52 protein-coding genes and 2 tRNA genes (2 of these 54 cut by a window edge) are annotated in these 56065 nt (G+C 73.8%); 23 read left to right on the top strand and 31 right to left on the bottom strand.

Annotation, left to right across the window (positions count from 1 at the left end):
* Positions 1-964, bottom strand: the 5' portion of a protein-coding gene (locus EDF38_RS10595; RefSeq protein ID WP_123355398.1) for an alanine--glyoxylate aminotransferase family protein. It extends 326 nt beyond the left edge of the window; 964 of the gene's 1290 nt are visible here — the first part of the coding sequence; it begins with the start codon at positions 962-964; its stop codon lies off the left edge, out of view.
* A gap of 409 nt (positions 965-1373) precedes the next feature.
* Here EDF38_RS10595 and EDF38_RS10590 point away from each other — a divergent pair, with 409 nt between their 5' ends.
* Positions 1374-1982 (top strand): NTP transferase domain-containing protein, encoded by a 609-nt coding sequence (locus EDF38_RS10590; RefSeq protein WP_123355397.1) that lies wholly within the window; start codon positions 1374-1376, stop codon positions 1980-1982.
* 55 nt (positions 1983-2037) lie between these two features.
* On the opposite strand, the gene EDF38_RS16395 is transcribed toward EDF38_RS10590, so the two are convergent.
* The gene (locus EDF38_RS16395) at positions 2038-4998 is read right to left on the bottom strand and encodes an AtzH-like domain-containing protein (protein WP_370275623.1); all 2961 of its coding nucleotides are present in this window, start codon (positions 4996-4998) and stop codon (positions 2038-2040) included.
* Between the two features lie 112 nt (positions 4999-5110).
* Here EDF38_RS16395 and pucL point away from each other — a divergent pair, with 112 nt between their 5' ends.
* Complete coding sequence (pucL, locus tag EDF38_RS10575; RefSeq protein WP_123355396.1) at positions 5111-6034, top strand: factor-independent urate hydroxylase; 924 nt, start codon at positions 5111-5113, stop codon at positions 6032-6034.
* 52 nt (positions 6035-6086) lie between these two features.
* On the top strand, positions 6087-6617 hold the full coding sequence (locus EDF38_RS10570; protein ID WP_123355395.1) for a nucleoside deaminase: 531 nt from the start codon (positions 6087-6089) through the stop codon (positions 6615-6617).
* Positions 6618-6703: 86 nt separating this feature from the next.
* Here EDF38_RS10570 and uraH read toward each other — a convergent pair whose 3' ends face one another.
* Positions 6704-7030: a hydroxyisourate hydrolase gene (uraH, locus tag EDF38_RS10565; protein ID WP_123355394.1), complete on the bottom strand. Its 327-nt coding sequence runs from the start codon at positions 7028-7030 to the stop codon at positions 6704-6706.
* Positions 7027-7569, bottom strand: coding sequence for a 2-oxo-4-hydroxy-4-carboxy-5-ureidoimidazoline decarboxylase (gene uraD, locus EDF38_RS10560; RefSeq protein WP_123355393.1), 543 nt, complete (start codon positions 7567-7569; stop codon positions 7027-7029). The genes uraH and uraD overlap by 4 nt, the downstream gene beginning before the upstream one ends.
* Before the next feature lie 84 nt (positions 7570-7653).
* On the opposite strand from uraD, the gene EDF38_RS10555 reads away from it, so the two are divergent.
* A complete protein-coding gene (locus EDF38_RS10555) occupies positions 7654-8637 on the top strand; it encodes an FAD binding domain-containing protein (protein ID WP_199734694.1) in 984 nt (327 codons plus the stop codon).
* Positions 8634-11522: a molybdopterin-dependent oxidoreductase gene (locus tag EDF38_RS10550; RefSeq protein ID WP_123355392.1), complete on the top strand. Its 2889-nt coding sequence runs from the start codon at positions 8634-8636 to the stop codon at positions 11520-11522. Before EDF38_RS10555 ends, EDF38_RS10550 begins: the two co-directional genes overlap by 4 nt.
* Here the strand turns inward: EDF38_RS10550 and EDF38_RS10545 are convergent.
* Positions 11486-12169 carry a DUF2848 domain-containing protein gene (locus tag EDF38_RS10545; protein WP_123355391.1) on the bottom strand — a complete coding sequence of 228 codons (684 nt, stop codon included), beginning with the start codon at positions 12167-12169 and terminating at the stop codon, positions 11486-11488. The two genes, EDF38_RS10550 and EDF38_RS10545, sit on opposite strands and share 37 nt — an antisense overlap.
* 193 nt (positions 12170-12362) lie before the next feature.
* On the opposite strand from EDF38_RS10545, the gene EDF38_RS10540 reads away from it, so the two are divergent.
* Entirely contained in the window at positions 12363-13718 is a 1356-nt protein-coding gene (locus EDF38_RS10540; protein WP_123355390.1) for an MFS transporter, read from the top strand.
* A 4-nt stretch (positions 13719-13722) separates the two neighbouring features.
* Here EDF38_RS10540 and EDF38_RS10535 read toward each other — a convergent pair whose 3' ends face one another.
* Positions 13723-14388, bottom strand: a complete 666-nt coding sequence (locus EDF38_RS10535; RefSeq protein WP_233572387.1) for a GntR family transcriptional regulator — start codon at positions 14386-14388, stop codon at positions 13723-13725.
* Positions 14389-14425: 37 nt separating this feature from the next.
* Between EDF38_RS10535 and EDF38_RS10530 the strand changes: the two genes are divergently transcribed.
* Positions 14426-15244 (top strand): carbon-nitrogen hydrolase family protein, encoded by an 819-nt coding sequence (locus EDF38_RS10530; RefSeq protein WP_123355388.1) that lies wholly within the window; start codon positions 14426-14428, stop codon positions 15242-15244.
* 147 nt (positions 15245-15391) lie between these two features.
* Here EDF38_RS10530 and EDF38_RS10525 read toward each other — a convergent pair whose 3' ends face one another.
* The 3 genes from EDF38_RS10525 to EDF38_RS10515 all read right to left on the bottom strand — a co-directional run bounded on the left by EDF38_RS10525 (position 15392) and on the right by EDF38_RS10515 (position 18624).
* Positions 15392-16486 (bottom strand): BMP family protein, encoded by a 1095-nt coding sequence (locus tag EDF38_RS10525; RefSeq protein WP_370275622.1) that lies wholly within the window; start codon positions 16484-16486, stop codon positions 15392-15394.
* A gap of 132 nt (positions 16487-16618) precedes the next feature.
* The gene (locus EDF38_RS10520; RefSeq protein WP_370275633.1) at positions 16619-17398 is read right to left on the bottom strand and encodes a response regulator; all 780 of its coding nucleotides are present in this window, start codon (positions 17396-17398) and stop codon (positions 16619-16621) included.
* The gene (locus EDF38_RS10515; RefSeq protein WP_123355386.1) at positions 17395-18624 is read right to left on the bottom strand and encodes a sensor histidine kinase; all 1230 of its coding nucleotides are present in this window, start codon (positions 18622-18624) and stop codon (positions 17395-17397) included. The genes EDF38_RS10520 and EDF38_RS10515 overlap by 4 nt, the downstream gene beginning before the upstream one ends.
* A gap of 173 nt (positions 18625-18797) precedes the next feature.
* Between EDF38_RS10515 and EDF38_RS10510 the strand changes: the two genes are divergently transcribed.
* Entirely contained in the window at positions 18798-19100 is a 303-nt protein-coding gene (locus EDF38_RS10510; RefSeq protein ID WP_123355385.1) for a DUF4190 domain-containing protein, read from the top strand.
* Between the two features lie 74 nt (positions 19101-19174).
* Here the strand turns inward: EDF38_RS10510 and EDF38_RS10505 are convergent, their stop codons facing one another.
* From EDF38_RS10505 to EDF38_RS10475, 7 genes are all read right to left on the bottom strand, one after another.
* Positions 19175-21835: a phosphoenolpyruvate carboxylase gene (locus EDF38_RS10505; protein ID WP_123355384.1), complete on the bottom strand. Its 2661-nt coding sequence runs from the start codon at positions 21833-21835 to the stop codon at positions 19175-19177.
* Between the two features lie 113 nt (positions 21836-21948).
* Complete coding sequence (locus tag EDF38_RS10500) at positions 21949-22818, bottom strand: SDR family NAD(P)-dependent oxidoreductase (protein ID WP_123355383.1); 870 nt, start codon at positions 22816-22818, stop codon at positions 21949-21951.
* A 70-nt stretch (positions 22819-22888) separates the two neighbouring features.
* A complete protein-coding gene (locus EDF38_RS10495; RefSeq protein WP_123355382.1) occupies positions 22889-23317 on the bottom strand; it encodes a DoxX family membrane protein in 429 nt (142 codons plus the stop codon).
* 144 nt (positions 23318-23461) lie between these two features.
* Positions 23462-25294, bottom strand: coding sequence for an MDR family MFS transporter (locus tag EDF38_RS10490; protein ID WP_123355381.1), 1833 nt, complete (start codon positions 25292-25294; stop codon positions 23462-23464).
* A gap of 7 nt (positions 25295-25301) precedes the next feature.
* Entirely contained in the window at positions 25302-25988 is a 687-nt protein-coding gene (locus EDF38_RS10485) for a TetR/AcrR family transcriptional regulator (RefSeq protein WP_123355380.1), read from the bottom strand.
* 171 nt (positions 25989-26159) lie between these two features.
* The gene (locus tag EDF38_RS10480) at positions 26160-28748 is read right to left on the bottom strand and encodes an MMPL family transporter (RefSeq protein WP_123355379.1); all 2589 of its coding nucleotides are present in this window, start codon (positions 28746-28748) and stop codon (positions 26160-26162) included.
* A 133-nt stretch (positions 28749-28881) separates the two neighbouring features.
* The gene (locus tag EDF38_RS10475; protein ID WP_158613356.1) at positions 28882-29550 is read right to left on the bottom strand and encodes a TetR/AcrR family transcriptional regulator; all 669 of its coding nucleotides are present in this window, start codon (positions 29548-29550) and stop codon (positions 28882-28884) included.
* Positions 29551-30247: 697 nt separating this feature from the next.
* Between EDF38_RS10475 and EDF38_RS10470 the strand changes: the two genes are divergently transcribed.
* A complete protein-coding gene (locus tag EDF38_RS10470) occupies positions 30248-31465 on the top strand; it encodes a GDSL-type esterase/lipase family protein (RefSeq protein ID WP_123355377.1) in 1218 nt (405 codons plus the stop codon).
* Between the two features lie 114 nt (positions 31466-31579).
* On the opposite strand, the gene EDF38_RS10465 is transcribed toward EDF38_RS10470, so the two are convergent.
* Positions 31580-32746: an AI-2E family transporter gene (locus EDF38_RS10465; RefSeq protein ID WP_158613355.1), complete on the bottom strand. Its 1167-nt coding sequence runs from the start codon at positions 32744-32746 to the stop codon at positions 31580-31582.
* A gap of 232 nt (positions 32747-32978) precedes the next feature.
* Here EDF38_RS10465 and EDF38_RS15910 point away from each other — a divergent pair, with 232 nt between their 5' ends.
* Positions 32979-33125 carry a hypothetical protein gene (locus tag EDF38_RS15910; RefSeq protein ID WP_158613354.1) on the top strand — a complete coding sequence of 49 codons (147 nt, stop codon included), beginning with the start codon at positions 32979-32981 and terminating at the stop codon, positions 33123-33125.
* Positions 33126-33376: 251 nt separating this feature from the next.
* On the opposite strand, the gene EDF38_RS10460 is transcribed toward EDF38_RS15910, so the two are convergent.
* The 4 genes from EDF38_RS10460 to EDF38_RS10445 form a co-directional block, all read right to left on the bottom strand.
* Positions 33377-33448, bottom strand: a tRNA-Arg gene (locus EDF38_RS10460).
* 52 nt (positions 33449-33500) lie between these two features.
* A complete protein-coding gene (locus EDF38_RS10455; protein WP_123355375.1) occupies positions 33501-33995 on the bottom strand; it encodes an HNH endonuclease in 495 nt (164 codons plus the stop codon).
* A gap of 306 nt (positions 33996-34301) precedes the next feature.
* A complete protein-coding gene (locus EDF38_RS10450) occupies positions 34302-35039 on the bottom strand; it encodes a C40 family peptidase (RefSeq protein ID WP_199734692.1) in 738 nt (245 codons plus the stop codon).
* A gap of 330 nt (positions 35040-35369) precedes the next feature.
* Positions 35370-36062, bottom strand: a complete 693-nt coding sequence (locus EDF38_RS10445) for a metal-dependent transcriptional regulator (RefSeq protein WP_123355374.1) — start codon at positions 36060-36062, stop codon at positions 35370-35372.
* Positions 36063-36149: 87 nt separating this feature from the next.
* Between EDF38_RS10445 and serC the strand changes: the two genes are divergently transcribed.
* Positions 36150-37265, top strand: coding sequence for a phosphoserine transaminase (gene serC, locus EDF38_RS10440; protein ID WP_123355373.1), 1116 nt, complete (start codon positions 36150-36152; stop codon positions 37263-37265).
* A 101-nt stretch (positions 37266-37366) separates the two neighbouring features.
* On the opposite strand, the gene EDF38_RS10435 is transcribed toward serC, so the two are convergent.
* The gene (locus tag EDF38_RS10435) at positions 37367-38014 is read right to left on the bottom strand and encodes a DUF3027 domain-containing protein (RefSeq protein WP_123355372.1); all 648 of its coding nucleotides are present in this window, start codon (positions 38012-38014) and stop codon (positions 37367-37369) included.
* The gene (locus tag EDF38_RS10430; RefSeq protein ID WP_123355371.1) at positions 38007-38384 is read right to left on the bottom strand and encodes a cold-shock protein; all 378 of its coding nucleotides are present in this window, start codon (positions 38382-38384) and stop codon (positions 38007-38009) included. The genes EDF38_RS10435 and EDF38_RS10430 overlap by 8 nt, the downstream gene beginning before the upstream one ends.
* Positions 38385-38464: 80 nt before the next feature.
* Here EDF38_RS10430 and EDF38_RS10425 point away from each other — a divergent pair, with 80 nt between their 5' ends.
* The 6 genes from EDF38_RS10425 to EDF38_RS10400 all read left to right on the top strand — a co-directional run bounded on the left by EDF38_RS10425 (position 38465) and on the right by EDF38_RS10400 (position 45526).
* Positions 38465-38743 carry a hypothetical protein gene (locus tag EDF38_RS10425; RefSeq protein WP_123355370.1) on the top strand — a complete coding sequence of 93 codons (279 nt, stop codon included), beginning with the start codon at positions 38465-38467 and terminating at the stop codon, positions 38741-38743.
* 39 nt (positions 38744-38782) lie between these two features.
* Complete coding sequence (locus tag EDF38_RS10420) at positions 38783-40630, top strand: helicase-associated domain-containing protein (protein WP_123355369.1); 1848 nt, start codon at positions 38783-38785, stop codon at positions 40628-40630.
* Positions 40631-40685: 55 nt separating this feature from the next.
* The gene (locus EDF38_RS10415; protein ID WP_123355368.1) at positions 40686-42320 is read left to right on the top strand and encodes a DNA repair helicase XPB; all 1635 of its coding nucleotides are present in this window, start codon (positions 40686-40688) and stop codon (positions 42318-42320) included.
* Positions 42317-42886, top strand: a complete 570-nt coding sequence (locus EDF38_RS10410; RefSeq protein ID WP_123355367.1) for a hypothetical protein — start codon at positions 42317-42319, stop codon at positions 42884-42886. Before EDF38_RS10415 ends, EDF38_RS10410 begins: the two co-directional genes overlap by 4 nt.
* A gap of 80 nt (positions 42887-42966) precedes the next feature.
* Complete coding sequence (locus tag EDF38_RS10405; RefSeq protein ID WP_123355366.1) at positions 42967-43659, top strand: response regulator transcription factor; 693 nt, start codon at positions 42967-42969, stop codon at positions 43657-43659.
* A 121-nt stretch (positions 43660-43780) separates the two neighbouring features.
* On the top strand, positions 43781-45526 hold the full coding sequence (locus tag EDF38_RS10400; protein ID WP_123355365.1) for a cell wall metabolism sensor histidine kinase WalK: 1746 nt from the start codon (positions 43781-43783) through the stop codon (positions 45524-45526).
* A 263-nt stretch (positions 45527-45789) separates the two neighbouring features.
* On the opposite strand, the gene groL is transcribed toward EDF38_RS10400, so the two are convergent.
* The 5 genes from groL to EDF38_RS10375 form a co-directional block, all read right to left on the bottom strand.
* A complete protein-coding gene (gene groL, locus EDF38_RS10395) occupies positions 45790-47409 on the bottom strand; it encodes a chaperonin GroEL (protein WP_123355364.1) in 1620 nt (539 codons plus the stop codon).
* 178 nt (positions 47410-47587) lie between these two features.
* Positions 47588-47791: a cold-shock protein gene (locus EDF38_RS10390; protein ID WP_123355363.1), complete on the bottom strand. Its 204-nt coding sequence runs from the start codon at positions 47789-47791 to the stop codon at positions 47588-47590.
* Positions 47792-48068: 277 nt separating this feature from the next.
* A complete protein-coding gene (locus EDF38_RS10385; RefSeq protein ID WP_123355362.1) occupies positions 48069-48665 on the bottom strand; it encodes a LytR C-terminal domain-containing protein in 597 nt (198 codons plus the stop codon).
* Positions 48666-48687: 22 nt separating this feature from the next.
* Complete coding sequence (locus EDF38_RS10380; protein WP_233572386.1) at positions 48688-48981, bottom strand: DUF3263 domain-containing protein; 294 nt, start codon at positions 48979-48981, stop codon at positions 48688-48690.
* A 74-nt stretch (positions 48982-49055) separates the two neighbouring features.
* Complete coding sequence (locus EDF38_RS10375; protein WP_123355360.1) at positions 49056-50009, bottom strand: DUF2332 domain-containing protein; 954 nt, start codon at positions 50007-50009, stop codon at positions 49056-49058.
* A 108-nt stretch (positions 50010-50117) separates the two neighbouring features.
* On the opposite strand from EDF38_RS10375, the gene msrB reads away from it, so the two are divergent.
* Together msrB and EDF38_RS10365 are read left to right on the top strand one after the other, a co-directional pair.
* Positions 50118-50549, top strand: coding sequence for a peptide-methionine (R)-S-oxide reductase MsrB (gene msrB, locus EDF38_RS10370; protein ID WP_123355359.1), 432 nt, complete (start codon positions 50118-50120; stop codon positions 50547-50549).
* A complete protein-coding gene (locus tag EDF38_RS10365; protein WP_123355358.1) occupies positions 50546-51103 on the top strand; it encodes a nitroreductase family protein in 558 nt (185 codons plus the stop codon). Before msrB ends, EDF38_RS10365 begins: the two co-directional genes overlap by 4 nt.
* A 50-nt stretch (positions 51104-51153) precedes the next feature.
* Here EDF38_RS10365 and EDF38_RS10360 read toward each other — a convergent pair whose 3' ends face one another.
* Positions 51154-51336 (bottom strand): hypothetical protein, encoded by a 183-nt coding sequence (locus tag EDF38_RS10360; RefSeq protein WP_123355357.1) that lies wholly within the window; start codon positions 51334-51336, stop codon positions 51154-51156.
* A gap of 124 nt (positions 51337-51460) precedes the next feature.
* Between EDF38_RS10360 and EDF38_RS10355 the strand changes: the two genes are divergently transcribed.
* Positions 51461-51534: transfer RNA gene (locus EDF38_RS10355), tRNA-Thr, on the top strand.
* Between the two features lie 333 nt (positions 51535-51867).
* A complete protein-coding gene (locus EDF38_RS10350) occupies positions 51868-53817 on the top strand; it encodes a cell wall-binding repeat-containing protein (RefSeq protein WP_123355356.1) in 1950 nt (649 codons plus the stop codon).
* Positions 53818-53862: 45 nt separating this feature from the next.
* Here the strand turns inward: EDF38_RS10350 and EDF38_RS10345 are convergent, their stop codons facing one another.
* Complete coding sequence (locus EDF38_RS10345) at positions 53863-54345, bottom strand: MarR family winged helix-turn-helix transcriptional regulator (RefSeq protein WP_123355355.1); 483 nt, start codon at positions 54343-54345, stop codon at positions 53863-53865.
* Between the two features lie 102 nt (positions 54346-54447).
* On the opposite strand from EDF38_RS10345, the gene EDF38_RS10340 reads away from it, so the two are divergent.
* On the top strand, positions 54448-55518 hold the full coding sequence (locus tag EDF38_RS10340; protein ID WP_123355354.1) for an FUSC family protein: 1071 nt from the start codon (positions 54448-54450) through the stop codon (positions 55516-55518).
* Positions 55519-55532: 14 nt separating this feature from the next.
* Here EDF38_RS10340 and EDF38_RS10335 read toward each other — a convergent pair whose 3' ends face one another.
* Entirely contained in the window at positions 55533-55775 is a 243-nt protein-coding gene (locus tag EDF38_RS10335) for a hypothetical protein (RefSeq protein WP_123355353.1), read from the bottom strand.
* Between the two features lie 149 nt (positions 55776-55924).
* Between EDF38_RS10335 and EDF38_RS10330 the strand changes: the two genes are divergently transcribed.
* A protein-coding gene (locus EDF38_RS10330; protein ID WP_123355352.1) for a hypothetical protein crosses the window boundary here: on the top strand, positions 55925-56065 show its start. The gene runs 141 nt beyond the window's last position; only the first 141 of its 282 coding nucleotides appear in the window; it begins with the start codon at positions 55925-55927; its stop codon lies off the right edge, out of view.

Below are 56065 nucleotides of genomic sequence, written 5' to 3'. Positions count from 1 at the left end.
GCACGGCGTCGCCGTCGACCCCGTCGGGGATCACGACCGCGACGACGTTGTTCATCTTGTGCTCGAGGTCGCCGAAGGTCTCGAGGCCGAGGCCGCGCACCCCCGCGAGCATCGCCGAGCCGTGCAGGGCGTGGCGGGCGACGGCGGCGTCGAGGCCCTCCTCGACGACGAGGCGGGCGCACTCGCGGGCACCGTAGAGCATCGTCGTGGCCTCGGTGTGGTGGTTGAGGCGCTGCGGGCCCCAGTAGTCGAAGATCATCGCGAGATCGAGGTAGTTCGAGGCGATGCGGCGGTCGCTCGTCTCGTCGCCGGCGCTCCGGATGCCGGCCTCGACCGAGGTCCGGGCGCGGATGACGTCGACCGCGCGGGGCGAGAACGTCACGGGCGAGGAGCCCGAGGGGCCGCCCAGGCACTTCTGCAGGCCGGCGCTCACGGCGTCGAGGCCGAGGGCGTCGACGTCGAAGGCGTTGCCGACGAGGGACGCCGTCACGTCGGTGTAGAAGAGCACGCCGTGCTTCGCGCAGACCTCGCCGAGCCCCTCGAGCGGCTGGGCGACGGTCGTCGACGTGTCGCCGTGCACGACGGCGAGCAGGGCGGGTCGCACCTGCTCGATCGCGCGCTCGATCGCCTCCGGCGTGAAGACCTGGCCCCACGGCACCTCGATGGTGTGCACCTCGGCACCGCACCGCTCGGCGATCTCGACCAGCAGGTGCCCGAAGCGGCCGAACACGGGCACGAGCACCCGGTCGCCCGGCGTGATCATCGACACGAGCGCGGCCTCGATGCCCGCGCGGCTCGTGCCGTCGACGAGCAGCGTCTGCTCGTTGCCGGTGCGGAACACCTCGCGGTAGAGGGCCTGGGTCTCGTCCATCGCGGCGGTCATCCAGGGGTCGTACTGGCCGACCAGCTGCGCCGACATCGCCCGGAGCACCCGGGGGTCGGCGTTGATCGGGCCGGGGCCCATGAGGAGGCGGGCGGGAGGGTCGATCGGCTGGAAGGCTCGTTTCACGGGGTCATCGTACGCAACGCGGGTTTCACCCGTGTTTCGGGCGCCCGGGCGGGTTCGGGTTCCCGTGTCGCGTCACGTCCTGCGCGTCGCGTCGCGGAGGAACGCGACGCGGGGCACGGACCGTGACGCCGCGGCGGCGGACGCGACCCCCCGCGGAGGCGCGGGTCGCGGACCGCGCACACCGCGCCTCCCCGGGGGCGTCGGCCTCATCCCGCCGAACCGCGTCACGTCCTGCGCGTCGCGTCACGGAAGAACGCGACGCGAGGCACGGAACGTGACGCCGCGGCGGACGCGCGCCCGCAGACATCGCCGCGTCGGCCGCTACCGCTGCCGCTGCGGCTGCGGCTGCGGCTACCGTGACGGGATGGAGTCGACGAGCGGACGCGGCGCCGTCGGCCTGCTCCTCGCCGCCGGCGCGGGCACGCGGGCCGGGCGGCCGAAGGCGCTCGTGCGCGGCGCCGACGGCACGCCGTGGGTCGCGCGGGCGACGGCGGCGCTGCTGACCGGCGGGTGCGACGCGGTCGTCGTCGTGCTCGGGGCGCGCGCCGACGAGGCCCGGGTGCTCGTGCCGGACGACCCACGGATCCGGGTGGTGGTCGCCGACGACTGGGCCGAGGGGCTCGGGGCGTCGTTGCGGACCGGGCTGCGAGCGCTCTCGGCACCGCGCCGACCCGACGGCGACGAGGAGGCGCGGTGCGCCCTCGTCTCGCTGGTCGACCTCCCGGGTCTGCCGCCGGCGGCCGTCGCGCGGCTGCTCGACGTCGACGACGCGGCCCGCGCGGGGTCCCTGCGGCAGGCGGCGTTCGGCGGACGTCCGGGCCACCCCGTGCTCGTCGGCCGAGTGCACTGGGAGCCGCTGGCCGCCGAGCTCGCGGGCGACTCCGGCGCACGGGCCTACCTCGACGCGCACGGGGCGGATCGCGTCGACTGCTCCGACCTCTGGGACGGCGCCGACGTCGACCGGCCCGCCTGAGGCGCGCCGACCCGCCCCGTCGTCACGCCCCCCGACCCCGCGGTCAGCCCGGCCGTCAGCCCGCCAGCGCGCCCGCGAGCGCGACGAGCTCGAGGTCCGACCCGCGCGGACCGACGAGGCACAGCCCGACCGGCCCGCCGGCCACGCGCATCAGCGGCGCCGACACCGCGGGCCGCCCGGTGATCCCGGCGACGCAGGTCAGCCCGAGGGTCGCCGCGCGCACCCGGTCGATCTCGGCCGCGTCGGCGTCGAGCGCGGGCGCGGCCGACGACGCCGCGGGCACCAGCAGCACGCGGTCGCCCAGCACCGCCTCGAGGGCGCGGCGGGCGGCGGCCAGGCCGGCCCGCGCCTCCTGCTCGGCGTCGGGGGTGACGGCCTCGCCCGCGGCGAAGCGGGCGGCGACGTCGGGGGCGAGGGCCCCCGGGTGGGCGGTGATCCAGGCGCCGTGGGTGCGCCAGGCCTCCGCCGACTGCACGATGCGGAAGTGGGCGAGCAGCCCGGCGAGCCCGGCGGCCCCGCCGACCTCGGCGACGGCGACGGACGAGGGCCGGGGCAGGCGGCCGGTGGCGACGAGGCGGTCGACGGTCTCCGCGAACGCACGGCGGACGTCGGCCGACACGGTCGCGACGACGGCCGGGTCGACCACGACGCCCCGGGCGGCGAGGCCAGGGCCGGCCGGGGCCGCGCCTGCGTCGGCGCCCGCGTTCGCGTCACCGAGCGTCGCGCGCACGGCCGCCCCGAGCGTCGCGGCGTCGCGCGTCAGCCACCCGACCGTGTCGAACGACGGAGCGAGCGGCAGCAGCCCCTCGGTCGGGACGGCCCCGTGCGTCGTCCGGAGCCCCCACAGCCCCTGGTACGAGGCGGGCACCCGGATCGACCCGCCCGTGTCGGTCCCGAGCCCGACGTCGGTCTGGCCGAGCGCGACGGCCGAGGCCGGCCCGCTCGACGACCCGCCGGGGATCGCTCCCGGCACCGCGCCGTTCGGCGGCGTCCCCCAGGCTCCGTTCCGCCCGGCGATGCTGAACGCGAACTCGTCGGTCTGCGCGATGCCGAGCACGTCGGCGCCGGCGTCGAGCAGCGCGGTGACGGCCGGGGCCGACCGCTCCGCGACGGGCTGCTCGGCGAGGTAGGCCGGCACGCCCCCGCCGACGGCGTGCCCCGCGACGGCGAAGAGGTCCTTGACGGCGACCGTCCGTCCCGCCAGCGGCCGCTCGTCGGGCCCTGCGCCGACCGGCCCCGAGGAGGCGCGTCCCGCCGCCAGGGGCGCGCCCACCACCCGCCACACCCGCGTGTCGACCGCGGGGCGCGGGGCCTGCACGTGCGCGGTGGCGATGCGCCAGGTGCCGGCCGCGCCGCGCCTCCAGAGCTGGGTGACGACGCCGCGACCGCCGCCGGCCGGGGCGTTGGTCGTGACGACGAGCGCGGTGCCCGGGTCGACCACCCGCACGTGGAGCTGCTCGACCGCCCGCCCCGCGGTCCCCCCGCGCCGCGCCCGGAACGCCGTGATCGCGTCGTGCCCGACGAGCGTCCCGGCGGCGTCGACGCGGAGGCTCGCCGGTCCGGGCTCGAAGGCGTCGGCGAGGGCGGGCACGTCGTCGACGCGGAGGGCCTCCTCGTAGGCGGCCACGGCGGCCAGCAGCCCGTCGGGCAGGTCGCCGCCGTCGAGCGAGGTCAGCGGGAGCGGGGGCAGGGCGTCGCCGAGCGGGGCGGGTGCGGTCTCGTCAGGCACGGGGCGCCTCCTCGTCGAGGGCCGGTGCGGCCGGACGGCCGGGGCCGCCGAGACGGCCGGGGCCGCCGAGTCGGTGACGACATCCGCCGCGGCGGCCCCGACCCGGTCGAGGTCGGTCACGGCGCGCTCTCCGCCGACGAGCGGCACCCCCGCGAAGTCGGCCTTGCGCACCCGCGCGTGGACGCCCTTGACGAGGTCGACGACCTGCGAGATGTCGAAGTCGGTGGCGGCGCTGAGGTAGGCGTAGGCCAGGTGCTCGTCCATCCCCCACCGGGCCCTCAGCAGGCTGATGGCGGCCCGGACGCAGGCCCGCACGGCCTCGTCGAGGTCGACGTCGAGGCCCGTCGGCACGAGGTGCTCGACGGTCTCGGCGAGCGGGCCGGCGAGCTCGCCGAAGCGGGCCAGGGCGTCGGCCCGGCGGACGAGGTCGAGGCGCACGGTCACCCGCAGCGACGCCTCCATCGCGGTGAGGGCGACCTCGCCGTCGCCCTGCGCGAAGTGCGGGTCGCCGACGTACGCGAGCGCGCCGGGCACCTGCACGGGCAGGTGGAGGCTCGTGCCGGCGACGAGCAGGGCGATGTCGACGTTGCCTCCGAAGGCGCCCGGCGGCACCGAGTGCGGTCGCTCGTCGCCGGCCGCGGCGACGCCCATCACGCCGAGGAACGGCCGCAGCGGGAACCGCACGAGGTGCTCGCCGCCGGCCACGAGCGGCATGGTCCCCACGAGGTCGCCGGGCTCGCCGTGGGCGCCGGCGTCGTCGTGATCGACCGCGGCGAAGACGCTGACCGACCCCTCCTGCAGGGGGTACTCGCCGGCGAGCGCGCCGCGGTCGTGGCGGTTCGACACGACGCCGTAGGGCACGCGCGGCAGGGCCTCGACGAGGGTCAGGGTCAGCAGGTCGCCGGGCTCGGCCCCGCGGACGGCGATCGGGCCCGTGACGACGTGCGGCCCGTCGGCTGCGGGGTCGCGGCCGTGGCGGCTGCCCGCGTCGGCGGCGATCGCCACGGCGTCGCGGAGCACCCCCTCCGGAGGCACGCCGTGCGCCCCGAAGAAGCGCACCGGGTCGCTGCCCTGGTCGCCGAGCAGGCCCTCGTGGCTGACGGTGTCGATCGTGACGAGCGTGCCGGGGTCGACGGTGAGCACCGGCTCGTCGGCGGCGCAGGGCAGGCGGCCCCACAGCGTCGTCGCGGGGCTGGCGGGCAGGTACGTCGCGGAGGCGATCGGGCCCTCGTGCGGCTGCAGCGGCCACGCGTCGGAGGGCACGGGGGGCACGTCTGTCGTCGGCATGCAGCGACCCTAGCGAGACGACGATCCCCCCACAGGGCGGTCCTGAAACAGCCCGTTCACAAACGGCCGATCCTGAAACAAGCCGTTCACACGAGCCTGTCAAGATCGCGGCATGGCGATCATCCTCGGCGACAACCAGTACGGCAAGGCGGAGTCCCACCTCGTTCGCGTGGTGCGCGACGGGCCCCGACACGAGATCCGCGACCTCACGGTCACGACCGCGCTGCGCGGTCCCTTCGAGGCCGCCTACCTCGAGGGCGACCAGTCGGCCGTGCTGCCGACCGACACCCAGAAGAACACGGCGTTCGCCTTCGCGAAGTCGCACGGGGTGCAGTCGGTCGAGGGCTTCGGCCTCGACCTCGCGCGCCACTTCGTCGACGACGTCGACCCCGTCGTCTCCGCCCGCATCGAGATCGAGGAGCACGCCTGGGCGCGGGCCGTCGTCGACGGCGCCGAGCACGACCACACCTGGCTCCGCACCGGCCCCGAGGTGCGCACGGCGGCCGTCACGGTCGACGCGGCGGCCCCGGGCGGGGTCCGCGAGCACGTCGTCGCCGGCGTGAAAGAGCTGGTGCTGCTGAAGTCGACGGGGTCGGAGTTCGCGGGGTTCCTCACCGACGAGTTCACGACGCTGCCCGAGACGCACGACCGCGTCATGGCGACCGCCCTCGACGCCAAGTGGCGGGTCTCGGGCGACGCCGCGGCCGACGCCTCCTTCGACTGGGACGCCCTCCACGCCTCCGTGACGGCCATCATGGTGCGCGAGTTCGCGACCCTGCAGTCGCTCGCCCTCCAGCAGACCCTCTGGCACATGGGGCGTGCGGCGATGGAGGCCCACCCCGACATCGCCGAGGTACGCCTCAAGGCGCCGAACAAGCACCACTTCGCCTACGATCTCGAACGCTTCGGGCTGGAGAACGACAACGAGGTCTTCTGGGCCGCCGACCGCCCGTACGGGCTGATCGAGGCGACCCTGCACCGCGACGACGCGCTGCCCGCGGGCGACGCGTGGCGCGCCTCGGCCGGCCTCGCCTGACGCGGCCCGCACACCCCCGACACCCCGACGACCCCGACCCGAAGGAGGCGCGATGAGCGCCGCAGAGACCCCCACCGCCCCCGACACCGCCGGCTCCGCCCCCGTGGTCGACGCCGCGGTCGACGCCCGGTGGCTCGCCCGCACCATCGAGCTGGCCGTCGCCAACGTCGCCGCCGGCGGCGGCCCCTTCGGGGCGCTGATCGTGCGCGACGGCGAGCTCGTGGCGGAGGGCCAGAACCGCGTCACGGCGAACCTCGACCCCACGGCGCACGCCGAGGTCGTCGCCATCAGGGCGGCCTGCCAGGTCGTGGGCGACTTCTCCCTCGCCGGCGCCACGCTCTACACCTCGTGCGAGCCCTGCCCGCTCTGCCTCGCGGCCGCGCTCTGGGCCCGGGTCGACCGCGTGGTCTACGCCGCCGACCGGCACGACGCCGCGCGGGGCGGCTTCGACGACCTCGAGTTCTACGAGCTGTTCGGCCGCGACCGCTCCACGTGGGAGCTCCCGGTCGACGCCGTGCGCCCCGGCGACGCCTCGGCGCCGTTCGACGCGTGGCTCGCGCACGACCACCGCACCGACTACTGAGCGCCGTGGTGGCGAGCAGCGGGCGCGGCGGCGGGCCGACCGGCGCCCGGGCGGACGCGTCGGCGCCCCGGGAGGCGCCGCGGGCCTCAGCTGCCCCGGTACGTCGAGTAGGCGAACGGGCTGAGCAGCAGCGGCACGTGGTAGTGCGCCTGCTCGTCGACGAGGTCGAAGTCGAGCACGACGCGCGGCCAGAAGGCCTCCCGGCCCGCGGCCTCGAAGTACGCTGCGGTGTGGAACACGAGCCGGTAGACGCCGACGGGCAGCGCGTCGGGCCCGAGCTCGGGCACGCGTCCGTCGTCGTTCGTCACGCCGCTGGCGAGCACCGCGCCCGTCGCGTCGGCGAGGTCGACCGCGACGCCGGCCGCGGGGCGGCCGAGCGCCGCGTCGAGCACGTGCGTCGTGACGTGGCTCACGCGGCCGGCTCCCGCGGCGAGGCCGTCTCGGCCCCGCGTCCGGTCTCCGCGCTCGACTCGCCGAACATCTGCCGCAGGCGCAGGGCCGCGATCTCGACGAGCTGCTCACCGACGATGCGCTTCTCCGACTCGTCGTCGAGCGTCAGGCGGCGCTGCAGCTCCTCGACGATCTCCTCGCGGCTGCGCCCCGCGGCGCGGATGAGGAACACCCGGTCGAAGCGCTCCTCGTACGTGGCGTTGCCCTCGGCGAGCGCCCGGGCGAGCCGGGCGTCGTCGGTCTGCTGCGACGCCTCCTGCTCGCGGCGGCTGAACTCCTGCGCGGCGCCCTCGCCGACGGGCGACTCGCCGATGCGCGGGTGGTGCGCCATGGCCTCGTCGATCTCGGCGTCGGTGAGCGGGTCGCCGGCGCGCTCGGCGGAGGCGACCAGCGCCTCCACGTCCTGGTACGGCGCGCCGGAGGCGACGTCGTCGACCCAGCGGGAGACGGAGAGGGCTGTCGCGAGGCGCTCGCGCAGCTCGCTCTCGGGGAGATCGATCATGGAGGTCACTGTACTGACGGACGGCCGGGCCGCCGGGCCCGCGACGCAGGCCGGGTCGCCCCGGGCCGGGCGGGAGGAGCTCGCGTGGACCTGATCACCGTGCGCGAGGTCCGCACCCCGTCGACCCGGGCCGAGCTCCGCTTCGCCCCGGGCGAGCTGCCGCTCGGCGGCGGCACCTGGCTCTTCTCCGAGCCGCAGCCCGGGCTGACCGGCCTCGTCGACCTGACCACGCTCGGCTGGAGGCCCCTCGAGGTCGGCGACGACGTCGTCACCGTCGCGGCGACCTGCACGATCGCCGAGCTGACCCGGCTGCCGGCCCGCGACGACTGGGCCGCGCACCCGCTCGTCGCCCAGTGCGCGAACTCGCTGCTGGCCTCGTTCAAGGTGTGGAACGTCGCGACCGTCGGCGGCAACGTCGCCACGAGCCTGCCCGCGGGGGCCCTGACCTCGCTGCTCGCCGGGCTCGACGCCACCGCCGTCGTCTGGACGCCCGACGGCGGCGAGCGGCGCGAGCCCGTCGCGCGCCTCGTGACCGGGGTCCGCACGAACACGCTGACGACCGGCGAGGTGCTGCGCTCGTTCGAGGTGCCGACCGCCTCGCTGCGCTCGCGGGCGGGGTTCCGTCGCGTCGCCCTGAGCCCGCTGGGCCGCTCGGGCGCCCTCGTGACGAGCCGCCTGTCCCCCGACGGCGAGTTCGTCGTGACGATCACGGCCGGCACGACGCGTCCCGAGCAGCTCCGCTTCGACGAGGTGCCCGGAGCGGCCGTCCTCGCCGGCGCCGTCGCCCGCGTCGGCACCTGGTACGACGACCCGCACGGCGCCCCCGACTGGCGGCGGCACGTCAGCGCCCTCTTCGCGGAGGAGCTCCGCGCCGAGGCCCTCCTGCCGCAGCAGCCCCCGCCGGCGGCGCCCTTCGTCCACCGGCCGGGCCCGCTCGGCAGCGCGACGGCCGACGCCGCCGCCCGCACCGCCGTGCCCGCCCCGGTCGCCCCCGGCCCCGGCCCCGGCGCCGCCGCCGCATCGCCTGCTCCTGCACCTGCCCCCGACCCCGAAGGAGGCGCGGCGTGACCCCCCGAGACCCCTCACCCGTTCCGTCCGTCGCCGCCCTCTCCTCGGCGACCCCTGCCCGCACCGTCGCGTTCGAGGTCGACGGCCACGCGCTCGAGGCCCCCGTCGCCCCCGGCCAGGTGCTCCGCACCGTGCTGCGCGAGGCCGGCGTGCACGGCGTCAAGAAGGGCTGCGACGCGGGCGACTGCGGGGCCTGCTCCGTGCTGGTCGACGGCGACCCCGTCCACTCCTGCATCTGGCCCGCGCACCGCCTCGACGGCCGCGTGGTCACGACCGCGGCGGGCCTCGGCACGCCCGAGCACCCGCACCCCGTTCAGCAGGCCTTCGTCGACGCCGCCGGCTTCCAGTGCGGGTTCTGCACCGCCGGGATGGTGGTGACGGCCTCGACGTTCACGGAGGCGGACCGCGACGACCTCCCGCGCCTCCTCAAGGGCAACCTCTGCCGCTGCACCGGGTACCGGTCCGTCGGGGACGCGATCTGCGGCGTGTCGAACACGGCCACGCCGGCCGCGGGGACGGCCGTCGGGCAGTCGGCGAAGGCACCCGCGGGCCTGCGGGTCGCGACCGGCACCGAGGAGTACACGCTCGACTTCCGCACCCCGACGAAGCTGCTGCACCTGGCCGTGCTCGGCAGCCCGCACGCCCACGCCCGGGTCGTCTCGATCGACGCGACGGCGGCCGAGGCGATGCCCGGCGTGCACGCCGTGCTGACGCACCACGACTCGCCCGCCACGCTCTTCTCGACCGGTCGCCACGAAGACCGGGAGGACGACCCCGACGACAGCCTCGTGCTCGACCCGGTGCTGCGCTTCCGCGGCCAGCGGGTGGCCGCCGTCGTCGCCGAGTCGGTGCGCGAGGCGCGGCTCGCGCTCGACGCGCTCGTCGTCGAGTACGAGCTGCTGCCCACCGTCTTCGACCCGGAGGAGGCCCGCCGGCCGGGCGCGCCCCTGCTGCACGGCGAGAAGACCAGCGAGGCCTCGCGCATCGCCTTCCCCGAGCGCAACACCGTGGCCGCCATGCACGGCGAGACCGGCGACGTCGAGGCCGCCCTGGCGGCGGCGGACGTGACCGTCGAGGGCACCTGGCAGACCCAGCGGGTCAGCCACGCCGCGCTCGAGACGCACGCGACCCGCGGCTGGCTCGACGACGACGGCCGCCTCGTGCTGCGCACCTCGAGCCAGGTGCCCTTCCTCGTGCGCGACGAGGTCGCCCACGTCTTCGGCCTGCCGGAGGACCGCGTGCGGGTCTTCACCAAGCGCGTCGGCGGCGGCTTCGGCGGCAAGCAGGAGCTCATCACCGAAGACCTCGTGACGCTGGCCGTGCTCCGCACCGGCCGTGCCGTGCAGTTCGAGTTCTCGCGCGAGGACGAGTTCACCGTCGCCCCGACCCGGCACCCGATGCGGGTGCGCGTGCGGCTCGGCGCGAGCGCCGACGGCGTGCTCACCGCGATGCACGTCGACCAGCTGATGGACACCGGCGCGTACGGCAACCACGGCATCGGCGTCATGTACCACTCGGTGCACGAGTCGACCTCGGTCTACCGCTGCGCGAACAAGCGCGTCGACGCCGAGTCGGTCTACACGAACAACCTGCCCTCGGGGGCGTTCCGCGGCTACGGGCTCGGCCAGGTCGTCTTCGGCGTCGAGTCGGCCATGGACGAGCTCGCCCGCCGCCTCGGCCTCGACCCCTTCGAGCTGCGCCGGCGCAACGTCGTCGTGCCGGGCGACGCGATGGTCGTCACCGACCCCGACGAGGAGACCGACCTGCTCTTCGGCAGCTACGGCCTCGACCAGTGCCTCGACCTCGTCGAGCAGGCGCTCGCCGGTCCGAGCGACGACCCCGCGGTCGCGGTGGCCGACGTCGTGCCCGACGGGCCCACCTGGTCGGTCGGCACGGGCATGGCCCTCGCGATGATCGCGACCATGCCGCCCCGCGGGCACTTCGCCGACACCTCGGTCGAGCTGCGCGCCGACGGCGGCTACGACATCGGCGTCGGCACGGCCGAGTTCGGCAACGGCACGACGACCGTGCACGCGCAGATCGTCGCCTCCGCGCTCGGCACGACGCCCGACCGCGTCAGCATCCGCCAGTCCGACACCGACGTGGCCCGCTACGACACGGGCGCGTTCGGCTCGGCGGGCGTCGTCGTGGCGGGCAAGGCCCTGCTCGCCGCCTCGCTGAAGCTCCGTGCTGCGATGGCGGAGCGCGCGCTCGAGGCCGCCGGAGGCGCGGCACCCGTCCACGACGGAGCCGCCGCCCCCGAGGTGGTCGACGGCGGGGTCGTGGTGCACCGCGCCTCCGGACCGGTGCTCGTCGGCGTGGACCGCCTCCTGGCGGACGGGCCGCTGCGGGCCGACGGCAGCCACGACGGCACGCCGCGGTCGGTGGCGTTCAACGTGCACGGGTTCCGGGTCGCGGTCGACCGCGCCACGGGCGAGGTGCGCATGCTGCGCTCCGTGCAGGCCGCCGACGCCGGCACCGTGCTCAACCCCGAGCAGCTGCGCGGGCAGGTCGAGGGCGGCACGGCCCAGGCGATCGGGACGGCGCTCTACGAGGAGGTCGTGCTCGACGGCGAGGGACGCGTGCTCACCTCGGCGTTCCGCAACTACCGCGTGCCGAAGTTCTCGGACGTGCCGCGCACCGAGGTGCTCTTCGCGTCGACGCACGACGAGCTCGGGCCGCTCGGCGCCAAGTCGATGAGCGAGGCGCCGTACAACCCCGTGGCGCCCGCCCTCGCGAACGCGATCCGCGACGCCCTGGGCGTGCGGCCGCACGAGCTGCCGATGTCGCGCGACCGGCTCTGGCGGCTGGCCCGCGACGCCGGCCCGACCCCGCCGACGGGCTCGGGTCAGCCGATCGACTCGGGCATCGGCGACACGGCGTAGGCGACGCTGATCGTGTCGTCGGTCGTCGGGTCGTGCAGCTCGACCGACCACGCGTCGGCGAACTGGTCGACCCCGGGGGTCATCGCGACCGTGCCCGAGATGAGCACGGTGCCCGGCTCACGGAGGCCGCGCTCGGCCAGCACGTCGAGCCAGTAGTCGGGGGTCAGCAGCGCGCCGAGCGTGGAGTCCTGGATGAGCCGTCGGTCGTCGCCCGTGCCGACGAAGCCGCGCAGCGCGATGTCGTCGAGGTGGTCGCGCACGTCGTCGAGGCGCCAGGCGCGGGTGCCGAGCACGTCGGGGCTGGCGTTCTTGCTCCACGCGACGCCGTGCACCTCGAGGGCGCGGTCGGTGTGGTCGCAGGCCGCCGTCAGCAGCACGTCGTCGTCGGTCACGACGAGCGCCCACTCGGCCTCGCCGCTGGTGCGGTCGTGCTGCACGGCGACCTCGTCGACCTGCTGGGCCAGGTAGGGCGACACCGGGTAGAGGGCGGGCGTCGTCGTGGGGCCGGGGACGCCCAGCTCGGCGAGCTCGGCGATGTGCGCCTGGACCTCGTCCTGCTCGCGGCCCGCGTAGCCGGCGTTCAGCAGGCGGGTCACCTCGACCGCGCAGACGGTGCCGTCGGGCAGCGTGAAGTGGAGGGTGCTCATGGGTGCTCCTTCGTCGGTGGCCGTGTGTCGATCATGTGAAATCTGGTCTCGCAGGGGTCGCGGGCCTGGTCGGGACCGGCCTGCATGCTTACTGTATACACACGGTATTGCCAGACCGCCACCTCGGTGGCAAGCTCCTCAGCACGGATCCACCGACGACGGCCCGGCCGTCACCGACCCCGAAGGACCGCTCATGACCACCGCCTCCCCCGCTCCCGCCGACGGCGCGTCGCCGCCCGTCTCGCGGCGTTCCCTGATCAAGGCCTTCACCGCCTCGCTCACCGGCACCTCCCTCGAGTGGTACGACTTCGCCGTCTACTCCGCGGCGTCGGCCGTCGTCTTCCCGAGCGTGTTCTTCCCGTCGAGCGACCCGTATACGGCGACGATCCTCGCGTTCTCGACCTACGCGGTCGGCTACGTCTCACGCCCGATCGGCGGGTTCGTCTTCGGCCGCCTCGGCGACAAGCTCGGCCGCAAGCCCGTGCTCGTCACGACGCTGCTCGTGATCGGCATCGCCACCTTCCTCATCGGGGTGCTGCCGGGCTACGCCACCATCGGCCTCGCCGCGCCGATCCTCCTCGTGCTGCTCCGCTTCGCCCAGGGCGTCGGCGTCGGCGGCGAGTGGGGCGGCGCCGTGCTGCTGTCGAGCGAGTTCGGCAACCCGAGGAGGCGCGGGTTCTGGTCCAGCGCCGCCCAGGTCGGTCCCCCCGCCGGCAACCTCCTCGCGAACGGCGCCCTGGCGCTGCTGACGGCGGTGCTCACCGAGGACGCCTTCCTCGACTGGGGCTGGCGCCTCGCCTTCCTGCTCTCGGCGGTGCTCGTCGGGTTCGGCCTCTACATCCGGCTCAAGCTCGAGGACACCCCGGTGTTCCAGGCCCTCGAGGCCCGCGGCGACGCCCCGGCCGCCCCGGTCCGCGAGGTCTTCAGCACGCAGCTGCGTCCCCTCGTCGCGGCGATCCTCTGCCGCATCGGGCCCGACGTCACCTACGCCCTCTTCACCGTCTTCACGCTGACCTACGGCACGACCGCCCTCGGCCTCGAGCGCAGCCAGGTGCTGGTCGCGGTGCTGATCGGATCGGCCTTCCAGCTGGTCTCCATCCCGCTGGCCGGCGCCCTGTCCGACCTGATCAACCGACGCCTCCTCTACGCGGTGGCGGCCGTGGGGGCCGCCGTCTGGTCGTTCGTCTTCTTCGTCGTGACCGACGGGTCGTCGACCGTCGTGCTGACGATCGGCATCGTGCTCGGGCTCGTCTTCCACTCCCTGATGTACGGCCCGCAGGCGGCGTTCATCATCGAGCAGTTCTCGCCCCGCCTCCGCTCGACCGGCAGCTCGCTGGCGTACACGATCGCCGGCGTCTTCGGCGGCGCGATCGCCCCGCTGATGTTCACGATCATCTACGAGCGCACCGGCAGCGGCTTCGGCATCGCGCTCTACCTCACCGTCGCGGTCGCGCTGACGCTGATCGGGCTGGCGCTCGGGCGCGACTCGGACGTGCGCGAGGACGAGGAGTACCTCACCGGCCCGACCCCTGTCGTGTCGGGGGCCTGACGTGTCAGCTGCGCAGGAGGAGGTCGAGCGTCACCGTCAGGTGCCGGTCGATCGCCTCCCGCGCGGCCTGCGGGTCGCCCGCGGCGAGCGCGGCGACGATCTCGTCGTGCTCGACGCAGACCCGCTCCTGCCGGTCGGTGCGGCGGAACAGCGCCTCCACGCCGACCAGCACCTGCCGTGCCCGGAGCTTCTCGTAGCTGCGCGACATGAGGCCGTTGCCGGCGGCGTCGACGAGCAGCTGGTGGAAGCGGCGATCCCACTCGATGAACTCGCGGCCGCTCTCGGTCGGCTCCTGCTCCTTGAGCTCGTGCTGGCGGGCGAGCACCTCGCGCATCTCGGCGAGCGGCACCCGACCCGTCTCGAGCGCGACCGTGGCGGCGTGCCGCTCGAGGACGCCCCGCAGCTCCATCAGCTCGGCGATCTCGCGACCGGTGATGACCGGCACGCGGGCGCCGCGGCGCGGGATCATCTCGACCAGGCCGTCGGCCGCGAGCATGAGCAGCGCCTCGCGCACCGGGGTGCGGGAGACCCCCACCTGCTCGGCGAGCTCCTGCTCGCTGAGGAACGCGCCCTGCATCGAGGGATCGACCAGCACGTGCGCGTAGAGGTGCTGGTAGGCCTTCTCGCGGCCTGACAGCGCCTCGCCGGTCTCGACGGGGTCCGGCTTCATCTGCATACAGTACGTATACACCAACGACGGAGACACCATGCGCATCGCCCTCGCCCAGATCGTCAGCTCGGCCGACCCGGCCGCCAACCTGCTCGGCGTCGAGCAGGTCGCCCGCGACGCGGCCGCCGACGGCGCCGAGCTCGTCGTCTTCCCCGAGGCGGCGATGTGCGCCTTCGGCACCGACCTGGGCGCGGTCGCGGAGCCGCTCGACGGCCCGTGGGCCGGGCGGGTGCGCGAGCTCGCCGCCGAGCTCGACGTGACGATCGTCGCGGGCATGTTCACGCCCGGCGACGGCGGCCGGGTGCGGAACACGCTGCTCGTCGCGACGCCGACCGGCGACGGCGACCACTACGACAAGATCCACCTCTTCGACGCGTTCGGCTACGCCGAGTCCGACTCGGTGCAGGGCGGCGAGCGCGCGGTCACGGTCGACGTCGGCGACCACCGGGTCGGCGTCGCCACCTGCTACGACATCCGGTTCCCGGGGCTGTTCCTCGCGAACGCGGCCTCGGGCGCGAAGGTCAGCGTCGTGTGCGCCTCCTGGGGCGCCGGGCCGGGCAAGGTCGAGCAGTGGCAGCTGCTGGCCCGCGCCCGCGCCGTCGACACGACCACCTTCGTCGTGGCAGTCGGTCAGGGCGACCCGGCGACGCAGGGCGTCGAGGCGACCTCGTCGGCCCCGACGGGCGTCGGGCACAGCATGGTCGTCTCGCCGTTCGGCGCGGTGCTCACCGAGCTCGGCGCGGAGCCCGGCCTCGTGGTCGTCGACCTCGACCTGGCCGACGTCGACGCCGCCCGCGGCACGCTGCCCGTGCTGGCCAACCAGCGCTTCGCGGTCGCGACCGCCCCCGGCGCCTGACCCGCGCCTCCCCTGAATGGCCGTATTCGCGAGAACACGACGGCACGGAGGGGCACGGGCAGCCAGGGACCGTGAGCGCGCCCGCTGGATGTCTCTGTCTCCGGCCGCGGGCCCGAGGGGCCGCAGGACCGACCTGCGACGGGCGGGCTACGGCGCGCTGGGCGACTCGACCGTCACGTCGCCGGCGACGATCTGGTCGCGCAGGGCGTCGACCTCGGCCGACAGCTCGGCGCTGACCGACGAGGCCAGGTCGTGGAACGGCGCGATGTCGACCCCGCCGTTCTCGAGGGTGCCGACGTACGGCTCGTTCGTGAAGCTGTCGTCCGTGGTCGAGACGGCGATCTGCTGGACGGCCGCCTCGGTGTCCTTGAGCACGGAGGTCAGGAGGATCGGGCGGTACTCCGCCGGCAGCGTGTCGTAGCCGTCGTTGTCGACCCAGATCACCGAGACGCCGTCGGCGTCGAGCGCTGCCGAGGCCGCGCCCTCGCCGACCTGACCGGCGACCGGCATCACGACGTCGGCCCCCTGGTCGATGAGGGCCTGCGCGAGCTGCTTGCCCTTGTTGACGTCCTCGAAGTCGCCGGTGAACGAGCCGTCCTGGGCCTCCTTCGACCAGCCGAGCACCTCGACGGCGGTGCCGTGCGCGGTGTTGTAGGCGTCGACGCCGTCCGAGAAGCCGTCCATGAAGAGGGTGACGGGGGGCTGGTTGCCGCCGCCGAAGGTCGCCACCTTGCCGGTCTTCGAGACCCCGGCGGCCAGGTACCCCGCGAGGTACGACGCCTGGGCCGTGTCGAACAGGATCGGCTTGACGTTGTCGCCCTCGACGGTCTCGTCGACGATCGCGAAGTCGATGTCGGGGTTGGCGGCCGCCTGCTCCTGCGTGGCGGCGGCGAGCTCGTACCCGACGGTCAGCACGAAGCCGCAGCCGGAGGCGACGGCCTGGTCGACGTTCGGGGCGAGGTCGGTCTCGCTGGTCGACACGAGCACCTGCGCCTCGATGCCGTCGTCGGCCTGCGCCGCCTGGAGGCCCGCCCAGCTCGACTGGTTGAAGGAGCGGTCGTCGAGCCCGCCCGAGTTCGTCACCATGCGGGCGCAGTGCTCGCCGGTCGTCGCGTCGTCGCCGGAGTCGCTCGGGGCCGCCGAGCACGCGGCGAGCAGCGCGACGGACGAGACCGCGACCAGGGCCCCGAGGAGGCGCGGGGCACGCGAGCGGGACGACGGACGGAACGAGGGGACGAGCACGACAGGAGACCTCCGGGGACGGCGCGCTCGCGGACGAGCGCATCTCGGGACGCCGCGGGCCGCGGACGCTGACCAGCATCATGGCAGGGAACGACCACGCCGCGGAGGACCGTGACGGGATCGAGACGGCGGTCAGCCCGGCCGCTGCCCGTCCGTGCCCGCTGCCGGCACGCCCGCCCCCGCCTCGCGCGCCAGGAGCGCGAGCTGGACCCGTCCCCCGACGCCGAGCTTGTCGTAGGCGTGGCCGAGGTGGGTCTTCACGGTGGCGAGGCTGACGAAGAGCTCGGCGGCGATCTGCCCGTTCGACAGGCCGCGGGCGACGCCCGTCACGACCTCGGCCTCGCGCTCGGTGAGGACGGCGAGCCGCTGACGGGCCGCCGTCGACGCGGAGCCGGAACCCGGTCCCGCTGCCGACCCGGGCGCCGGTGCCGATCCCCGCCCCGCCGCCGCGATCACCGTGTCGAGCACGGTCGGCGACAGCGTGGCCCGGCCCCTCGCCGCCGCGTGCACCGCGGCGACGAGCTCCGCCGGCGGGGTGTCCTTGAGCAGGAACCCCCGGGCGCCGACGCGCAGGGCCCGCAGCACCATGTCGTCGGCGTCGAACGTCGTCAGCACGAGCACCGCGAGGCCGGGTCGCCGGGCGAGCTCGCGCTCGGTCGCCTCGAGCCCGTCGCGGCGCGGCATGCGGATGTCCATCAGCACGACGTCGGGCTGCGTCGCGTCGATGACCGACTCGGCCTCGAGCCCGTCGCCGGCCTCGCCGACCACCTCGACGCCCGGGTCGCCCCCGAGCAGCAGGGCGAGCCCGGCCCGGACGAGCTGCTCGTCGTCGACGATCACGACGCGGACCGCGTCGACCCCGCCGGAGGCGCGGGGCGGCACCGCGCGCCCCTCGCCCGCTCCCCCGCTCACGCCGGCCACGGCAGTCGTACCTCGACGCGGTGGCGGGCCTCGTCGTGCACGACGACCGCGGAGCCGCCCGCGAGCCGGGCACGCTCGGCGACCCCGACGAGGCCGTGTCCGCGGGTCGGCTCCGACGAGGCCGCGGCCCGGTGGGTGAGCGGGTTCTCGACCACGAGCAGCAGCTCGCGACCGGGGCGCCCCGACACGGCGACCGAGACGGGGCGACCGGACGCGTGCCTCCGGGCGTTGGTCAGGCACTCCTGCAGGATGCGGAAGGCGTGGCGCCCCGTGGTCGGCGACACGTCGGCCAGGGCGACGCGGACGGCGTCGTCGATCTCGAGGACGACGTCCGTGCCGCCCTCGCGGGCGTCGAGCAGGAGGTCGTCGAGGTCGGCCAGGGTCGGCTGCGGCGGCGCGACCCGCACGTCGGCCTCGGCGCCGTCGACCCCGGAGGGCTCGCGCAGCACGCCGAGCACCTCCCGCAGCTCGGTGAGGGCCGACCGGGCCGCGTCGCGCACGACGCCGGCCGTCGCGGTCGCCGCGGCGGTGTCGAGCCCGGCCCGGTACTCGAGGGCCCCCGCGTGCAGGGCGATCAGCGAGAGGCGGTGCGCCAGGACGTCGTGCATCTCCCGGGCGATCGCGGTGCGCTCGTGCTCGCGGGCCTGGGCCAGGCGCGACTCCTGCTCGGCCTCGGCGAGCCGGGCGCGCTCGCGGAGCGACCGGAGCAGCTCGCGGCGACCGCCGACGTAGAGGCCGGTGAGGACGAGGGCCGCCGTCACGACGAGCACGAGCGCGAGCGACATCCACAGCGGGACGTCGTCGGCGGTGCGGAGGACGACCTGCTCGGACGCCACGGCGGCCGCCACGAAGACGCCCCCGGCCACGCCGATCTCGACGGGACGACGTCGCGTCGCGAGCGACACGAGCATGAGCGCCGCCGCCACGGCGCCGAGCGACGAGACGGACGCCAGCACGGCCGCCACGGTCGTCAGCGCGACGGGTGCCCGGTGCCGCAACGGGAGGAGCACCAGCGCGACGACGCCGAGGGCGACGTCGAGCAGCACGAGCACCGCGAAGCGGGTCGGGCTCATGCTCGCCATGACCGCGTCGTCGCTGAACCACACGAGGAGGAAGAGGAGCAGGCCGAGCGAGGTCGACAGCAGGAGGCGCCACGTCTCGCCCCAGAGGCGCGCCGCGGCCCCTCGGCGAGGGAGGGTCGGGGGATGCGAGGTCATGCCCCGAGCGTAGGGAGCGCGCGGCGCCCCGAGGATCGACCGATGGGGGGAGATGACCTCGGCCGAGGGGCTCCCCGGACGGGGGGTACGCGCGACGGACGGATGCGGCCCGCCGGGGCTCCCCGTCGGTAGCGTGACGAGACATACTCACTCTCGATCACGGAGGACCCGACATGACCGACGCGTACCCGCCCCAGGCCCCGGCCGCAGCACCCGCCGCCGCGAACAAGAAGACGATGGCGGTGCTCTCGCTGGTCTTCGGCATCATCAGCATCGTGTTCGCGTGGATCTTCCCGATCATCTGGATCCTCTTCGCCATCGCCGCCGTCGTCCTCGGCTTCCTCTCCCGCAATCGCGAGCCGGCCGGTCGCGGCATGGCGCTCGCCGGCATCGTGCTGGGCTTCGTCGGCATCGTGCTCAACATCGGCTCGATGATCGTCGGCGCCCTGCTGGCCACGGCTGCCTACATGCAGTAGGCGTTCCCGCGCACGAGAGAGGGCCCCGACGACGATGTCGTCGGGGCCCTCTCTCGTGCGCCGGGGCACGGGTCTCAGCCGGTGTTCTGCAGCCCCGCCGCGATGCCGTTGACGGTGAGCAGCAGCAGTCGGTGGTCGGCGTCGGCCGGGTCCTTCTCGACCGCCCGGCGGATGCCGCGCAGCGCCCGCAGCTGCAACAGCGAGAGCGCGTCGACGTACGGGCTCCGGAGGCGCACCGAGCGCTTCAGCACCGGTCGCCCCTCCAGCACCTCGGCGTGGCCGCTCGTCGCGAGCACCCACTCGCGCGTCAGCGCCATCTCGGCGAGCACCCGGTCGGCGAGGTCGGTGCGCTCGGCGAGGCCGAGGTACTCGCGGGCGATGTGCTCGTCGGTCTTCGCGAGCGACAGCTCGACGTTCTTGATCATCGTCGTGAAGAGCGGCCACGAGGCGTAGGCCTCACGCAGCACGTCGACGTCGCCGACGGCGGCGAGGGCCGAGCCGAGGCCGTACCAGCCGGCGAGGTTGATGCGGGCCTGCGTCCACGCGAACACCCACGGGATCGCCCGCAGGTCCTCCAGCGACTCGACCGAGAGGCCGCGGCGGGCGGGTCGCGACCCCAAGGCGAGCAGCCCCACCTCCTCCATGGGCGTGACGGTCGCGAACCACTGCGCGAAGCCGTCGGCCTTCACGAGGCCGAAGAAGGCGTCGCGCGACGCCTCGTCCATGGCCGCCGCGAGGGGCGCGAAACGCTCGGCGGCCGCGGCGTTGCGCGCCGCCGTCGCCGGCGTCGACGCCTGCAGGGTCGCGGCGGCCATCTGCTCGATGTGCCGCTGGGCGATGGTCTTGTTGCCGTAGTTCGCCAGGATCACCTCGCCCTGCTCGGTGATCTTGAACCGGCCCTCGACCGACCCGGGCGGCTGGGCGCGCACGGCTTCGTGGGCGGGTCCGCCGCCGCGGCCCATCGACCCGCCGCGGCCGTGGAACAGCGTGAGCACGATGTCGTTGCGCTCGGCCCACTCGGCGATGCGCGCCTGGGCGTCGTACAGGGCGAACGTCGCGCTGACCGGCCCGACGTCTTTCGACGAGTCGGAGTAGCCGAGCATGACCTCGAGGCGGCGGCCCGTCGCGTCGAGGCGGCGCTGCACGGCCTCGGTCTGCAGGGCCTCGTCGAGGATGCGCGTCGACGCCTCGAGGTCGGCGAACGTCTCGAACAGCGGGATGACGTCGAGCACGGGTGCGGCCTCGGCCGAGCCGAGGGCCAGCTCGGCGAGCTCGAAGACGTTCGCGAGGTCGGCCGACGACTGCGTGAACGACACGATGTAGCGCGACGCGGCTCGACGGCCCCGCTTGGCCTGCAGGAGGGCGACGGCGCGGAACACGTCGAGCACCTCGACGGTCATCGGGCTGAGCTCGCCGCCGGCACGCGCCTCCTCCAGCGCGGTGCGGTGCACCTGCGAGTGCTGTCGCACCTCGAGCTCGGCGAGGTGGAACCCGAAGGTCTCGACCTGCCAGACGAGGTTCTGCAGCTCGCCGTTCGCGGCCCGGTGCGCCCCGGCGGAGCGGAGCGAGGCCTGCACGGTGCGCAGGTCGACCAGCAGCTCGTCGGGGTCGGCGTAGGCGAGCTCGGGCTCGCCGCGCCGGGTGGCGTCGAGGCGGGCGGCGACGAAGAGCAGCACGCGGCGGTGGCTCTCGTTGGGCGAGCGGATGCCGATGCGCGAGGCGACGTCGGCGTCGAGCGCGCGCTGGCTCTCGGCGAGCGCGACGAGGCCGGCGTCGCCGGGGGTGTCGTCCTCGTCGAGCGTGAGCGTGCTGCCGATGCGGGTGGTGGCGCGGTGCAGGCCGATGAGCACGTGCTCGGCCGCGATCTCGGCCGCCGCCGTCGTGACCTCGGCGGTGACGTGCGGGTTGCCGTCGCGGTCGCCGCCGATCCAGCTGCTCAGCCGCATGAAGGCCGGGGCCCGCACGGGCTCGCGGCCGGCGCCCTCGCCCTGCAGCCGGTCGTCGAGCAGGCGGTAGACGGTCGGCACGATCTCGAACAGCGTCTGGTCGAAGACGTTCATCGCCGTGCGCACCTCGTCGAGCGGCGTCGGGCGGGTCGTGCGGAGCGGGGAGGTGCGCCAGAGCGTGTCGATCTCCTCCAGCAGGCGGCGCTGCGTCTCGGCGCCGGTGACCTCGTTGGCGGCGACGTCGCGCTCGGCGAGGAGGTCGCTGATGCGACGGATGGTCGACGCGACCGCCCGGCGTCGGGCCTCGGTCGGGTGGGCCGTGAAGACGGGCTGGAACCGCAGGTCGGCCAGGCGTCGGGCGGCCTCGTCGGCGCCGAGCTCGTCGACGAGCGACTCGACGACGGCGGGCAGCGAGTCGGGGCCGCTGCCCCGGCGGGTCAGCACGCGCACCCGGTGGTGCTCCTCCGCCAGGTTGCTGAGGTGGAAGTAGCAGGTGAACGCCCGCGCCACCTGCTCGGCCCGCTCGTGGTCGAGCCCCTCGACGAGCTCGCGCGCCCGCGTCACGGAGTCGGCCTCGCCCTCGAAGGCGCCGATGACCGCGGCGCGCAGGGCCTCGACGTCGGCGAGCAGCTCGGGCCCGCCCGCCTCGGTCAGCACCCTGCCGAGCAGGCTGCCGAGGAAGCTGACGTCGGCGCGCAGCGCGCCGTCGACCGCCCCTCTCACGTCGTCTCGGGAGGTGTCGCGCGGACTGCCGTCGGGGCGTCGGGTGCTCTCGGTGGTGTCGGTCACGCGACCATTCTCGACCACGGGGCGGTCCCGTGACGCACACCGCGCCTCCGGGTGCACGAGCGGGGGCGCGCGACGACCTGGGGAGGGCGCGTCAGCACCCCGCCCGACGCCCCTCAGGCGTGCGCGGGCAGCCCGACGAGCTCGGCGCTGCGCTGCCAGAGCAGGCGCGCGGCGGCGCGGTCGCCCGCCTGCCGGTTGACGCGACCGGGCGCTCTCAGCCGGTCGAAGTAGTTGCCGCTCGGGGCCGGCACGGTCCGCGCGGCGGCCAGCCGCACGAGGGGCTCGGCCCCGCGCTCGGTGCTGACCGCGAGGCGCTTGCCGAGGGTCGCTACCGGCCCCGAGCCGCCGAAGCCCGACGCCACGAAGCCGGGGTGGAACGCGAACGCCTCGACCGACGTGCCCTTGAGGCGTCGCGCGAGCTCGCGGGTGAAGAGGATGTTCTCGAGCTTCGACGGGCCGTACGCACGCATCCCGCCGAGCCACGCCCCGCGGGCCGAGTCGAGGTCGTCGAGGTCGACCGAGCCGAAGAGGTTGCCCGCGCTCGAGGTCTGCACGATGCGGACCGACCCGGGCGGGACGTCCTGCGCGGTCTCCGTGAGGCGCGGCAGCAGCAGCGAGGTGAGCAGGAAGGGCGCGAGGTGGTTGACCTGGAACGTGGTCTCGAACCCGTCGCCCGTGAGGCGTCGCTCGGCGAAGAGGCCGCCCGCGTTGTTCGCCAGCACGTGGATCTGCGGGTGCCGCTCGAGCAGCTCGGCGGCCAGGGCCCGCACCGCGTCGAGGTCGGTGAAGTCGGCAAGGTGGGCCACGCCGCCGACCTGGTCGGCGACCCGGCGGGTGCGCTCGGGGTCGCGGCCGACCACGGCCACGGTGGCCCCGAGGCGCCCCAGCGCGGCGGCGGCAGCGGCGCCGATGCCCGAGCTGCCGCCCGTGATCACCACGGTGCGGTCGTCGAGGCGGGTGGGTTCCGGCAGGGTCACGGTCATCGGTGCAGAGTATCCCCGCGCGCTCCGAGCAGGCCGGGCCGCTCGCCCCGCGGCCAGGCGGTCCCGGACGCTACGCCTTGCGTCGGTCGCGCAGCGCCGCCGTCGACCACAGCGCCCAGGCGATGAGCAGCGGCTGCCCGACGAGGCGCAGCGCGCGCTTGGTGTCGGTGTCGAGCCCGAAGGCGTCGCGGTGGTGCACGAGCTGCGCGATGTTGCCCGGGAAGATCGCGACGAAGAACGCCGCCGCGACGAAGCCGACCGTGACGCGGCGCTTGCCGAGGGCGATGAGCGCCGCGCCGAGCGAGATCTCGACGACGCCCGAGGCGAGCACGGTCGCGTCCTCCGACAGCGGCACGAACTCGGGGACCTGGGCCGCGAACGACTCGCGAGCGAAGGTGAGGTGGCTCGTGCCGGCGTACACGAGGGCCGCGCCGAGGGCGACCCGGGCGATGGTGCGGGGCAGCGAGGTGCGGGGCAGCGGTCGGTTCTGGTAGCTCATCGGTCCATCCAAGTCCGGGGCGGGTGCCCCGTCGCGTCGTGTGTCGGGGCGGGCCCGGGTGCGGGCCCGCCGTGGTGCAGGGCGCCGGCGGTGCCGGGCCCCGAGGTCGCGAGGCGCCGGGCCCCGAGGCGCCGGAGGCGCGGCTCAGCCCCGCGACGCCCCGTCGCCGTCCCGAGGCGCACGCGTGGTGCCCCCGGCGTCGCGCTCGGCGCCCCTCGGGTCGGCGGCGTCGTCGCCGCGCGGGTCGACCGCCGTCGCCGGCGCGCCGGTCGCGACCGCCGCGGCCGTCGCGCCCTCCGCGACGGGGGACGCCGCCGACGTCGGGTCGGCTGCCGTCGCGTCGCCGCGCCGTCCCCGCCCGCGACCGCCGGCCCCGGCACGCTGCTCGGTCTCGAGCTGCTCGGCCTCGTCGCCCGAGAGCGCCTCGCCGCGGGCGACCATGCCGGCCACGTCCGAGAGGGCGATCTGCGGCAGGAAGACCGCGAGCACGAGCGCGACGACGATGAACGGCACGAGGTAGGCGAACACCGGCGCGAGCGCGTCGGCGTACCCCTCGACGACGAGTCGGCGCACGGCCTCGGGCAGCTGGTTCAGCGTGGCGGGGTCGAGCGTGGCCGTGGCCTGCGACGCGTCCTCGGGCGAGGCGCCCGCCCCGGCGAACACGCTCGTCAGGTTGTCGGTGAGGCGGCTCGTGAAGAGCGCCCCGAAGATGGCGACGCCGAGCGCCGCGCCCACCTCGCGGAAGTAGTTGTTCGTGCTGGTCGCCGTGCCGACGTTCGCGGCGTCGACCGAGTTCTGCACGACGAGCACGACCACCTGCATGATGAGGCCGAGACCCGCCCCGAAGAGGAAGAGGAACACGCAGATCAGCCACAGCGGGGTGTCGGCCGTGAGGGTCGAGAAGAGCACCATCGCGATGCCGGTCAGCACCGTGCCGACGATCGGGAAGACCTTGTAGCGACCGGTCTTCGTGATCAGGTTGCCCGACAGGATCGACGTGCCGATGAGGCCCGCCATCATCGGCAGCAGCAGCAGCCCCGAGACCGCGGCGGAGGCGCCCGACGACATCTGCAGGAAGGTCGGCACGAAGGCGATGGCCGAGAACATGCCGACGCCGAGCACGAAGCCGATGGCCGTGGCGAGCACGAAGACGCGGTTGCGGAAGAACGACAGCGGGATGATCGGGTCGTCCGCCCTCGACTCGACGAGCACGAACGCGCTCACCGCGACGAGGAGGCCGGCCGCCCAGAGCCACGTCTCGGGCGCGCCCCAGCCGTGGTCGTCCTGGCCGCCGAACTCGGTGAAGAAGATGAGGCAGGTCGTGGCCGCCGAGAGCAGCACGACGCCGAGCCAGTCGACCTTCTTCGTGGCCTTCTTGCTCGGCAGCGTCAGGGCGCCCCAGGCGATCGCGAAGGCCGCGATGCCCACGGGGATGTTGATGTAGAACGCCCACTGCCAGGTGAGGTGGTCGACGAAGAAGCCGCCGAGCAGCGGTCCGCCGATGGCCGACAGGCCGAAGACCGCGCCGAGCGGGCCGAGGTACTTGCCGCGCTCGGAGGCGGGCACGATGTCGGCGATGATCGCCTGCGACAGGATCATGAGCCCGCCGCCGCCGAGGCCCTGGACGGCGCGGAAGACGACGAACATCCAGAAGTCGCTCGCGAAGGCGCATCCGATGCTCGCCAGGGTGAAGATCGCGATCGCGACGAGGAAGAGCGTGCGGCGCCCGAGCACGTCGCCGAACTTGCCGTAGATCGGCATGACGATGGTGGTCGCGAGCAGGTAGGCCGTCGTGATCCAGGCCTGGTGCTCGACGCCGCCGAGCTCGCCGACGATCGTCGGCATGGCGGTCGAGACGATCGTCTGGTCGAGGCTCGACAGGAGCATGCCCGAGATGAGCGCCCCGAAGATGATCCAGATGCGCCTCTTCGTGAGGAGGAAGGGCGCGTCGGCCTTCGTCGCGGTGGTGGTGGTCATGGCGGTGTCAGCGTGCTTCCTGGTCGGGGTCGACGGGCGGGGGGACGAGAGGTGAGGGGGCGAGCAGGCCCCGCGCGAGGGCGAGCTGCTCGTGGAGGACGTCGTCGAAGCGCAGCCCGGGCGGCCCCTCGTCGAAGAAGAAGCGACCCATCGCGCGCTGCACGAGCGCGAGGGCGAGCGTGACGACGACGCCGATGCGCGGGTCGTCGGCGTCGAGCCGCTCGTGGGCGGCGATCGCGGCGGAGACGCGGCGCTGCTGCTCGTCGCCCTGCGCCATCATCGCCTGCAGCAGTCGCGGCTCTCGGTCGACGGCGGCCTTGAACTCGGCCGCGCGCGAGCGCGTCAGGCCGACCTGCTCGACCCGCTGCACGACGAGCGCGGCGAGGTCGTCGAGGGTGGTCGACAGCGCGGGGAGGCGCGGGTCGCGTCGCGAGGACGCGTACGCCTCCAGCGCCTCGTCGTCGTCGTCGAGGGCCGTGCCGACGACGACGTCGTCCTTGGACGCGAAGTGGTTGAAGAAGGTGCGCCGCGAGATGCCGACCGCCTCGCAGAGCTGCTCGATCGTGAAGCCCGCGAGCCCGTGCTCCGCGGTGAGGCGGCGGGCCTCGCCGACGAGCTCGGAGCGGGTGCGGAGGCGGCGCAGCGCGGCCTTGCCCAGGGCGGGGACGGTCGCGGGAGCGGTGGGGGCGGTCATCACGCGCCTCCTCTCGGTCGTCGCTGCGCACGTCGGCGACGTCGCCGGGGGCCGGGCGGCCCGCCGACAAGAATTGCACTACGCAGCCGATAGTGCAAGTACTCGACAGCGGACGTGCGGGAGGCGCGGTGCCCGACCTGCGGACCCCGCGCCTCCTCGTCTGCTCCCGCGCTACGCCCGGTGCGCGCCGTCGCCGTCGTGACGGGTCTGCGCGACCGGCGCGTCGACCTCGGCGTCGGCGGCGACGTGCGCGTGCTCGCCGCCCTCGTGCCCGTGGCCGACCGGCGTGGAGCGCTCGAGGGAGGCGCCCTCGACGTCGACGTCGGGCAGGATGCGGTCGAGCCACCTCGGGATCCACCACGCGGCGTCGCCGAGCAGGTGCATGACCGCGGGGATCAGCAGCAGGCGGACGACGAACGCGTCGACGAGCACGCCCAGCGCCAGGCCCAGGCCGATCGACTGGATCATCACGGAGTTCGAGAAGACGAAGCCCGAGAAGACCGCGGCCATGATCAGCGCCGCCGCGATGACGACGGTGCGTCCGGCGTGGACGCCCCGCTGGACGGCCAGGCGCGCGGGCGAGCCGTGGGCGTACGACTCGCGCATGCCGCTGACGAGGAAGAGCTGGTAGTCCATCGCGAGCCCGAACAGCACGCCGACCATGAGGATCGGCAGGAAGCTCAGGATGGGCCCTGGGTCGTGCACCCCGAACACCGGTGCCAGCCAGCCCCACTGGAAGACCGCGGTCACCCCGCCGAACGCGGCGAACAGCGACAGCACGAAGCCGAGCGTCGCCGTGATCGGCACGAGGATCGACCGGAACACGAAGACCAGGATGATCAGCGACAGCCCGACCACCACGAGCAGGTAGAGCGGCAGGGCCGCGGCGAGCTTCTCGCTGACGTCGATGTTGCCGGAGGCGTTGCCGGCCACGCCGAGCTCGGAGACCCCGTCGACGGACAGCGAGCGCAGGTCGCGCACCAGCTGCTCGGTCGACTCGGCCGTCGGCCCGCCCTCGGGCACGACCTGGAAGGCCAGCAGGGTGTCGTCGTCCGACGCCCCGATCGGCGCGATGGCGGCGACGTCGTCCTGGGCGGCGAGCTCGGTGCCGATGCGCACCTGCTCGGCGACGAGGTCGTCGTCGGAGACGGCCTGGTCGAGGTCGGCGACGACGAGCAGGGGGCCGTTGACGCCGGCGCCGAACTTGTCCTCGACGATCTTGTAGGCCTTGTAGGCGCTCGAGTCGACGGGCTCGGACGACCCCGCGGGGAGCCCGAGGCGCATCGACAGCGCGGGGATCGCGACGATGAGCAGCACGGCGACGCCGGCCACCAGGGTCAGCACGGCACGGCCGGTGCCCATGGGCTTCGACGGCACCCGGACGGCGCCGGTGTGGCCGACGGCGGCGCGCGCCTTCTTCGTGAGGATGCGCGGGCCGACGAGGCGGAGCAGGGCCGGCGTCAGCGTGATGGCGATGAGGATCGCGACGAAGACGCAGACCGCCCCGACGGTGCCCATCAGGCCGAGGAACGGGATGCCGGTGAGGTTCAGGGCGAGCAGCGCGATGAGCACGGTCGAGCCGGCGAAGACGACGGCGTTGCCGGATGTGCCGTTGGCGAGGCCGATCGACTCCTCGAGGGGCACCCCGGCCTTGAGCTGGGTGCGGTGCCGGTTGAGGATGAAGAGCGAGTAGTCGATGCCGACCGCCAGGCCCAGCATCACCCCCAGCACGGGCGTGACGGAGAGCATCTCGACGGCGCCCGAGAGCGACAGCGACGCGAGCACGCCGACGCCGACGCCGATCAGGGCGTTGAGCAGGGGGAGGCCCGCGCCGATCAGGGTGCCGAGCATGACGAAGAGCACGATGGCGGCGATGAGCACGCCGGCGACCTCGCCCGGGCCGAAGATCTCCGGGATCGTCGAGGCGATGTCGTTCGAGACCTCGACCTGCACGCCGTCGATGCCGGCGTCCTCCAGGTGGGCGACCACCGCCTCCTTCGCCTCGGTGGGCACGAGGTTGAGGGCCTTGTCGAACTGGATCGTGGCGACGGCGGTGCTGCCGTCCTCCGACACCTGGCGGATGCCCGACGAGAGGTCGAGCAGCGAGGCGCCGTCCTCGAGCGTCGACTCCTGCGTGGTGAGCTCGGCGAGGTTGTCGTCGATCGTCTGCTGCTGCTCGTCGAGCTGCGCCTGGCCGGCGGTGATCTGGGCCTGCTGGGCGTCGAGCTGGGCCTGGGCGGCGGCGAGCTGCCCGGCGGCCTCGGCCTGCGCCCTCGCGGCGTCGAGCTGCTGCTGCCCGGCGGTCAGCTGCGCCTGGGCGGCGTCGAGCTGCGCCTGGCCCGCGTCGATCTGGGCACGACCGTCGCTGATCTGCTGCCGACCCGCGTCGATCTTCGCCTGCTGGTCGGCGAGCTGCGCCTGCGTGGCGAAGGGGTCGACGGTGCCCTTGACGTCGTCGAGGTCCTCCGTGCTCGTGAGGAGGTCGACGATGTCCTGCTGCTGCGCGTCGGTGATGGCGGTGTCGCTGCCGGTCGTGAAGACGACCGACCCCGTGCCGCCGCTCGCCTGCGGGAACTTGTCGGCCAGCTCGTCGCTGACCTCCTGCGTCTTCGTGCCGGGGATGCTGACGGCCGAGGTGAGCGTGCCGCCGAAGAGCGCGAACGCGCCGCCGGCGAGGCCGAGGATCACGATCCAGGCGACGATCACCAGCCAGGCGCGTCGGGCCGAGGTGCGGCCGAGTCGGTAGAGCAGGGATGCCATGGGGCGGTTCCTCCAGGTGGTGCGGGCGTGCGGGGTCGGTGCGGTGGGTGGGGAGCCTCGCGTCGCGTCGTCGAGAAGGAGGTGCGGTGTCGGTGGAGCGGGTCGGTGGCGGCCGGTCGGTCGGCCGCGTCGGTCAGTCGGCGGGCGGGTCCGTCGCGGCCGGTCGGTAGCCGGCCGCGACCGCGGCGACCATGCGGTCGAGGAGGTCGCGCCAGCGGGCCCGCGTGGCGGCGTCGACGACGGCGCCCGTCTCGGTGATCCAGTGCTTCGCCACGACGGCGATGCCGTTCATCAGCGAGCTGACGAGGATGTCGACGTCGAGTGCGTCGAGCCCGCTCCGCTCGCTCAGCTCGGCGGCCAGCTCGTCGGTGATGCGCGCGAAGACGTCCTGGATGACCGGCTGCGAGCGGGGGTCGCCCTCGTCGCTGCCGAGCATGCGCCAGATCGACGCGATGATCGGGGCGAGGTCCATGCCGCGCACGACTCCGACGGTCTCGGCGAAGAGCGAGTCGACGGTGGTCGCGCCGCCGTCGGGACGCGACGACGCCGCCGCGGCGGCGCGGAACTCGTCGATCGCGCCGGTGAGCACGCGCGTGCAGGCGGTCATCACGACGTCGTCGAGCGAGGCGAAGTGGTTGAACACCGTGCGGCGCGACACGTCGGCGGCGGCGGCGAGCTCGTCGACGCTGAACCGGGGCGCACCCCGCTCGACGATGAGGGCGTCGGCCGCGTCGAGGATCGCCTGTCGGTGCCGGGCCTTGAGCTGCGCTCGGCGGTCGGGGGCTGGGGGCGCGGTCGTCACGCCGATTACACTAAGTGCACCCACGCACCCAGTGCATGCCGAGGTCCGGCACTGTGAGCGCATTCCCAGCGCCGAGCCCCCGGACCGCGCGCCGGCGTCCCCCGAGCCCGCGTCCCCCGAGCCAGGGGCACCCGTACTGGGTCGTCCGCGGGCCCCCCGGATGCGCTTTGATCGATCTCGGGTAAGCACGAGGCTGGGGCCTCGGTGGGGTGGTCCGATTCGGGTCGGGCCGCCCCGAGCACCCCCTCCCCCGCCGGGACGCGATCGCGTCGACCGGCGCGGCCTTCCCTTCCTCCTTCTCCCCTCGACCGCGTTCCTCCGTTCCTCCGTCCCTCCTGGGAGCGACCACGACGCGGGGGCGTACCGTCAGGCGTGCTGGAGGCGTTCAACACAGCGCTTTCCCGGTCGGTGTTGCTCTGCATCCCTGCCCGTGAAGCTCTCTGCAGGACAACATCGGCATCGAGGCGCGGTCCCCCGGCGGGGGCCGCGCCTCTCCTCTTATCCGCGTGCGCCTCCTCCCGACGCGACCACCGCACCGGGGCACGAGCCGAGTCCCCCTCAATGACGTCTTGCCGTGCCCCCCGCCGCTCCGTACGGTGGCAGGCACGGTGCCTCGGGCACCGTCGCGGGGCGACGACACAGACGTCCCTGCGTGGCCCCACCCGGATCAGAGAACACGTCGCCTCATGCTCACCACATGCGCCCACGACGCGTCCCGTCGACGGACGACGTCGTGAACACCGTCTCGCGCCTCCTGCTGTCGCCCGCGCTCGTGGCCCGGTACGCCTGGCTCGTGGCCCGGACCGCGTCGACGCCTCGCCCCCAGGACGCGCCCTTCGCGGCCGGACCCGGCGTCGACCCCGACCGCGTGCTCATCGTCGGGGCGGGGGCCGCCGTCGGCTGGGGCACCAACACGCACTCCCTCGCGCTGCCGGGCCACGTCGCCCGTCGGCTCGCCAAGAAGACCGGCCGTGGCTCGCACGTCGCGGCGATGGCCGACCCGACGCACCGCGGACCGAAGCTGCGCAACGTGATCGAGTCGACCTTCCTCGAGAACTGGGACGTCGTCGTGCTCACCCTCGGCGCCGCCGAGGCCCTCACCCTGGCGTCGCCGCGGGCCTGCGCCCGCCACCTCGACGACCTCGTCCGCTCGGTGCTCGAGCGCGCGAGGCCCACGGCCCGCGTGGTGGTCGCGACGACGCCGCTGACCGAGGCCGTCGCCTCCTTCGGCATCTCGGCCGGGGCCGTCGCCGAGCGCCATGCCGCCGTCCTCGCCGACGTCTCCCGCCAGGTCTGCGCCGAGCACGCCCGCGTCACGCACGTCGAGCTCACCGGCGGGCCCGAGCACGAGACCGACCGCCGGTACGAGGACTGGGCCGGCGTCCTCGCCGACCACGTCGCCCCGCTGCTCGCCGCGCAGCGCGCCCGCACGGACTCGCCGCAGCGCGCCCGCAACCGCCCCCAGCCGGTGGCCACGCGCCTCGCGGCCATCGCCGAGACCGGCCTGGTCGAGGCCGAGCCCGAGGCCGCCCTGCAGGCGATCACCGACCGGGCCCGTGAGACCTTCGAGACCGACGGCGCCGCGTTCGACCTCGTGCTCGACGACCACCAGTGGAACGTCATCAGCACCCTCGGCTCCGCCCGCCGCGAGCCCCTCGCCGACTCGTTCTGCGCTACGACGATCCAGTCGGACGAGGCGTTCGTCGTGGCCGACGCCTGGCACACCGACCTGCCGGTGCCGCGCAACGACATCCGCTTCTACGCGGGCTACCCGGTGCACACCCCCGACGGCACGCGCATCGGGGCGATCTGCGTCTTCGACCCGCTGCCGCGCGACGTCGCGGGCCTGCCGATCGAGGCGCTCCGCGGGTTCGCGCTCGACATCGAGCGCGAGCTGCACCGCCGGGCCGCGTAGCCGTCCCGACGCCGCTGCCCCCGACGCGACCCCCTCGAGGAGGCGCGGTGCCGGATCCCTGGCACCGCGCCTCCCGCGCTCCCTGCGTCGTGGCCCCGGCAGCGGGCCTCGACGTCAGACGCGCTGCTGCCGCGGCACCACGACCCGCTCGAACACGACGACGCCGGCCGTCGCGACCGGGATCGCGACGAGGGCGCCGAGCACGCCGCCGAGGGCCCCGCCGCCGAACGCCGCGACGATGACGAGGGCACCCGGCACGGCGACGGCCTTCGACATGACGCGCGGCGTCAGCACGTAGGCCTCGATCTGGGCGTAGACGAGCAGGACGACGCCGACGACGAGGGCCGTGACCGGCGAGACGGTGAGGGTCGACGCGACGATGACCGCGTAGGCGACGACCGTCCCCACGACGGGGATGAGCGCGCCGAGGAAGGCCAGCGTCGCGAACAGCACCGGCACCGGGCCGCCCGCGACGCTGAGCACGACGAAGACGAAGACGGCGTTGATCGCCGCGAGCCCGACCTGGCCGGCGACGTAGCGGCCGACCGAGAGGAAGATCTCGTCGGAGATGTCCATGACGTTCTCGCGGTGGCTCTTCGGCACCGCCCGGCTCAACGAGCGGAGCATCTGCGGCAGCGTCACGGCGAAGTAGAGCGTGAGGATCGCGACGATGACCACCGCGGTGATGCCGCTGGTGATGCCCTGGCCGACGGCGAGGATGCCGCCGCCGAGGGCGAGCAGCCGGTCGGGGTCGAGCAGGTAGCTGCTCACGGCCGCCACGGCGTCGTCGACGTCGACCTCGAGGCCGAGCGTCTCGACGGCCTGCTGCACCCAGGGCTGGCGGGAGATGTCCTGCAGGGCGGCGGGGGCCGTGCGGACGACGTGGCCGACCTGCTCGACGAGGGCCGGGACGACGGCGGAGAGGATGCCGGCGACCGCGCCGACGACCAGCACGACCGCGACGACGACGCCGACCCAGCGCGGGGCGCCGGCGCGGGCGAGGCGACGGACGACGGGCTCGAAGGCCAGGGCGAGGAAGAACGCGAGGCCGATGTAGACGAGCACCGTCGACAGGGCCATGACCGTGACGATGATGCCGACGCCGAGGCCGCCGCCGAGCGTCGCGATGAGGCCGAAGCGGAAGGCGCCCGCCCGGGCCTTGGGTCGCGGAGGCACGTCGCCGGAGCCTCCGGCGGACGTGCTGCGGGGCGCGAGGGGGGCGGTCGGGCCGAGGGGACCCGCCGCGCGGCGCACCAGTCGGGCGCGGTGGGAGAGGGGCATCCGTCCATCCTGACGGGTGCGGCGGGTCTCGGGCCGCCGCGGTGGGGTGCGCTGTCCTGTCGAGGGGCCTCGCCTAGCCGTCGAACGCAGGTCGGCCGGCCTCGGATCGACGTGGCGGACCGCGCGTGGGACCATTCGAACGCATCGATGATCCATCGGGCAGGCCCGATTCACGGCGGGCACCACGCACCACGAGGGCAGAGCACGCAGGGCTGCCAGAGACGAGAAGCTCATGAGCTTCCACCCCACGACCACGCTCCTCCCCTTCCGCGGCGACCGCGACAGCCAGGTCACGCTGGTCGTCCTCGTCGGCGCCGCCGTCGCGACCAGCACGAGCCTCGTCGTCGGCCTGCTGTTCGTCCTCGGACTCGCGGCGTGAGTCGGCTCGACGCCCTCCGCCACGAAGACCTGCTCCGCACCCTGACCTGCCGGCTCGCCGCCGACGTCGACCTCGACTCCGGCGAGCTCGAGGCCTGGCTGGCCTGACCTGCCGCGGGCCTGCTCGCCCGGGTGCCGGGCGCATCGTCGCGAAGCGACGTCAGGTGCCCCTGGACGGGGACCGCGCGGAGCGCGGTCGGGCCCCGCGGGGTTCGAGTCCCTCCAGGGGCATCGTCGCGAAGCGACGTCAGGTGCCCCTGGAGGGACTCGAACCCCCAACCCTTTCCTTAGGACGGAACTGCTCTTCCATTGAGCTACAGAGGCTGACCGTCCGAGTCTACCGACAGCGCGCCTCCCCCGACCCGACCCACGCGCCCTACGCCGCGGCCAGGTACTCGTCCCAGTCCGGCTGCACCCGCTCGGTCCCGCGCACGACCCAGCCGACCCCGTGCGGCGCCTTCGGCACCCAGCGGAGCGTCCAGCCCATCTCGGCCGGCGTCCGGTCGCTCTTGACGTTGTTGCAGCGCAGGCACGCCGCGACGAGGTTCTCCCAGCTGTCGGCCCCGCCGCGCGACCGCGGCTGCACGTGGTCGATCGTCGACGCCGAGCCGCCGCAGTAGGCGCAGCGGTGCGCGTCGCGCCGCAGCACGCCGCGCCGCGAGACCGGGACGCTCCGCGAGTGCGGGATCCGCACGTACCGCGTGAGCACGATGACCGACGGGCGGTCGTACGAGAAGGCGGCGCCGAGCACGGGGTGCTCCGCGTCGGCGGCCAGCACCGTGGCCTTCTGGGTCATGACGAGCACGAGGGCCCGACGGAACGAGACGACCGCGAGGGGCTCGAAGCCCGCGTTGAGGACGAGAGTGCGCATGCTTTCCCTTTCGAAGCACCCTGGACGGCTTCCAGGGATTCGACTGCTCTCGGGGCAGCGGGGGCCAGCAGGCCGCCGGAACGAAGAGAGCACCGTCGCGGTGGACGGTGCTCTTCTCTCATGCGGCGGCGTGTCGTATGTGCTCGCCCGACAGCGCACCCATGGTGCGGGTGGCGGTCGGTCGGGACATGTGACGCTCCTGGTCTCAGCGGAACTCCGAGGGGGCCAGGTTAACCCGCGAGAGCCGCGCTGCCTAGGGGCAGACGCGGCTCTTCACAGACCGTTCACAAGGAGGCGCGGGGCGGCTCAGACCCCCAGGCGCACGTAGTGCACGGCGCTGGTCCACAGCGGGCGGACGCTCACGAAGCCGCCGGGCTTCGGCGCGTCGAGGATCATCCCGTTGCCGGCGTAGAAGCCGTCGTGCGAGCCGTCGTTGAAGACGACGAGGTCGCCGGGCTGCGCCTCGGCCTTCGAGATGGTCGTGCCGGCGCGGCCCTGGGCCCCGACCGAGTGCGGCAGCGAGATGCCGTACTGGGCGTAGACGAACATGACGAAGCCCGAGCAGTCGAAGCCGGCCGGGGTGGCGCCGCCGAAGACGTAGGGCGTGCCGACGTACTGCAGGGCCGTCTGGTAGACCGACGCGAGGCTGAAGGCGCCCGGGGTCGCGGTGGTGCCGGTGGCCGCCGCGGCTCCGGTCGAGGTCGCGCCGGCGGAGGTCGACGTCGACGTCGCGAGGTAGTCGTTCGCGGTCGGGCCGCTGTACGTGGCGTACGACGCGGCGATCTGGGCCCGCTCGGCCTCGCGCTGGGCGGCGAGCGCCACGGCCGCGGCCGCCGCGTCGAGCGTCTCCTGCGACGTGGCCGTGTAGCCGTCGCGCGTCGTGTCGGCGCTGGCGACCGACGCGTCCACCGCGAGCTGCTGGGCGTCGGCCGAGCGCGACGCCGTCGTGGCGGCGGTCTCGCTCGAGCCGGTGTCGGCGGCGTTCGGGTCGAGCGCGAAGGCGGGGATCGCCATCGTGCCGAAGAGTCCGGCGGTGAGCGTCATCACGGTGACCGTGACAGCGGTGCGCTTGCCGCGCGAGAGCGCGGACGAGTGGGAACCGTTAGAGGTCAAGAGTGCGGGTCTCCTGCGTCTCGACAGCCCTAGGGAAGCTGCCCCATCCGTTCGTCAGATCAACGACCAAGGCAGGAGACGGGTGTACGAGACGTCCTGCCACGGGTCCCGCGGCCGGATTCCTGGCTCGGGGACCTTGCGACCATACCCGAGCAGGAGCGTCAAGTCATCCTTGCGGAGGACATTTGTAACGAATCGGTAAACGAGCCGACCGCGTCCCGGGTGGTCGCCGGGCGCCTCCTGGGAGCCCCCGGGGAGGCGCTAGGACGACACGTAGATGTGCTGCGCGACCTCGGTCGGCAGCTCGAGCCCCTCGTCGCGCCCCTCGACGCGGACGAAGACGTAGCTGCCGGCGGCCGTGACCGTGGCGACCGACCCGGGCGTCAGGCCCGCGTCGTGCAGCTGCTGGAGCAGCTCGGGCTCGAACTGGACGGGCTCGGCCAGGCGGCGGATGGGCCGCGTGACGCCCTCGGGGTTCTCGGCGAGCACGGCGACGAGGTTCACGACTCCGTCGAGGAACCGGCCGGCGGGCGAGTCGCCCAGCTCGTCGAGCCCGGGGATCGGGTTGCCGTACGGCGACTCGGTCGGGTGGTCGAGCATCTCGAGCAGGCGGCGCTCGACCTGCTCGCTCATGACGTGCTCCCACCGGCAGGCCTCGTCGTGGACGTAGGCCCACTCGAGGCCGATGACGTCGGCGAGCAGGCGCTCGGCCAGGCGGTGCTTGCGCATGACGTGGGTCGCCTTGCTGCGACCGTCGGTCGTGAGCTCGAGGTGGCGGTCGCCGGAGACGACGACGAGGCCGTCCCTCTCCATGCGCGCGATCGTCTGCGACACGGTCGGCCCGGAGTGCCCGAGGCGCTCGGAGATGCGAGCCCGCAGGGGCACGATGTTCTCCTCTTCGAGGTCGAGGATCGTGCGCAGGTACATCTCTGTGGTGTCGACGAGATCGGTCAACAGGGGCCTCCCGGTAGAACGCGCGAAGTACCGGGTCAGCCTACCGGCTGCGCGGGGCGGGCCGTGCCGCGTCAGTAGGATCGTGCCATGTCGGACATCTCGATCCCCTCCCACCTGCTCCCGGCCGACGGCCGCTTCGGCTGCGGCCCGTCGAAGGTCCGCGGCGCCCAGCTCGAGCACCTCGTGACCGCGGGTGCGACCCTGCTCGGCACCTCGCACCGGCAGGCGCCGGTCAAGCAGCTCGTCGGCCGCGTCCGCGCCGACCTGGCCGAGCTGTTCCGCCTCCCCGACGGCTACGAGGTCGTGCTCGGCAACGGCGGCTCGACCGCGTTCTGGGACGCGGCCGCCTTCGGCCTCGTCGAGAAGCGGGCCGAGAACCTCTCCTTCGGCGAGTTCGGCTCGAAGTTCGCCGCCGCCGTCGCCGCGCCGTGGCTCGACGCCCCGCACGTGATCACCGCCGAGGGCGGCTCACGCTCCGAGGTCGAGGTCGTCGAGGGCGTCGACGTCTACGCCTGGCCGCACAACGAGACGTCCACGGGTGTCATGGCACCCGTCGCCCGCGTGGCCGGCGACCCCGGGGCCCTGACGGTGGTCGATGCCACGAGCGCGGCCGGCGGGGTCGACTTCGACGCGGCCGAGGCCGACGTCTACTACTTCGCGCCGCAGAAGAACTTCGCCTCCGACGGCGGCCTCTGGCTCGCCCTCATGTCGCCCGCGGCGATCGAGCGCATCGAGCGGATCGCGGCGAGCGGCCGGTACATCCCCGAGTTCCTCAGCCTCAAGAACGCCGTCGACAACTCGCGGCTCGACCAGACGCTGAACACCCCGGCGCTGACGACCCTGCTCCTCCTCGAGGACCAGACCCGCTGGATGCTCGACAACGGCGGCCTCGCCTGGGCCGACGCCCGCACCCGCGAGTCGTCGTCGGCGCTCTACGACTGGGCCACCGCCTCCGAGTACGCGACGCCCTTCGTCGTCGACCCCTCGCACCGGTCTCAGGTCGTCGCCACGATCGACTTCGCCGAGTCGGTCGACGCCGCGGCCGTCGCGAAGGTGCTGCGCGCGAACGGCATCGTCGACACCGAGCCGTACCGCAAGCTGGGCCGCAACCAGCTGCGCGTCGCGACGTTCACCGCGATCGAGCCCGACGACGTCCGTCAGCTCATCGCCTGCGTCGAGCACGTGGTCGAGCAGCTCGGCTGACCCGCCCCCCACGACGACAGCCCCGGCACCTCGCGGTGTCGGGGCCGTCGTGCGCCGCGCCTCAGGACGCAGCCGGGGAGGCGCGGGTCGAGCAGGTCGCGTCAGCTCCGCCGTCCGCCGAGCGGGTCGACGTCCTCGCCGTCCCACTCGTCGTCGTGCGAGTCGTCGCCGCCGGCCTGATCGTCACCGTCGGCGTCGTCGTCGCCGGTCTCGTCGTCGCCACCGAGACCGTCGATGTCGACGCCGTCGACGTCGCCGCCGTGGACGACCGAACGGGGCTCGTCGTCCGAGTCGTCGTCGTCGGAGTCGTCGTCGTCGTCGTCCTCCGACTCGTCATCATCATCGTCGTCGTCGTCCGACTCGTCATCGTCCGACTCGTCGTCGTCATCGTCCGACTCGTCGTCGTCGTCGTCGGTGTCGTCCTCGTCGCCGTCCCGCGCCTCCTGCGCCTTCATGTCGGCGAGGCGGTCGGCCCAGGGCACCCAGTCGGGCGCGACGAGCGCGTGGTCGCCGGGGAGCAGCTCGACCTCGAGCACGGTGGGCTCCTCGCCCTCGACCTGGGCGACGCTCACCGTCCAGAACCAGCCAGGGTAGCCGGGCAGCAGGGTCGCGAAGCGGACCGAGACGACGCCGTCGCCCTCGTCGACCTCGGGAGCCTCGGCCCCGATCGTCTCGTCGGGGGTGATCTCGGTGAGCGCACGACGGGCGAGGTCGTGGAAGCGTGAGGTGCCGGCCACGGCGTCAGGCATCGAACTGGTCGGCGACGGTGCGGAGCAGCACGGCGATGCGCGCGCCGTTCTGCGGGTACCGGCCGTGGCGGAGGTCGCCACCGGCCTTGTCGAGCACCTTCACGAGGTCCTCGACGATGATCGCCATGTCGTCGGCGGAGCGACGGCTCATCTTGGCGAGGCTGGGAGCGGCCTCGAGCACGCGGACCGAGAGCGCCTGGGCGCCCCGCTTGCCGTCGGCGATGCCGAACTCGAGGCGGGTGCCCGCCTTGACCCCCACCGTGCCGGCGGGCAGCGCCGACGCGTGGAGGAAGACCTCCTGGCCGTCATCGCTGCTGATGAAGCCGAAGCCCTTCTCGTCGTCGTAGAACTTGACCTTGCCGGTGGGCATGACGTGACTCCTAGTAGAGGGGCGGAACGGGGGCCCAGCTTAGGGCGCGGTGCGGACGTGCGCCCCACTATCCTGAGCACGTGGCAGACAAGACCGAGCAGAGCGCAGCCGAGAGCGTCCATCGTACCGAACGCGTCCTGGTCACCATGATCGCGTCGATCGTCGCCCTGTCGATCCTGGCGTTCGTCGCTCGCATCGTCGGAGCGGTCGTCGGCGTCGACGACTACACCGCCGGCGCCTGGCCGGTCGTCACGGTCCTGCCCTTGATCGGTCTCCCCGTCGCCATCCTGCTCATCATCGCCTTCGTCGTCGTCACCGTGGTCCGACGAGGCCGGGAGAGCCGGGGCACCACACGATAGGCGCGGCGCACGTCCGCACCCCCAACGGAAGTCAGGCCCATGTCTAGTGCTCTCGACCTCGCGGGGGCCCTCCGCGGTGCCTCGCCCGACGACCTGCTGCGCCGGCTGACCGGACGGGTGCTCCGCGCCTCCTCGGTCGACGACGCCTTCGACCTGGCCGAGACGCTGCTCGACCCGTCGTCGGTCCGCGACGTGCTGTCGCGGCTCGACCGCGTCGAGCTGCTCGTGCTGCAGGCGGCGCGCACCCCCGGCGACGTCGCCGACCTGGCGGCGCGGGTCGACGCGTCGTTCGACGTCGCCCCCGCGGCGGTGGCCGCCGCCGTCGACCACCTCGTCGACCTCTTCCTCGTCGTGCGCGACGGCGAGCGCGTGGCCACCCTCGACGCGGTCGCCGACCGCCTCGACGACGACCGCGAGCTCGCGGCGGAGCGGCTCGGCGCCGAGCGTCCCCCCGTGGTCCTCGAGCGCGTCGAGGACGTCGACCGCGACGCCGTCGACGCCCGGTCGGCCGAGCGGCTCTACGCGGTCGTCATCGAGGTCGCCGAGATCCTGCGCGCGCTCGACCGGTCCCCCGCGCGCGAGCTCGCCAAGGGCGGCCTCGCCCTGCCCGAGACCCGCCGCCTCGCCGAGGCCGCACGGGTCGACGTCGACGACGTCGCAACGCTGCTGCGCATAACGGCCCGCGCGGGCCTCGCCGCCTCGGGCCCCGACGGCTGGGCCACCGCGCCCGACGCCGCCGACTGGCTCGCCTCGTCGTGGCCCGACCGGTGGGAGTCGCTGACGCGCGCCTGGCTCGCGTCGCTGCCGAGCGAGATCCTCGCGGTGCTGCACGAGCGGGTCGAGACCTCGTGGGGCGAGGCGCTCACCGAGTACGCGACCTGGGCGTACCCCGCCGGCGGCGCCTGGGTCGGCGAGCGCCTGACGGCCTTCGCCCGCGCCGCCCAGCTGCTCGGCCTCACCGCCGACTCCGCCCCCACGTCGGCCGCCGTGGCGCTGTTCCGCGAGGGGCCCGAGGCCGCCCGGCGATGCGTGGCGGAGCTGCTGCCCGACGCCATAGAGCAGGTGTACCTGCAGCACGACCTGACGGTGGTGGCACCCGGCCCGCTGGCCCCGTCGGTCGACACGCGCCTCCGGGTCGTCGCCGACGTCGAGAGCGCCGGGCTCGCCGCCACCTACCGCATCACCGAGAGCGGGGTGCAGCTGGCGCTGACGCGCGGCGAGACCGCCGAGAGCCTCCGCGCCTTCCTGTCGGGCATCTCGCTGACGGGCATCCCGCAGCCGCTCGACTACCTCATCCAGCAGTCGGCGGAGCGGCACGGGCGGTTCCGCGTCGCCTCGGCCGCCGGCCCCGACCTGCCCGAGGGCACGGCGTCGGTCGTCAGCGCGGTCGACCGCGCGAGCATCGACACCCTCGAGGTCGACCAGGCGCTCGCCCCGCTCGGGCTGCAGCGGCTCGACGGGCTGCGCGTCGCCAGCCGCTTCGAACGCGAGACGGTCTTCTGGGCGCTCAGCGACGAGCGCTACCCCGTCGTCGTCGTCGAGGCCGACGGCACGCCCGCGCCGCCGCCCGCCCGTCGTCGCCCGCGTCGTCCGGCGCCCGTCGAGCCCCGCGACCAGCTGCGCGAGATGATCGAGCGGCTGCGGGCCGGCGCGGAGGCGACCACCGAGACGACCGACCGCGCCTGGATCGCGCGCCAGCTCGACGCGGCGGTCAAGGCGCGGCTCACGGTGACGATCACCATCGCCATGCCCGACGGCAGCGAGGCCCACCTCGAGATGGAGCCGACCGGCATCGGCGGCGGACGCGTGCGGGGGCGCGACAAGAAGTCGGACGTCGAGCGCACCCTCCCGCTGTCGCACGTGGTCGCCGTCGCCAGCGGCAGCTGACCGCCGCCTGACCGACGCGGCCCGGTGTCGGTGGTCGCGCCTAGACTCGATCCTCATGACCGGCCCCCTGATCGTGCAGAGCGATCGCACCGTCCTGCTCGAGGTCGCGCACCCGCAGGCCGGCGACGCCCGCCACGACCTGGCGGTGTTCGCGGAGCTCGAACGTGCCCCCGAGCACGTCCACACCTACCGCATCACCCGCCTCGGGCTGTGGAACGCGCGCGCCGCCGGCCACACGGCCGACGACATGCTCGAGACGCTCGAGAAGTACTCCAAGTTCCCGGTGCCGCAGAGCGTCAGCGTCGACATCGCCGAGACGGTCGCCCGCTACGGGCGCATCGTCATCGAGCGCGACGGCGACGCGCTGGTGCTGCGCGGCACCGACGACACGGTGCTGCGCGAGGTCACCCGGGTCAAGAAGATCGGCGAGCTGCTCGGCGTCAAGCGCAGCGACACGGTGTGGGAACTCCTGCCGTGGGCCCGCGGCGAGGTCAAGCAGCAGCTCGTCAAGCTCGGCTGGCCCGCAGAAGACCACGCCGGCTACACGCCCGGCACCCCGCACGCCATCGAGCTCGACCAGGCCGACTGGCACCTGCGCGGCTACCAGCAGCAGGCGATCGACAACTTCTTCGAGGGCGGCTCGGGGGTCGTCGTGCTGCCGTGCGGCGCGGGCAAGACGCTCGTCGGCGCCGGGGCCATGGCGGCCGCGGGCACGACCACGCTCATCCTCGTGACGAACACCGTCAGCGCGCGTCAGTGGCGCGACGAGCTGCTCAAGCGCACCTCCCTCACCGAGGACGAGATCGGCGAGTACTCGGGCTCGGTGAAAGAGGTCAAGCCGGTCACGATCGCGACCTACCAGATCCTCACCGCGCGGCGGGCGGGCAAGTACACGCACCTCTCGCTGCTCGACGCCCTCGACTGGGGGCTCGTCGTCTACGACGAGGTGCACCTCCTCCCGGCGCCCGTGTTCAAGCTGACCGCCGAGCTGCAGGCCCGGCGCCGCCTCGGCCTCACGGCCACGCTCGTCCGCGAGGACGGCCGTGAGGGCGACGTCTTCAGCCTCATCGGCCCCAAGCGCTTCGACGCTCCCTGGAAAGAGATCGAGGCCCAGGGCTACATCTCTCCTGCCAGCTGCTACGAGGTGCGGGTCGACCTGCCGCAGCACGACCGGCTCGAGTACGCCGCGTCCCCCGACGACGAGCGCTACCGCATCGCCGCGACGGCCCCGGCGAAGATCGACGTGGTCAAGCACCTCGTCGCCCGGCACGAGGGCGAGCAGATCCTCGTGATCGGGCAGTACCTCGACCAGCTCGACGAGCTCGCGGCGGTGCTCGGCGCGCCGACGCTCACGGGCGCGACGCCGATCGACGAGCGCGAACGGCTCTTCCAGGCGTTCCGCGACGGCGACGAGAAGGTGCTCGTCGTCTCGAAGGTCGCGAACTTCTCCGTCGACCTGCCCGAGGCCACGGTCGCGATCCAGGTGAGCGGCTCGTTCGGCTCGCGGCAAGAAGAGGCCCAGCGCCTCGGCCGCCTGCTGCGACCGAAGAAGTCGGGCCTGCCCGCCTCCTTCTACACGCTCGTCAGCCGCGACACCGTCGACCAGGACTTCGCCCAGAACCGCCAGCGCTTCCTCGCCGAGCAGGGCTACAGCTACACCATCCTCGACTCCCCGGCCCTGGCGGCATGAGCGACGAGCTCCACGACGGCGACCTGCCGCTCGGCGACGACGAGCTGTGGCGCGACTCGCTCCGTCGCGTCTTCCTCGCCGACCAGGCGCCCTACGCGACCTTCGGCCCCCTGGTCGCCTCGCTCGACCACGACGCCATCGCGTTCGTCGGCCAGCGCGCCCGCTTCGCCGAGTGGGACCCGGCCGTGGTCGTCGCCGTCGAGCGCTCCTACGAGGTGCAGGGCGGGCTCCACGCCGGCGCCGTCGTCATGGTCGTCACGTGGAGCCCCGACCCCGAGGTGCTCGAGCGCAGCGATCTCCTGGCCGGTTCGCCCGTCAAGGACCACCTCTTCGCCGGGCTCAGCGCGACCGGGACGCTCGACGACCTCGACGAGGCGCAGGTCGTGACGGCGGCGATCGAGCGGTTCCCGGGCTGGGAGGTGACGCGCGCCTCCGGCTACACGGCCGTGCTCGAGCGGCGCGACGGGGTCGACTTCACGCTGGCGGTGCCCGACGAGCTGCTCGAGCTGACCACGCGGGTCGCGCTCGTGCCCAACACCGAGTGGCCCGGTCGCCCGGCCGACTGACGGCGGGCCCGCTGCTGACTCCGGGTCGACATGCGACCGGCTCACAGCAAACGCCGAGGAGGCGCGCAGAGAATACCAGCATGAGTGACGGCCCCAAGATCCTGATCGTCGACGACGAGCCCAACATCCGCGACCTGCTGACCACGAGCCTCCGGTTCGCCGGGTTCGCCGTGCGTGCCGTCGGCAACGGTGCCCAGGCGATCTCGGCCGTGCTCGAGGAGGAGCCCGACCTCATCATCCTCGACGTGATGCTGCCCGACATGAACGGGTTCGGCGTGACCAAGCGTCTCCGCTCGTCGGGCTACACGTCGCCGATCCTCTTCCTCACCGCGAAGGACGACACGGAGGACAAGATCACCGGCCTCACCGTCGGCGGCGACGACTACGTGACCAAGCCCTTCAGCCTCGACGAGATCGTCGCCCGCATCAAGGCGATCCTCCGTCGCACCATGAACGAGGACGAGGACGCGATCATCCGCGCCGGCGAGCTCACGATGGACCAGGACACGCACGAGGTGACCATCGGCGAGACGGCGATCGAGCTCAGCCCGACCGAGTTCAAGCTGCTGCGCTACCTCATGCTCAACCCCAACCGCGTGCTGTCGAAGGCCCAGATCCTCGACCACGTGTGGGAGTACGACTTCAACGGCGACGCCGGCATCGTCGAGAGCTACATCTCGTACCTGCGCCGCAAGCTCGACCAGTTCTCGGCCGAGCCGATCATCCAGACGAAGCGCGGCTTCGGCTACATGCTGAAGGCCGCCAAGGCCTGAGCGGGCCGCCCGTCGTCATCGCCGTCCGTCCCTCCCCGGGGCGGGCGGCGATCGTCGTCCGGGCGTCCCCGGGGGCCTGGCCAGCGCCTCCCAGCCTGCTGCCGCTAGATTGACGCACGCCATGCACGAACGCCTCTCGCAGTGGTGGAACGAGATCTCCATCCGAACCAAGATCACCGGGATCACCGTCACCCTGGTGACCCTCGGCCTGCTCGTCGCCGGGCTCGGCACGATGACCGTGCTCAGCACCTACCTCTACGGCCAGGTCGACCGGTCGCTCAAGGCGGCCGCCGTCAGCTTCGAGGGCGCGACGCCGAACCAGACGAACGCGCAGACGTGCACGGTGACGTTCGGGGCCGCGAGCAGCAGCTACGTCGCGCTCTTCCGCGACGACGGCACGCGCATCTGCGACAACAGCGACGAGCTCGACGCCGGCACGAGCCCCGAGCTGACCTCGCTGCAGATACCGGCCGCCCCCGGCGGCGACGACGCCGTCAGCGTCTACAACACGGCCCACGACCAGCAGTGGCGCGTCTTCGCCTACGACGTCTCGCTCAAGCAGACCGGCACCGACGGCACGGTCGAGCAGATCGACGCCACCCTCGTGACCGGCACGAACCTCGCCGGCACCAACGCGACCATCGGCCGCTTCAGCGGCATCTTCCTCGGGTTCGGCGTCTCGGTGGTGGTCCTCGGGGCGGCCCTCACGCGCCTCCTCGTGACCTCGACCTTCTCGCCGCTGCGCGACGTCGAGCAGACGGCGGCGCGCTTCGCCGACGGCGACTTCAGCCAGCGGCTCGACTCGACGACCCCCAACACCGAGGTCGGCCGCCTCAACCGCTCGCTCAACACGATGCTCAGCCGCATCGACAGCGCGTTCGACGACCGCGCGAAGACGATCGATCAGATGCGCCGATTCGTCGGCGACGCGAGCCACGAGCTGCGCACGCCGCTCGTGAGCCTGCGGGGCTACGCCGAGCTGTACCGCATGGGCGCGCTCACGACGCCGGAGGACGTCGCCCAGGCGATGGACCGCATCGAGAAGGAGGCGATCCGCATGGGCGTTCTCGTCCAAGACCTCCTCCAGCTCGCCCGCCTCGACGAGTCGAAGCCGCTCGAGCTCGCACCCGTCGACCTCGCGGCCATCGCGCGCGACTCGGCCCTCGACACGATGGCGTCGAACCCCGACCGCGCCGTCACGGTGATCGTCCGCGACCCGGTCGTGACCGAGTCCGACGACCTGCCCGCCGACCTCGTCGACGCCCCCGCCGCGCCCGAGCAGCCGCTCGACGCCGGGGCCACGGGCCCGGTGTCGTTCGCCGGCGCCACCCTCGCCCGACTGCGGAGCCTCCGGGCCCGGGCCGTGCGGGCCACCGAGGTCACGGCCGCCACCACCGACGACGACCCCACCGGGCACGGCCCCGAGGCCCCGGCGATCGTGCTCGGCGACGAGAACAAGCTGCGCCAGATCGTCACCAACCTCATGGGCAACGCGATGCGCTTCACGGACCGCGGCAGCCCGATCGAGCTCGCGGTGCAGTCCGACCCGGGCCGGGGCGTCGCGACCATCGACATCGTCGACCACGGCGAGGGCATCCCGCCGCAGATCCGCGAGAAGATCTTCCAGCGGTTCTGGCGCGCCGACTCCTCCCGCACGCGCGACACGGGCGGCTCGGGGCTCGGCCTCGCCATCGTCTCGGGCATCGTCCAGGCGCACCAGGGCGAGGTCGACGTGCTCGACACCCCCGGCGGAGGCGCGACCTTCCGCGTCGCGCTCCCCCTCGTCCCCGAGGCCGGTGCGTCGGGCGACACGGCGACCGACGCCCTCGCGTCGACCGGCCCCGTCGGCGGCCCGTCCGCCGGCTGACGCGCCCCGCACGGCACGGCACGGCACGGCGCCGCGTTCCGTCCACCGCACCGGGCTGGCTGCGGATCGGGTCCGAGGCGCGGCGCGGGGGCCCTGACGCGCGTCCGCCCCACCACCGCACCGGGCTCCGTGCACCGCACCCGGACCAGGCGCGGTGCCGGGCCCGAGCGGCGGCGCCGTGGCCCCCAGCTCGCTCCGGCCGGGTACGCCGAAGGGCGGCTCCCCCGGAGGGGAACCGCCCTTGAGCGTGGTGCAGTCGCGGACTAGAAGTCCATGCCGCCCGTGGGGTCGCCGGCCGGGGCCGGGTTCTTCTCGGGCTTGTCGGCGACGACGGCCTCGGTCGTGAGGAACAGACCGGCGATCGACGCGGCGTTCTGCAGCGCCGAGCGCGTGACCTTGGCGGGGTCGATGATGCCGGCGGCGATCATGTCGACGTACTCGCCGGTCGCGGCGTTGAGGCCGTGACCGATGGGCAGGCCGCGGACCTTGTCGGCCACGACGCCGGGCTCCATGCCCGCGTTGAAGGCGATCTGCTTCAGCGGAGCGTCGATGGCGACGCGGACGATGTTCGCACCCGTCGCCTCGTCGCCCTCGAGCTGCAGCTCGGCGAGAGCGGTCTTGCCGGCCTGGATGAGGGCGACGCCACCACCGGCGACGATGCCCTCCTCGACGGCGGCCTTCGCGTTGCGGACGGCGTCCTCGATGCGGTGCTTGCGCTCCTTGAGCTCGACCTCCGTGGCCGCGCCGGCCTTGATGACGGCGACGCCGCCGGCGAGCTTGGCGAGGCGCTCCTGGAGCTTCTCGCGGTCGTAGTCGCTGTCGGTCGCCTCGATCTCGCTGCGGATCTGACGCACGCGACCGGCGATCTGCTCGGGGTCGCCCGCGCCCTCGACGATGGTGGTCTCGTCCTTGGTGATGACGACCTTGCGGGCACGACCGAGCAGGTCGAGCGTCGCGTTCTCGAGCTTGAGGCCGACCTCCTCGGCGATGACCTGGCCACCGGTGAGGATCGCGATGTCCTGCAGCTGTGCCTTGCGACGGTCGCCGAAGCCGGGGGCCTTGACGGCGACCGACTTGAAGATGCCACGGATCTTGTTGACGACCAGGGTCGCCAGCGCCTCGCCGTCGACGTCCTCGGCGATGATGAGCAGCTGCTTGCCGCTCTGGATCACCTTGTCGACGACGGGGAGGAGGTCCTTGATGTTCGAGATCTTCGAGTTGACGATGAGCACGTAGGCGTCCTCGAAGACGGCCTCCTGGCGCTCGGGGTCGGTCACGAAGTACTGCGACAGGTAGCCCTTGTCGAAGCGCATGCCCTCGGTCAGCTCGAGCTCGGTGCCGAAGGTGTTCGACTCCTCGACGGTGACGACGCCCTCCTTGCCGACCTTGTCGATGGCCTCGGCGATGAGCGCGCCGATGGTGGGGTCGGCGGCGGAGATCGACGCGGTCGCGGCGATCTGCTCCTTGGTCTCGATGTCCTTCGCGTCGGCGAGGAGCTGCGCGGAGACCGCGGCGGCGGCCTTCTCGATGCCGCGCTTGAGCGAGATGGGGTCGGCGCCGGCGGCGACGTTGCGGAGGCCCTCGCGGACGAGCGCCTGGGCGAGCACGGTGGCGGTGGTGGTGCCGTCGCCGGCGACGTCGTCGGTCTTCTTGGCGACCTCCTTGACGAGCTCGGCACCGATCTTCTCGAACGGGTCGTCGAGCTCGATCTCCTTGGCGATGGAGACGCCGTCGTTCGTGATGGTGGGGGCGCCCCACTTCTTCTCGAGGACGACGTTGCGGCCGCGCGGGCCGAGCGTGACCTTCACCGCGTCGGCCAGGATGTTCAGGCCACGCTCGAGGCCACGACGGGCCTCTTCGTCAAAAGCAATGATCTTAGCCATGTGTGTTTTTCGTCCCTCCCGGACGTCATGAAGCAGAAGCGTCTGGCACTCACCTGCGGCGAGTGCCAGAGCGATTCTGGCACTCCCACCAGGCGAGTGCAAGTGACGACGCCCGCCCCGGACGCCGCGACGCCGCCCGCTCGGGAGCGGGCGGCGTCGGCCGGGCGGACCGGACGGCTCAGGCGGGCCTGACCGACTCCGCCTGCGGGCCCTTGCTGCCGGTGCCCACCTCGAAGACGACCGCCTGGCCCTCCTCGAGCACCTTGTAGCCGCTCATGTCGATGGCCGAGTAGTGCACGAAGACGTCCTGCCCGCCTCCCTCGACCGTGATGAAGCCGAAGCCCTTCTCGGCGTTGAACCACTTGACGGTCCCCTGTGCCATGGTGTCGTTCCTCCTGCTGTGTCGTGCGCGGTGCGGCGTGCGGACGGACCGGGCCTCTGTGCCCGGGCCGGGTCGGCGCAATGACCTGCGCATCCGGCGTCCGCCACCGCGCGGGCACGCGGTCGACGGGCCGCCAGGGCGACCATGGACCCGATGCTAGGGGCGCCCAGGCCCGGGGCGACAGGGCTCCGCACCAGAAAGCGCACCTGCAGCTGTGCTGCGCTCATCTTTAAACATGCCCGAAACACAGGAGGCGCCGAGGGCGCCCGTGCAGGGCTCAGCCGGTGAAGTCGGCCCCGAGCACGACGGTCACGTCGGCGTCGGGGAAGGCCGTGCTCAGCTCGGTCGCGGTGACGCCGAGGGCCTGCGCCACGCCGAGCGCCGCGGCCGCGCCGTCGGCCGTCGAGTAGTAGACGATCGTCGACGGCGCGGTGCCGTCGGTGTTGCCCTGCAGGCCGACCGTCCAGCCCGCCGAGGTCAGCGTGCCCGACGCCGACGCCGCGAGCCCGGTCGTCGTCGTGCCGTTCAGCACGGCGATCGAGGTCGTCGCGGCCGCCTCCGCCGGGGTCGCCGCGGAGGCCGTCGGGGCGGGCGTCTCGGCGGCGCCGTCGGTCGCCCCTCCCGACGCGCCGTCGCCGGCGTCGTCGGTGGCCGGGTCGGAGGCCGCCGACGTCGAGGTCGGCGCCACGAACTGGAAGCTGTCGTTCAGCACGCCCAGGGCGACGACGCCCGCGCCCACGAGCACGCCGGTCGCGAGCGCAGCCCACGCGAGGACGATCCAGCCCCGCCCGCGGCGCGGCTCGGAGCGATGCGCCCCGACCCTCTGCAGGTCGCGGGGCACGTCGTCGAAGCGGTCGCGGGGGTACGTCGGCATGGTGTCGTGGCGTTCTTCCGGTTCAGCGGGGCGTGGGCCCGAACGAGCGGTCCGAGCGGGCCTGTGCCCGCCGGTCGCGGAGGCGCAGCAGGCGTCCCACGACCAGGGGCGCGTACGCCAGTGCAGCGGGTCGTTCTATGAGGGAGCCCAACAACTGCTGGTAGCGGACGATGCCGAGGCCGAGCTCGCGTCGGACGAGCGCCTCCTTCTGCCCGCTCGAGGCGGGGGCCCGCTGCTCCAGGTCGAGGATCGCACGGTCGCGGTCGGACAGCGCGCTCGCGCGCACGTCGCCTGCCTGCTGTCTCTCGTCGGTCACCCGTCGCCCTCTCGGTCCGGGCCAGCCTAGAGCCGTGTCGCGCGCCCCTCGCGGAGGCGGCGCGCGGTTCGGGCTCATCCGTGCAGCAACGTCAGCCGGGTGCCGTGCGCGTCCCCGAGGGCGATCGGCTCGCCGTCGAGGGCGAGCACCGCGAAGGCGTCCGGCCCCGTGACCGGCGGGTCGACGACGGGCCCGACGTCGTGCAGCAGGTCGGCGCGCTCGTACGAGACCCAGTGCGCGTCGAGCGCGCGGACCGCGTCCACGAACTGCTGCCGGCGACGGCCCGGCAGGTAGACGAGCGTGCCCGTCGAGACGACGACGAGCCGGGCCGAGGGCGGGGCGAGGGCCGCGACCCGGGCGAGGTCGTCGACCGCGTCGCCGCGCTCCAGGCGAGGAGGCGCGGTGCGCGCCATCGAGACCGCCCGCGCCAGCAGCGCGGTGCGGTCCGTGGGCCCCGGCGGCAGCAGGGTCTCGAGCCAGGCGACGTCGTCGTCGTCGAGCACGTCGAGCGGGTCGAGGTCGAGTCCGCCGCGCCAGGCCACCTCGGGCACGACCGGCCGCCCGACCGGCCCCGACACGTCGACGGAGACGCGCACCGTGCTGTCGACGTCGCCCCACGTCCGGCCGCCGCCCTCGTACGCGACCCGGTCGGGGTAGAGGCAGAGGCCCGCCGACGCACCGACCTCGAGCAGCGCCACCGGCCCCTCGAGGCGCGCCAGCGCGAGCGACAGCGGGGCGCTCCGCCGCACGTCGTTGGTCTGCACCGACCGGCGCCCGAGCTCGGCCACGAGCTCGGCGGCGTGGCCGAGGACCCACTCGCGGAGGCGCGACCAGGGCCCCGGGGACGCGCCCAGCCACCGGCACGTGGCGAGCACGAGGACGGGCTGGCGCCGCGCCTCCGGCGCCGCCTCGACGACGCGGAGGACGTCGTCGTCGCCCGCGACGCCGCGGGCCCACTCGGCGTAGACGGGCGACCCCTCGGCCTCGGCGGCGACCGCGTAGGCCCGGAACCGGTCGGCGAGCTGCACGGGGCGAGTCTAGGAGCCGTCCGTCGGACGCACCGGGCCGGGGCGGCGGAATGACTGTCGGCGGCACCGTGTTGAATGAGGTCGTCCCCACCGTCAGAAGGAGTGAACATGGCGAACGAGCCCACCTCGTACCAGGTCGAGAAGAGCGACGCCGAGTGGCGTGAAGAACTGACCGCCGACGAGTACGCGGTGCTGCGCCAGGCCGCGACCGAGCGCCCCTGGACGGGCGAGCTGCTCGACGAGAGCCGCGCCGGCGTCTACGCCTGCGCCGCCTGCGGCGCCGAGCTGTTCAAGAGCGGCACCAAGTTCGACAGCGGCTGCGGCTGGCCGAGCTTCTACGAGTCGGTCGACCCGGCCGCCGTGCAGCTGATCGACGACACGAGCATGGGCATGGTCCGCACCGAGGTGCGCTGCGCCACCTGCGGCTCGCACCTCGGCCACGTCTTCCCCGACGGCTTCGGCACGCCCACCGGCGACCGGTACTGCATGAACTCGGTGTCGCTCGACTTCACGGCCGCCGACGACGCAGGCTTGAAGTGACGACCGTCGCCGACGCCGCGCGTCGGCGACGGTCCCGCTCGAAGGTCGACGACGTCGCCCCGTCGCGCGAGCAGCTGCTCGACGCGGTGCAGGCGGCGGCGACGGTGGCCGACCACTCGTCGCTGCGTCCGTGGCGCCTCGTCGAGTTCCGCGGTGACGACCGCCGGCTGATCGGGCGGTCCATCGCGGCGGCCGAGGGCGCCGACCACAAGGGCGTCGAGAAGCTCGAGCAGAAGTCGCTGCGAGCACCGCTCGTGCTCGCCGTCGTGCTGTCGCCCGTCGAGAGCCGCAAGGTGCCGACGTGGGAACAAGAGTCGGTGGCGTCCGGCGTCGCCCACCTGCTCTCGCTCGTCCTCGACGACGAGGGCTGGGGCGTGATGTGGCGCACCGGCCTGAGCACGAGGGCCGAGGCCGTCCGCGAGGCCCACGGGCTGCGGGCGGGCGAGGAGCTGCTGGGCTGGCTCTACGTCGGCGGGGTCGACCCCGAGCGCGACGCCAAGCCGCGCAAGCTCGTCGACGCCGAGCAGTTCGTCAGCACGCCTCCGCGCCCCTGACGCCTCGGGTCGAACAGCGGCTGCCGGGCGCCGGGCGGCTCAGGCCCTCGCTACCAGGAGCGGTCGCTGGTGCCGAGGACGCTGATCGGCAGGCCGAACGACGCCGTCATGGCGACGATGCCGGCGAAGAAGACGAGGGCGTTCGGCTCACCCTGCCCGAACGAGTAGGCGAAGAGGGCGAAGCTGACGAACAGCAGCGCCAGGGCGCCGATCGCGGTCAGGATGGTGGACATGGGGGCTCCTCGTCGTCACGGGTGGTCGTGCGGCGCGCGGGCACCGCTCCCCTACTTCACCACCTCCGACCCGTCGGGCGCCAATCGCGGGGTCGCCCGGGCGATCGGTAAGATGGGCTCGTCAGCCGCCTTGGCGCAGTCCGGTAGCGCAGTGCTCTTGTAAAGCGAAGGTCGTCGGTTCGAATCCGACAGGCGGCTCCCCCGGCCCCGTGCCCCCACCGAGTGGGCGGCGCGGGGCCTTCCTCATGCCGCGACCAGCGATCCGACGTGGCGCCGGTGTCCCCCGGTGATCACGCAGCCGACGGGGTACGACCGTGTCGACAGACCGACCAGGATGCCCCCGCGCGGGGGCGACCCGAGGGGGGGCTAGACACAAGAGCACCCTGCGTTCAGTGTTTTGAGTGGCTCGAGAGCCCCGAAACTCTCGCACCGGGCTGTACCCCGATCTCACGGTCACCACGTCACGATCCCTCGCCCCAGCACCCTCGCTTGCCCTTCCTTGTCAGCTCCGACGGAAGGCCACGTCGAACCATGCGTTCACGTAACCCACGCACTCCCCTGCGACGCAGCACCCTCACCGCAGGCATCACCCTCACCGCAGCACTGGTCGCCGGCTTCGCGACCCCCGCGTCCGCTGCCGAGGGCTCCGCGAGCGCCGGCACGCCCACCGACGCCGCCGCCGCCTCGACGACCCTGCCGAAGGGGAACCTGAACGGCTGGCGCCAGGTCCTCACGGACGACTTCGCCACGCCCGTCGCGAAGGGCTCGTTCCCCGGCCCGTACGCGAAGCAGTGGATGACCTACGACGGCTTCGGCGACACGTGGGGCATCGGCCAGTACGACAAGGACATCCTCTCGGTGCACGACAGCGTGCTCGACCTGCACCTGCACACCGCCGCCGACGGTCGCCCCCGCGCCGCGGCGCCGATCCCCCTCGTCGACGGGAAGTGGGGCGGCCAGGTCTACGGGCGCTACAGCGTCCGCATGAAGGCCGACCAGCTCAAGGGCTACGGCACCGCCTTCCTCCTCTGGGACGACGAGAACAACTGGTCGAACGGGGAGATCAACTTCCCCGAGGGCAGCCTGGACGGCAAGACGAACGCGTTCAACCACGTGATCGGCAACCCGCAGAACAACGACCTCGCCGTCGGCACGGGCAAGACCTACGCCGACTGGCACACCTACACGATCGACTGGAAGCCCGGGTCGATCACGTACCTCCTCGACGGCGCCGTCGTCGCGAAGACCACGACGAACGTGCCGACGACCCCGATGCACTGGGTGCTGCAGACCGCGACCGACGGCAGCACGCCGGCCAAGGACGTCTCGGGCCACCTGCAGATCGACTGGGTGACGCAGTACGCGTACGACACCAAGGCGACCGCCCCGAGCAGCCCCGCCCCGGCCCCGACGACGCCCGCGCCGTCGCCGACGCCGACCACCAAGCCCACCCCGAAGCCGAGCCCGTCGCCGACCCCGACGCCCGCACCGACCACCCCGGCTCCGGCACCGACGACCCCGGCACCGGCACCGGCACCGGCACCGACGACCCCGGCACCGTCCCCCTCGCCGACCCCGGGCCCCGTCGTGGACCGCGTCTCCGGCAGCGACCGCTACGCGAGCAGCGTGGCGATCTCGAAGGCCGCCTACCCCGGCAAGGCGAACGTCGTCTACGTCGTGACCGGCGAGAAGTACCCCGACGCCCTGTCCGCCGGTCCCGCCGCCGTCCACGAGGGCGGTCCGGTCCTCCTGACGAAGGCGAACTCGCTGCCCTCCGTCGTGGCCGCCGAGATCCGTCGCCTGTCGCCGAAGCGCATCGTCGTCGTCGGCGGACCGGCCTCGGTCTCCGACCGGGTCGTCTCCGAGCTCAAGAAGATCCAGCGCAACACCGTCCGCATCGGCGGCTCGAGCCGGTACGAGACCTCGCGGAACGTCGCGGCCTACGCCTTCGGCAAGTCCGGCTCGTGGGCGGCGTTCGTCGCCACCGGCGAGAACTTCCCCGACGCCCTGAGCGCGGGCAGCGCGGCCGGGGCGCACGACGCTCCGGTGCTGCTCGTGCGCGGCTCGTCGTCGACCGTCGACGCGGCGTCCACCAAGACGCTGAAGGACCTCGGCGTCTCGAGCGTCGCCGTCGTCGGCGGCCCGGTGGCGGTCTCGACGGGCGCCGAGTCGACGCTCCGTCGGTCGTTCGACACGCAGCGGATCGGCGGCAGCAACCGCTACGTCGTGTCGGCGGGCATCAACGCCCTGGCCTTCGACGACGCCGACCGCGTCTTCCTCGCCACCGGCACGAAGGCCCCCGACGCGCTCTCGGGCACGGGCTGGACCGGCACCCTCCCCGCTCCCCTCTTCACCGTCAAGCCGACCTGCGTGCCGGCCGAGGTCCTCAAGCAGATCAGGGAGCTCGGCGCCACGAAGGTGACGCTGATCGGCGGACCGGCGTCGCTCACCTCGGACGTCTCGAAGCTGAAGCGCTGCTGACGACGCCGTCCCGCGCCTCCCGACCCTCGGGAGGCGCGGGGCACGTCACCCCTCGAGCTCCCGGAGCAGGGCGGTCAGCCCCGCCACGAGCCCGGCCCGCACGTCGCCGTCGAGGCGCGAGACCATCTCGCCCTCGGCGGCGATCTGCACGTCCAGGACGTCGTGGAGCAGGGCCCGCCCCCGCGGCGTCGGCGTGACGAGGTATCCGCGGCCGTCGTCGGGGTTGTCTCGCTTCTCGAGGAGGCCGGCCTGGCCGAGCAGCCGGATGCGCTTGGTCACGGCGGGCGCCGACAGCAGGGTCTCGTCGGCGACGGCGGTCGGCGTCATCGGTCCGTCGTGGCGCACGAGCGCCGCGAGCACGTCGAAGTCGGTGCGGCCGAGCCCGAACTCGCGGAGCAGCTCGTCGCTCTGCCGCTGGATGAGGCGACCGGCCCGGGTCACCCTCCCGATCACGAGGATCGGCGCGACGTCGAGGTCGGGCCTGAGGAGCTGCCAGCGGTCGTGGACGATCTCGATGGCGTCGGTCATGGGTTGAGACTAGCGATGCTTCACCCGTAAACTACTGACCGTCAGTGATTCACCCGTGAAGCAGTTCGACGACGAGCTCCCGTCCGCCCCTCCGAGGACTCCGTGTCGACCCCCGTCTCCCCGCCCGCCCGCGAGCGCCTCCTGCCGCGCCCGCGCGACCTCGTCCGCCTCGGCCCGCACGACGGGGCGCACGTGCCCGCCGCCCGGGTCGCCGTCTCCGTCGTCGTGCCGCTCGTCGTCCTCGCCGTGATCGGGCACGTCGAGTGGGCGCCGTACGCCGTGTTCGGCGCCTTCGCCTCCGCCTACGGCCGCGGCCTCGGCCGCTTCCGTCGCGTCGGCGTGCAGCTCGAGGCCGGTGCCGGGCTCGTCGCCTGCGTGCTGCTCGGGGCGACGCTCGCGACCACGGCCGCCCCCGCGTGGGTCGTCGTGGGCGTCATCGCGCTCGTCGCCGGGGCCGCCTCGCTCGTGGCGGACCTCCGACGCTGGGCCCCGCCCGGCCCTCTCTTCTTCGTCTTCGGGCTGGGCGTGTGCGCGTTCCTGCCGAGCGCCTCCTCGTCGGTGGCCGCGGCGGCGGTGGTCGCGCCGGCGAGCCTCGCCCTGGCGGTCGTCGCGTCATTGGCCGGCCTGCTGCTGCCCGCGGGCCGTCGCGCCCTCCGGTCCGAGGGCGGCACGGCCTGGCGCCGCGAGCTCGCACCGCTCGACCGGCGTCGCGCCCTCGTGCACGCCGGCATCTGCCTCGTCGGCAGCCTCGCGGCGGGGGGCACGAGCCTCGCGCTGGGGTTCGAGAACCCGTACTGGGCGATGGTGTCGGCGGTCGTGCCCGTCGTCGGCCGCGCCACGTCGACGCAGCTCGTCCGGGCCGGGCACCGGCTCGTCGGCACCCTGCTCGGCGTGGGACTCGCGGCGCTCCTGCTCGCCGCGCGACCGAGCGAGGTCGCCCTCATCGCGGCGTTCGGCGTGCTGCAGTTCGCGGCCGAGCTGACCGTCGCGCGCAACTACGGGCTGACCCTGCTGGCGATCACCCCGATGGCGCTCGGCATGCGCGCCCTGGGCGGGCCCGTCGACGTCGGCGAGCTCGTGGCCTGGCGGGCGATCGACACGGCGCTCGGCGTCGGGGTCGCGGTGGTGCTGCTGCTCGCCACGCACCGTCTGCGGGCCGGGCGCGCCCGCTGAGGGACGAGCGCGGCTCAGCCCTGCTGCGCCCTCGCCCGTCGGCCCTCGCGACCCCACCAGACGAGGTCGGCCACGCCCTGCACGATGAGCACGAGCGCCACGACGGTGATGACGATCGACATCGGCGTGACCGGCTGGGTCGCGAGCGACATCACCTGCACGACGAGCCCGAAGGCGCCCACGACGGCCTCGAGCACCGGGGGCAGCACGGCGCCCGTCTTGGTCAGGGTCCACCACGGTCGCCGCAGGTCGGTCATGCCGCCGATCGTAGTGCGCCCCGGCCGCCGCCCGCTGAGGCCCCGGAGCCCGGCCCGCCGATCAGTCGAGGGCGACGACCCGGGTCGCGGCGGGCGCGCGCGTGACCACACGGACCGGCCGGAGGCGCGGCCCCGGCTACCCTGTCCGCATGAGACGCGAGACCGTCCCGGTCGACCCCGACGTGCCGAACTGGCTGCTGACGAAGCGCGGCGGCGTCGTCACCCCCGCGCTGACGATCCTCTGCGGCCTCCTGCTCGTGGCGAGCATCGTCGCGAGCATCGCCGTGGGC

This window comes from Frigoribacterium sp. PhB160 (assembly GCF_003751785.1).
Classification (GTDB): domain Bacteria; phylum Actinomycetota; class Actinomycetes; order Actinomycetales; family Microbacteriaceae; genus Frigoribacterium.
Note: the sequence above shows the minus strand (reverse complement) of the source record. Positions and strands in the feature narration are given on the sequence as shown.

Coding starts and splice junctions, on each gene's coding strand:
- EDF38_RS10515 (WP_123355386.1), bottom strand. CDS start 18,624: ATGACCTCGCATCCCCCGACCCTCCCTCGCCGAGGGGCCGCGGCGCGC.
- EDF38_RS10495 (WP_123355382.1), bottom strand. CDS start 23,317: ATGAGCTACCAGAACCGACCGCTGCCCCGCACCTCGCTGCCCCGCACC.
- EDF38_RS10570 (WP_123355395.1), top strand. CDS start 6,087: ATGAGCGCCGCAGAGACCCCCACCGCCCCCGACACCGCCGGCTCCGCC.
- EDF38_RS16395 (WP_370275623.1), bottom strand. CDS start 4,998: ATGCCGACGACAGACGTGCCCCCCGTGCCCTCCGACGCGTGGCCGCTG.
- EDF38_RS10490 (WP_123355381.1), bottom strand. CDS start 25,294: ATGACCACCACCACCGCGACGAAGGCCGACGCGCCCTTCCTCCTCACG.
- EDF38_RS10415 (WP_123355368.1), top strand. CDS start 40,686: ATGACCGGCCCCCTGATCGTGCAGAGCGATCGCACCGTCCTGCTCGAG.
- EDF38_RS10360 (WP_123355357.1), bottom strand. CDS start 51,336: ATGTCCACCATCCTGACCGCGATCGGCGCCCTGGCGCTGCTGTTCGTC.
- EDF38_RS10545 (WP_123355391.1), bottom strand. CDS start 12,169: ATGAGCACCCTCCACTTCACGCTGCCCGACGGCACCGTCTGCGCGGTC.
- pucL (WP_123355396.1), top strand. CDS start 5,111: ATGGCGATCATCCTCGGCGACAACCAGTACGGCAAGGCGGAGTCCCAC.
- EDF38_RS10430 (WP_123355371.1), bottom strand. CDS start 38,384: ATGCCCACCGGCAAGGTCAAGTTCTACGACGACGAGAAGGGCTTCGGC.
- serC (WP_123355373.1), top strand. CDS start 36,150: ATGTCGGACATCTCGATCCCCTCCCACCTGCTCCCGGCCGACGGCCGC.
- EDF38_RS10500 (WP_123355383.1), bottom strand. CDS start 22,818: ATGACCGTGACCCTGCCGGAACCCACCCGCCTCGACGACCGCACCGTG.
- EDF38_RS10390 (WP_123355363.1), bottom strand. CDS start 47,791: ATGGCACAGGGGACCGTCAAGTGGTTCAACGCCGAGAAGGGCTTCGGC.
- groL (WP_123355364.1), bottom strand. CDS start 47,409: ATGGCTAAGATCATTGCTTTTGACGAAGAGGCCCGTCGTGGCCTCGAG.
- EDF38_RS10485 (WP_123355380.1), bottom strand. CDS start 25,988: ATGACCGCCCCCACCGCTCCCGCGACCGTCCCCGCCCTGGGCAAGGCC.
- EDF38_RS10510 (WP_123355385.1), top strand. CDS start 18,798: ATGACCGACGCGTACCCGCCCCAGGCCCCGGCCGCAGCACCCGCCGCC.
- EDF38_RS10540 (WP_123355390.1), top strand. CDS start 12,363: ATGACCACCGCCTCCCCCGCTCCCGCCGACGGCGCGTCGCCGCCCGTC.
- EDF38_RS10535 (WP_233572387.1), bottom strand. CDS start 14,388: ATGAAGCCGGACCCCGTCGAGACCGGCGAGGCGCTGTCAGGCCGCGAG.
- EDF38_RS10450 (WP_199734692.1), bottom strand. CDS start 35,039: ATGACGCTCACCGCCGGACTCTTCGGCACGATGGCGATCCCCGCCTTC.
- EDF38_RS10420 (WP_123355369.1), top strand. CDS start 38,783: ATGTCTAGTGCTCTCGACCTCGCGGGGGCCCTCCGCGGTGCCTCGCCC.
- EDF38_RS10465 (WP_158613355.1), bottom strand. CDS start 32,746: ATGCCCCTCTCCCACCGCGCCCGACTGGTGCGCCGCGCGGCGGGTCCC.
- EDF38_RS10350 (WP_123355356.1), top strand. CDS start 51,868: ATGCGTTCACGTAACCCACGCACTCCCCTGCGACGCAGCACCCTCACC.
- EDF38_RS15910 (WP_158613354.1), top strand. CDS start 32,979: ATGAGCTTCCACCCCACGACCACGCTCCTCCCCTTCCGCGGCGACCGC.
- EDF38_RS10405 (WP_123355366.1), top strand. CDS start 42,967: ATGAGTGACGGCCCCAAGATCCTGATCGTCGACGACGAGCCCAACATC.
- EDF38_RS10345 (WP_123355355.1), bottom strand. CDS start 54,345: ATGACCGACGCCATCGAGATCGTCCACGACCGCTGGCAGCTCCTCAGG.
- EDF38_RS10400 (WP_123355365.1), top strand. CDS start 43,781: ATGCACGAACGCCTCTCGCAGTGGTGGAACGAGATCTCCATCCGAACC.
- EDF38_RS10410 (WP_123355367.1), top strand. CDS start 42,317: ATGAGCGACGAGCTCCACGACGGCGACCTGCCGCTCGGCGACGACGAG.
- EDF38_RS10435 (WP_123355372.1), bottom strand. CDS start 38,014: ATGCCTGACGCCGTGGCCGGCACCTCACGCTTCCACGACCTCGCCCGT.
- EDF38_RS10590 (WP_123355397.1), top strand. CDS start 1,374: ATGGAGTCGACGAGCGGACGCGGCGCCGTCGGCCTGCTCCTCGCCGCC.
- EDF38_RS10335 (WP_123355353.1), bottom strand. CDS start 55,775: ATGACCGACCTGCGGCGACCGTGGTGGACCCTGACCAAGACGGGCGCC.
- uraD (WP_123355393.1), bottom strand. CDS start 7,569: ATGATCGATCTCCCCGAGAGCGAGCTGCGCGAGCGCCTCGCGACAGCC.
- msrB (WP_123355359.1), top strand. CDS start 50,118: ATGGCGAACGAGCCCACCTCGTACCAGGTCGAGAAGAGCGACGCCGAG.
- EDF38_RS10480 (WP_123355379.1), bottom strand. CDS start 28,748: ATGGCATCCCTGCTCTACCGACTCGGCCGCACCTCGGCCCGACGCGCC.
- EDF38_RS10385 (WP_123355362.1), bottom strand. CDS start 48,665: ATGCCGACGTACCCCCGCGACCGCTTCGACGACGTGCCCCGCGACCTG.
- EDF38_RS10455 (WP_123355375.1), bottom strand. CDS start 33,995: ATGCGCACTCTCGTCCTCAACGCGGGCTTCGAGCCCCTCGCGGTCGTC.
- EDF38_RS10470 (WP_123355377.1), top strand. CDS start 30,248: ATGCGCCCACGACGCGTCCCGTCGACGGACGACGTCGTGAACACCGTC.
- EDF38_RS10530 (WP_123355388.1), top strand. CDS start 14,426: ATGCGCATCGCCCTCGCCCAGATCGTCAGCTCGGCCGACCCGGCCGCC.